The following is a 54240-nucleotide window of genomic DNA, read 5'->3' as shown; positions in this document are numbered from 1 at the left end:
GTCGTGCTGATCGTCAACCTGGTGGAGAAGGAGTCCGACAAACTCATGATCCAGCCGTCCGTCTACAACTCCGCGAAGGTCGGGGACACCGAGACGGCTGTGCGGGACAGGTTGCCGCACGGTAAGTCGTTCCTGGCCGGGTCCATAGACGACGACCAGTCGCCCGCTGTACCGCGGGGAGCGACGTGCGCGTCGTACCTGTCGACGGAGGACTGGCCGAACCAGGGTGACAAGATGCCCGCCTACCGCTTCTGCTTCAAGGACGGCAAACTGATCGAGAAAAGGGCCTACTTGGTCAAGTAGCAGCCATCGCCGCACGTTCTGCAGGAGAGTTGTGATCAGAGTCCTCGTCGCGGATGACGAACCGCTCATCCGGGCGGGCATCAGGATGATCCTCACCTCCGCCGACGACATCGACGTCGTGGTGGAGGCGGCCAACGGTCGCGAGGCGGTCGACCTGGTCCGCGCCCACTCCGTCGACGTGGCGCTGCTGGACATCCAGATGCCCGTGCTGGACGGGTTGTCCGCACTGGCCGAGCTGCGGCGAGTGGCACCGGCCGTACGTCCGCTGATCCTGACGACGTTCGGCGAGCGGGAGAACGTGCTGCGTGCGCTGAGCCAGGGAGGCGCCGGGTTCCTGCTGAAGGACTCGGCGCCGGCCGAACTGATCCAGGCCGTGCGGGCGGCTGCGGCCGGGAACGCGTATCTGTCGCCGGCCGCCACCCGCCATGTGGTCGACTCTCTCGCCTCGGGGCAGTCCGCGGCGCGTGGCGAGGAGGCGCGGCGGCGGCTGGAGACGCTGAGCACCCGCGAGCTGGAAGTGCTCGCACTGCTCGGTGAGGGCTTGTCGAACGCCGACGCGGGCGAGCGGATCCATGTGAGCGAGGCGACGGTGAAGACGTACGTCAGCCGGATCCTGACGAAGCTGCGGTGCGAGAACCGGGTACAGGCGGCGCTGCTGGCACGGGACGCGGGGCTGGAGCCCGGCTGAGGCACCGGCCCCCGCGGTCATGGACGTGGTCCCCGCGGTCTGGGAGATGCACGCCGCACTCGGCCGGCGACGCCCCGGTGTCACGGCAGCGCTTCGTACAGGACCTCGGCTACCTGGGTGTGCCGGAGATACGGGACGCGGACGGGACCTGTTTCCTCGTCAGAAAGTGACTTGCCGCGCAGGTGGCCCGCCTGGGTAGAGTCGGGCGGTGCCCGAGTTGCAGCGGCTGCGCGCCGATCACGCCCCGGCGGTCCTGGCCTTCGAGCTGGCGAACCGCGCCTACTTCGCCGCCTCCGTCACCGACCGCGGCGACGACTACTTCGAGCACTTCACCGACCGGTACGACGCCCTGCTGGCCGAGCAGGAAGCCGGAGTCTGCGCCTTCCATGTGCTCGTCGCCGAGGACGGCTCGGTCCTCGGCAGGTTCAACCTGTTCGACCTCGTCGAGGGCGGCAGCGCCGACCTCGGCTACCGGGTGGCACGGCACGTCGCCGGGCAGGGCGTGGCGACCGCGACCGTCGAAGAGCTGTGTCGGCTGGCGGCGACACGACACGGTCTGCGTACGCTGCGGGCGGCCACCTCGGACGCGAACACCGCGTCTCAGAAGGTGCTGGCCAAGACCGGGTTCGTCCCGGTCGGCCGCGCACTCCCGGCCGAGATCGGTGGCAAGCAAGGCACTTGGTACGAGCGCAACCTCACCGCAGCAGACTGAGCAGCGCTGCCGCGGGCAACGGCCAACGGGTGTGCCCGCGCGGGCCCGTCACCCGGGTCGCGGTCAGCAGTGAGTTCAGCACCGCCTCTTCCACGGCGTCCAGCACCGCGCCGAAGAGGACATCCAGCCCGGCATCGGGCACCACCGCCGGTCCGGCGGGCGTGCCCAGAGGACGGGTGCCGAACGCGAGGCCGTAGTCGCCGCTGCCGTGGCCGTAGCCCGCACCGACCCGGGCCAGTGCGTAGACGGCGCGGCGGGCGAGCCGGGTGAGTTGGCGGGCGTCCAGGGGCGCGTCGGTCGCGACCACGACCATGCAGGAGCCGGTCTCCGGACCGAAGTCGGACTCCTCGGTGGGGACGCCCACGTCGCCGGGAGTGACCGTACGGCCGTGTACCCGGAGGGTGCCGGCGAAGTTGGCCTGCACCAGCACGCCGAGCGTCGTCTCCCGGCCCGCGAGCGGTACGCGTCGCGACGAGGTGCCGATACCGGCCTTGAAACCGAGCGCGGTCATCCCGGTGCCCGCGCCGACCGAGCCCTCGGCGACCGGCCCGGTGGACGCGGTGTCGAGCGCGGCGCGGACGTGTTCCTCGCGGACCGGACGCGACCGGATGTCGGACAGGAGACCGTCGTTGCACTCCCCCACCACGGGGTTCACGCTCCGGGCGTCCGCCCCCTCGGGCCGTTCCAGGACCCAGCCGACCAGGGCGTCCGCGACCCGGAAGGCGGACAGGGTCGAGGTGAGCAGCACCGGGGTTTCCAGCGCGCCGAGTTCGGCGATCTGCGTGGTGCCGAGGAGCTTGCCGTAGCCGTTGCCCGCGAACACCCCGGCGGGCAACGGGCCTGCGGGGCCCACTCCTTCGGGCACGATCGCGGTGACGCCGCTGTGCACGTGCGGCGGGCGGATCAGTGTGGTGTGCCCGACCCGGATGCCGGGCACGTCCGTAATCGCGTTGTGCGTCCCGGTGGGCAACTCACCTGCACCGAGCCCGAGTTCACGGGCTCGGCGGGGCACGGCGGGCGCGAGCGGAACGGGGCGGGGCGACTCGGACATGGCCAGACACTACGGCAGCACCGGTCGCGTCGGCGGACAGTGGTCACCCGCATCCCGACGCCCGCCCCGCGTTGTCTCGGTCAGCCGGCGGCGAGGAGTTCCAGGGTGTCGATCACCCGGTTGGAGAAGCCCCACTCGTTGTCGTACCAGGCGACGACCTTCACATGGCGGCCATCGACGCGGGTGAGGGCCGAGTCGAAGATCGACGAGGCCGGGTTGCCGGTGATGTCGGAGGACACGAGCGCGTCCTCGGAGTACTCCAGGACGCCCGCGAGGGGTCCCTCGGCCGCGGTGCGGTAGGCCGCCAGCACGTCCTCGCGGGTCACGTCTCGGGAAACCGTGGTGTTGAGCTCGACGATCGAGCCCACCGGTACGGGCACCCGGATCGAGTCGCCAGAGAGCTTGCCGTCGAGGTTCGGCAGGACGTGACCGATCGCCTTCGCGGCGCCCGTCGTGGTCGGCACGATGTTGACCGCGGCGGCACGGGCACGGCGGGCGTCCCGGTGCGGGCCGTCCTGCAGGTTCTGCTCCTGCGTGTAGGCGTGCACCGTGGTCATGAAACCGTGCTCGATACCGGCGAGTTCGTCCAGTACCGCGGCCAGGGGTGCCAACGCGTTGGTCGTGCAGGAGGCGTTGGAGACGATCGTGTGCGTGGCCGGGTCGTAGGCGTCGTTGTTCACCCCGAACGCGAGCGTGACGTCGGCGCCGTCCGAGGGCGCGCTGACGAGCACCTTGCGCGCGCCCGCGTCGAGGTGGACGCGGGCCGCCTTGGCGGAGGTGAAACGGCCCGTGGCCTCAAGGACGAGGTCGACATTGAGCTCGGCCCAGGGCAGGTCCGCCGGTTCGCGCTCGGCGAGCACCTTGATGCGCCGACCGTCGACGACAAGGGTGTCTCCGTCGACGGAGACGGGACGGCCGAGCCGGCCGGACGTCGTGTCGAAGGCGAGCAGCCGGGCCAGAGTGGCGGGCTCGGTAAGGTCGTTGACGGCGACGACTTCGAGGGAGCTGTCGCGTTCGAGCAGGGCGCGCAGCACATTGCGTCCGATGCGGCCGAATCCATTGATGGCGATGCGAGTCATAAGTGAAGTCCCTTCGGTTCCACACCAGGCTCCCGCGCGGCAACGGTCGGTGACAGTGGCGTGATCGCCATGGTTCAAAAGGATTTCGCCAAGGCGGTCGCGGGGCCTCGGCTACTCCCCCTGGGCGAAGGTGCGCCGGTACTCGCTCGGTGTGGTGCCGAGCAGGCGGTGGAAGTGCAGCCGGAGGTTCGCGCCGGTACCGAGGCCGACGTCGGCGGCGATCTGCTCGACGCTGCGCTCGGACCGTTCGAGCAGTTCGCGGGCCATGTCGATACGGGCGCGCATGACCCACTGCATCGGCGTGTAACCGGTCTCGTCGACGAAGCGCCGCGAGAACGTGCGCGGTGAGACCGCGGCCTGCCGGGCCAGTGTTTCGAGGGTGAGGGGCTCGCCGAGTCGGTGCAGGGCCCACTCGCGGGTGGCGGCGAACCGTTCGCCGAGCGGCTCGGGCACGCTGCGCGGCACGTACTGCGCCTGGCCGCCGCTGCGGTAGGGGGCCGCGACCAGACGCCGGGCCGCGTGGTTGGAGGCGGCCACTCCGAGGTCGCCGCGCAGGATGTGCAGGCAGAGGTCGATGCCGGAGGCGGCGCCCGCCGAGGTCAGCATGCTGCCCTCGTCGACGAACAGGACGTTCTCGTCGACTTTGACGAGCGGGTACTTCGCCGCGAGTGCCCGCGTGTAGTGCCAGTGGGTCGTGGCGCGCTTGCCGTCGAGCAGGCCGGTGGCGGCGAGTGCGAAGGCGCCCGTGGAGATCGCGGCGAGCCGTGCGCCCCGGTCGTGGGCGGTGTTCAGCGCGTCGAGGACAGTCTGCGGCGGGTCCTCACGGTCCGGGAACCGGTAGCCGGGGACGAAGACGATGTCGGCCCAGGTCAGCGCGTCGAGGCCGTCGGCGACGTGGTACGACAGGCCGTCGCCGCCCGTGACCAGACCGGGAGCCGCACCGCACAGCCGCACCTCGTACGGCATGCTCGCCCGTGTCGTGAAGACCTGCGCGGGGATACCGACGTCGAGCGGTTTGGCGCCTTCGAGGACGAGGACGGCGACACGGCGGAGGCGGGCGGCTGACACGGGACCAGCGTACGCAGAGGTACGGCCACCCGGTCGCGGGGATCCGGGAAGGACCAGGTCAGACCTTCCAGGAGCGCAGCTGGTCGGCGACGGCCACGACCCCGACGCGGGTGTCGCGGATCTTGCGGACGAGTTCGGAGAGGGCGCCGTAGGGCGGGTCGATGCCCTCGCCGGACTGGCCCATGTACTGGGCGGCGACGAACGCGGCGTACAGGCTGTTGCGGTGCGGCAGCGGCTCCAGGCGCACGATGGTGTGCATGAGCGCGGCGGCCCGCCAAGCAGCGTCCGGGTCGGCGGCGGCGAGGGTCGGCAGCTTGGTCTTGTGCCTGGCTACGGCGGCCACGAGCGCGGAGTAGTCCGAGACCGACATGTCCTCGTCGGAGAGGGCGGCCTCTTGGACGTCGAGCAGCCAGGAGACGTCGATGTACAGGTGCATCAGGCCGCCGCGGCCCCACCGCGCTCGGAGGGCGGCACCTCCTCGGGGAAGGCGTCGTCGAACTCGCCGCGCAGCCGCTCGGCCCACGCGGACGCGCCGGCGACGAACCGGCCGCGCTGCATCTCGCGGACGCCGAGGTCGTGCAGGTACTGCTTGAGGCTCTTCCCCTCGGCCGCGGCGGCGGCACGCACTCCGTCGAGTTCCTCTTCGGTGAAGGACACGTTCAGTGATGGCATACCTCGATGGTACCTAGTTGGTGCCGTCGGTGCGAGAGGCCCGTCCCCCGGGACCGGATCGCGGGGGCGGGCGCCTAGGCTGCGGTGATGATCTCTCGTGACTATCTCTTCGACATGTTCTCGCTGGACGGCCGGGTGGCCGTGGTGACGGGCGGTAGTTCCGGCATCGGGCGGGCGATCGCCGGGGCGCTCGCGCGGGCGGGGGCCCGGGTCGTCGTAGTCGCCCGCAAGGAGGAGGAACTGGCCGCTGCTGTCGACGAGTTGGTGGCGGAGGGATGCCGGGCGGCGTGGGTGAGCGGCGATCTGGGGACACGTGACGGGGTGCGTACGGCGGCGGAGGCCGCGGCCGGGATGTTCGGCGAGCCGGACATTCTCGTGAACAGCGCCGGGATCAACCTCCGGCCACCGATGGGCGAGTTGGGCGAGGACGTGTGGGACACCACGATGGCGGTGAACCTGGAGGCGCCCTACCTCCTGGGGCAGCGCTTCGGTCCCGGTATGGCCGAGCGGGGCTTCGGGCGGATCATCCACATCACCTCCCAGCAGGCGCATCGCGCGTTCGTGCAGAGCGGCGCCTACGGGGTGTCCAAGGGCGCGCTGGAGTCGCTGGCCCGGTCGCAGGCCGAGGCGTGGTCGCCGTACGGCGTCACCTGCAACACGCTGGTGCCGGGGTTCGTGATGACCCCGCTCAACGCGCGGCTGTCGGACGACCCCGAGAAGGTGGCGGCGCTGGCCGCCCGAACGATGGTCGGGCGCAACGGACTTGCCGAGGACTTCGCGGGCGCCGCGGTGTTCCTGGCGAGCCGCGCCTCCGCCTATGTCACCGGGCAGTCGGTCTTCGTCGACGGCGGGTTCTCCGTGCACTAGTCCAACACCCTGTGGATGTCGGCCAGTTGGAGATCGAGTTACGGGCGTCAGGCACACTGCCCGCCGACGGATCACAGGGGGACCGGAATGACAGCTGCCGAATCAGGTGCGGACGGCATGGACACGAGCAAACCCCCATCGGCCCACGTGTACGACTACTTCCTCGGGAGTCGCCCGCACAGTGTGACGGACCGAGCGCGGTGATCTCCTCGATCACCGAGCTCGTCGTGGGGAGTTGGTCACGCCGGGACGGGGTCCGGCTCCTGTGACGGGGTGGTGGCGTCCGGGCGCGCGGGCCGGAGGAGGCGTTCGGCGAGCGGGGCGAAGATCAGGCCGAGGGCCGTCCAGAGGATGAGCTGCGCGGCGACGGAGTAGAAGCGGAAGTTGAACAGCACGTCGGCCGGGAAGCCCGGGTAGACGATGTGGCCCTTGGAGTCGGTCAGCGGGAGCGGCGTCTCGGTGGCGTGGTTGCCGAAGTTGGCCTTGTTGTACGAGAGATGGCCGAGCTGCGGCAGAAGCAGCATGACGATCCCGATCGCGACGACGAAGGCGGCACCGGCGAGGAGGCCGGCGTTCCAGTTGCCGAAGCGGGCCTGGAGCCGCTTGCCGAGGTAGACCGCGCCCGCGAGGAAGGCGACGGAGCACACGACCATGATCAGGTACAGGGCGCCGCGCTGCTGGATGGTCTCCTCGTGGCCGATCGCGGGCGGGTTGGCCGGGTACTTCAGGAACGGCACCAGGTACATGCCGAGGAATCCGCCGGCGGCGACGAGAAGCGCGAGGCTGCGTGCCCGCAGACCGCCGGTGCGGCCGAGGCAGACGGTGTAGGCGACGGCGAACAGCGCGCCCATCGCCATACCGAAGAAGACCATGCCGACGCCGATGCCCACATTGGCCTGGATGGTGCGGCTGAACAGATCGGGGTCGGCGCCCTCGACGGGCAGCCCCGCGGCCTTGTCCAGCGCGTTCTGGGCGGCGTCACGACCGCTCTCGTAGTCGATGGCCTTGGCGATCTGTGGTTCGGCGAAGATCCGCGCGAACACGAAGGCGAGCAGGCCCGCGACTGCGCCGGCGAGGACGCCGCGCAGTATGAGCTTCTTTTCCATGTCGAGTTGTCCGTACGTCCAGGTGCCGGCGGAGGGTCAGTGGCAGGGGAAGCCGAGGAAGTGGCGGGCGTCGTGGACGAACTCGTGGATGTGCATGTCGTTGCCGAACACCGACACGGCACCCTGGTCGACACCGATGAAGTAGTAGACGGCCAGCGCGATCAGCGCGGTACCGACCAGCCAGACGATCGACTTCGAGATCGGCAGGACAACCGGCGTGGACACCGGACGGGATGTGGAAATGCTGCTCAAGGTGAGCCCTCCTTCGGGATCGTGCGTCCCTTGCGTGTACGGGCGAGTGAGGGTTCAGTGTCTGACTCGCCCACCACCTTCCGGCGGCGGGCTCACAGTGGCGCGACCGTGCTGGAATTCCACCAGCTTCCTTATGCCATCACTACAGGGGGAGCGTACGGCGCGGCTCTCCGGACCGTCAATCAGGCCCGTGCCGGGATGTGTGACCTGCGTACGTCACACGGGTGGCCCATCCGCGTGGCGGCGCGGACGGCAGGCGCCTACTACTGGACAGGATCAGCTTGTTCATCGCGCTTCGGGGGGCGATAGCAGCATCACCCTCTTCATGGAGCCGAGCATGACCACCCGCTCTTTCCCGCCCAGCCCGGACCAACACGAAATACCTCAAGGCAGCGCGGTCCACCCGCTCGCGCCCTCCGACGGAGGGCCCACCGACGGATCGCCGCCGACAGCACGTCCGTCGCAGGAGGGTCCCACTCAGCGCGGCTCCGAGGGTGAGTACGTCGATCCGATGCACAGCCTGGTGCATGCCGCCGTCACCGACCGGCCGTTGGAGGAGGTCCTCCAGCTCATCACGTTGCTGGAGCAGTCACCGAAGTACGCGCAGGCCACCGTCGACGCCCTGCGGACGATCGGTGTGGACCGGTCCGTGGAGGACGTGACGCGCCTCGTGACCCTGCTGACGCAGCCACCGCGCCATCTCGACTCCGCCGACGAAACGATCCGCGCGGCGGCCGAATGCCGACCGGTGGAGGAGGTCACCCGGCTGATGGCCCTGCTGCACCGGGCTCCGCTGGAACCGCACTGCGGCGAGGAGGCGGTACGGGCCGCGGCCGGCCGACCCGTCGAGGAACTCGTCCAGTTGATCGGCCGCCTGGCCGAGGAACAGGACGCACCCGTCCGGGCCGCGGGAGCGGCGGCAGATCGGTCCACCGTTCAGGCCGCCGCCAGGTCGGAGGCGACCGGACCTGTCCCGGCGGGCACGCACGGGCCGGAGCACCCGGGTGAGCGTCCGGCTCGCCGACGACGTCCACGGCCTGCGCGCACGGCGGTTCGGCGCGCCGAACTCCCGGTCTGGCCCCGGCTGTTCGCGGCGGCGGCGCTCCTGCTGTGCGGGCTGTCCTACTTCCCGCTGCACCGGGACGGGGCCTCGGGTGCCGCCTACGGTTTCGCGCTCGGGGTCTCGATCCTGTGCGTCCTGCTGGCGCCGGCGCTGGTGTTCCACGGCGGGCTGCCCGTGCTGGCCGTGTCCACGGTGGTACCGGCCGCGTTGGCGGCGATCCAGCTGTTCGACGGACGGTTCCACTCCACGCGACTGTCCCAGGCGCTGCGGATCACCGCCGTGCCGCCCTGGTCGGCGGGGCTGTTGGCCGTTCTCGCCGCGCTGGCGGCACTCACGGCCCTGCTCGCGCTCCTCGCCGCACGGAGGTTCGGCAGGCAGCTCGCCCTTCCCGACCGTCCCGCCGACCGCGCGCCGGCCGAGGCGAACCGGACACCTCAGTAGGGTCGACCGCCTTCGTACGACAGCCTGCGCTCAGCCGGAGCGGCGCTCAACGAGTGGTGGCGTCGGCGCTGTTGACGGCGCCGCTGCTCGCGGACGGCACGGTCGACGCCGAGGTCTCGGGGCTGGAGCCGGTGCTCCGACCGGCGCCCGCGCCGGTACTGGAGCTCGTGTCCGGCTCGGCGCTCGCGGACGGCGAGGCCGAACCGCTCGGCTGTGATCCCGCACCGCTGGACGCGAGCGGTGTGGGTGTCGGGCTGTGTGCGGGAGTGGGCGTCCCGGCCGAACCGCCGCCCAACGACGTGCCCTTGCCCGATTCGTTCCGTACCGCGGCGGCTATCGGCTTGCCCATGACCAGCTCGGCCGCGGTCACCGTGACCATCGCCAGAGCGAACACCAGGCCTGTCGCCAGCGCGAACTTCTTCCAGCCGATGGACTTCCGGAAGGAGCCGGTCCGATAGGTGGTCACCGACTCGTCGTCGGAGGGGGTGGCCGTCGGTGTCTTGTCACCGGCCGGGGTGTCGTCCGACAGGGCGAACGCCGCCCGGGCATCCGCGCGTTGCATCGCCCGCTCCTCAGTGGGCGTCAGAGCCATCGCCACCGACGGCACCCGCCGGCGGATCCCCTCACCCGTCCGTCGGAAAGCGTGCTGGAAGACGGCGGCACCAGTGGTCGCGCTGGTGCTGACCACGGCGGCGCCGATGATCGTCCCCGTCACCCCCAGCAAGGACGCCAGCACGGCGCCCACCACGGTGGCCAGCGCACTCGCCACCACCTGCACCGCGGTCAGATCGAGCACCTTGCGTTTAGGTGCCTGCTTCTTCTCTTCCCTTTTCTTCTCTTCCGCCTTCTGGCTCTCCATCAATGATCTTCAACATCCTTCGACAGTCCCGGAACACGACAGCCGTCGATGACGGCATGTGCATGGGGACGACTGCCCGGTGAGCCGCGTTTCACTTCGACTCGCGCCAACAAGGCGTCCGTCGCGCACAAGTTGAGCCGACGTCGCCGCTTCGGCCACCCGTCGCTTGCGCGTCGCGCCTACGTTCTCGATGTGTTCTGTTGCCGTGCGCCCGTCCCGAGCACCACTCCCGCACAGCGCCCCTGAGAACACACGAGAACCGAGGTCCACCATGTCCGTGACCGATGAACTGCCGGCCAACAACACCCGTTACGCGGAGACCTTCGAAGGTCCGCTCCCCCTGCCTCCCGCCAAGCACCTCGCCGTCGTGGCCTGCATGGACGCGCAGCTGAACGTGTACGCGCTCCTCGGCCTGAACGAGGGCGAGGAGCGCGTCATCCGCAACGCGGTATGGTCACCCAGGACTCCTCGGCACCGAGGAGATCTCCTGATCCACCGCTCAACGAGGTCGGCTGACATGCGATTTCGCAGACGGAGAGAACAGCCCCCGCGCATCGAATCGCCCAACTCACCGGAGGCGCTCATCCGTTCGGTCGCCCAGAGCCTGGTGCGTCGAGCGGGCATCGATGCGAGACCCGCGAGATCACTGTCCACGGTCATCGATCTGATCGACAACGACGAGACCGACATGGCCATCGACGATCTGGCGCACGTGATCGAGTGCTTCCGCATCTCCATCCGCCGCGCCGAATACGATCAACTCGTGGCAGCCGCGCAGCAGTTGGACGCGATGGACTCACTCACCGACCTGAAGGTGGAGCGGTTCGTGAGCGAGCAGGCCTGATTCAATCGCCGAACTCGTCGGCCAGGGCAGCGCCGCCGCGGCCGACGGCGACCGCATCCACATCTACGTCATCCAGCGCGTTCTCGCCGACTGGACCGGTACCGCGCCTGGTCACCGGCCCTGCGCCGCCTGATCAGCGACAACGACGGTCCCTACGTCGACCTTCGTCCTCGCGAACAACAACACCATCGACTACGCCCACTGACCGACCGGGTCGCGCTCCATCCCGACACGAAGCTGTCACACATGGGCCGGAATCCCTCGCCGGGCGGCCGGGGTTGGCACTGGTACGACACCGTTTCGAGGCCGAGCCTCGTGCGACGAAGGAGCGATCATGACCGTTGACCTCACTGCGACGGATCTGCAGGCCTTCGCCCAGGAATGGCTGGAGTGGTACCGCGGTCAGGAGGAACGGCTCGCCGCCCCGCACGGATTCCTGGCGATCACCGGACTGCACTGGCTCGACGACCGGCCGCAGCGGTTCCCGGACGCGCCGGGTGCCTGGTGGACCGACGACGCCGGGGTCGCCGTAGCCCTCGACGACGGTGAGGAACTCGTCGTAGCGGGAACGCCCGTGCGGGGTGAGCACCGCTTCGGCGTGCTGCCCGAGCGGGGCGGTGTCGACGCGGTGTGGGGTGACGCCGTGATCGAGGTGGCCAGGCGCGGCGGGCACGACATCGTCCGGCCCCGGCACCCGGACTCGCCGCTGCGCACCGCCTTCGCCGGTACCCCCGCCTACGCGCCCGATCCGCGCTGGGTGGTCCGGGGACGGTACACGGCCTTCGAGACGCCGCGCCCGACGACCGTGGGTGCGGCGGTCGAGGGCCTTGAGCACGTGTACGACGCCCCGGGCCGGGTCGATTTCGAACTGGACGGGCACCCGCTGGCCCTGACCGCGTTCCCCGGACGCGGGCCGGGCACGCTGCTCGTTCTCTTCACGGACACCACCTCCGGAGTAACCACCTACGCAGCGAACCGGGCCCTCGCGCTCGCCCCGCCCGCCGCCGACGGCACGGTTGTCCTGGACTTCAACCGCGCGGCCAACCTCCCCTGCGCCTATACCGACCTGGCCACCTGCCCCCTGCCACCGGCGGAGAACCGCCTGCCGGTCGCCATCGAAGCGGGGCAGAAGATTCCGCGTGAGCGGGGCGGCGTCTGAAGCCCGGTCCGACAACCAAGCGCGCCTCTCAGTCGTCACCATGAGGGGCGCGCCGGATTCTGTGCGGCTGTGACCCCCCACCGATCACGCGCACTGACCACGCGCGGGAATGAGGTCGCATGCTCAGAATTCACTTCACCTCGCGGGACCTGCAGAGCATCCGGGTCGCCCGCCGGCCCCATACGTTGTGGGAACTCGTGTGTGGTGTCTGCCGGTTGGACAGCCGACAGGGGGCGCTCGAATTCGGGCACTGGCGCCGCTCAGTGCGCGACGGGCTGGCCAGGGACCCGCGGGCCGGGCAGGCCCTGCTGCCGTTGCGGACGCTGATTCCTCCCGTGGGCTACATCCCCGACTTCCTCACGCCGTCCGTCACGGGCGGTGGTCTGGCCGGCGGTCTCGACGAGGTACGGGCCACCTCCCGCGCCCGGTTGACCCGTGAGCTGTCCCGGCTCGCCGAGTCCCGTCCGCTGCCGTCGTGGGTCTCCGCCCTCGACCGGCCTGGAACCAAGGCCCTGGGGGCGCTGACGCGGGCCCTGGAACTGTCCTGCCGGACCCTGCTCGAACCGTACTGGCCCTGGGTTCTGGCCGCCGTCGTCGACGATGTCGACCTGCGCTCCCGCGCGCTCCTCGACGGCGGCACCTCCGCCCTCCTCAACAGCCTGCGCCCGCACGCCCATTGGCGCGCTCCCGTGCTGGAGGTGGACTATCCCGTCGACCGCGAACTGCATCTGCAGGGGCGGGGCCTGCTGCTCGTCCCGTCCTACTTCTGCTGGCGCAGGCCCACCGCCCTCGCGGACCCCACGCTCGGGCCCGTGCTCGTCTACCCGGTCGCCAAACAGCCCCTGGAGATCGTCCGCGCGAGCAGGGACGGGCTGGAGCGGCTGCTCGGCCGCACCCGGACGGCCGTACTGGCGCATCTGGCCGGTCATGGTCCAAGGACGACGTCCGAGGTGGCTTCGGCGGCCAACATCGCGTTACCGAGCGCGAGTTACCAGCTCGGTGTGCTGCGCGACGGAGGCCTGATCGCCAGTCACCGGGACGGCCAGTTCGTACGGCACTCGGCGACTCCCCTGGGCCTTCGCCTGCTGGACCGCTGACACACCCCGCGGTGGCCACCGTGCGCACGGGGACGGTGGCCACCGCGGCCGTGGTTCAGCCCGCCTGTCGGCGGTCCGTGGCGGTGCGGTGGGTGAGCGGCTCGCGCAGGCCGAGGTGTTCGCGCAGGGTCGTACCGGTGTATTCGGTGCGGTAGACGCCGCGTTCCTGGAGTGCGGGGACGAGGAGGTCGACGATGTCGTCCAGGCCTTCGGGGATCAGATACGGCGTGACGTTGAAGCCGTCGACGGCGCCGTGCCGGACGAAGTGGGCGAACTTGTCCGCCAGTCTCTCCGGGGTGCCGACATGACCGCGCTGGGGGCCGAGCGCGATGACGGTCTCGCGCAGCGACCAGCGGTTCGCGTCGGCCTTCTCCCGCCATTCGGCGACCACTTGGCGCGGATCGGCGATGCGCCGTGCGCCGAACGAGCCGTCGTTCTCGGCGACGACCGGGTCCTCCTTGGGCAGCGGCCCGTCGGCGTCACGGCCGGACAGGTCGAGGCCCCACAGGAGTCCGGCGATGCCCAACGCCGTTGCCGGGGTGACCTGTTGGAGGCGGATCCAGCGCTTCTTCTCCAGTGCCTCCTCCTCTGTGGCGCCGATGATGATCTCGGTGCCCGGGAGGATGCGCAGATCGTCCTCGGGGCGGCCGACGGCGCGCAGCCGGCTCCGCAGGTCGTCGGCGAAGGCGAGCGCGTCGTCGAAGTCGTTGCCGTGCGCGGAGAAGATGACGTCGGCGTTGCGGGCGGCGAAGTCGCGGCCCTCGCCGGAGTCCCCGGCCTGGAAGATCACCGGGTGTCCCTGGGCGCTGCGCGGCAGGGTGGGTGCGAGGTCGACGTCGAACTGCGGTCCCTGGTGGCGGACTTGGCGTACGGCGTCGGGTGCCGCCCAGGCCGGTGCGGCGGCCGAGTCGGAGACGGCCGCGTCCGTCCAGCCGTCCCACAGGGCGCGGGCGACGGTGAGGAACTCCTCGGCGCGCCGGTAGCGGTCGGCGTGGTCGAGGTAGCCGCCGCGGCGGAAGTTGGCGCCGGTCCAGGCGTTGTCGGTGGTCACCACGTTCCAGCCGGCGCGGCCCTCGGAGAGCAGGTCGAGGCCGGACAGGCGGCGGGCGAGGTCGGCGGGTTCGTTGAAGGTGGTGTTGGAGGTGCTGACCAGGCCGATGCGGTCGGTCACGGCGGCCAGCGCGGCGAGTTGGGTGATGGCGTCGGGCCGTCCGGCGACGTCGAGGTCGTGGATCTGTCCGTCGACCTCGCGCAGCCGCAGCCCCTCCCCCAGGAAGAACGCGTCGAACAGGCCACGTTCGGCGGTCCGGGCGACGCGCCGGAAGTTGGCGGGGTCGATCTGGGAACCGCTGGCCGGGTCGGACCAGACGGTCCAGTGGTTGACGCCCTGGAAGAAGACGCCGAGGTGGAGTCGGGCGTCCGGGTGGGGCACGTCGAGGGGGTCGGTGCGGGTCATCGGGCTTCCTCCTGGACGGCCGCGGCGGCGTACCGGTTCGCGGGCCGGTCGAGGCCCAGGTGAGTGCGCAGGGTCGCGGCGGGCAGGGGCCGTAGGGCGTGCCGTCGTTCGAAGAGTTGGGGCAGGACGAGCCGGGAGAGTTCCGGAAGGTCCTCGTCCAGCACCAGCGGGTGCAGCCGGACTCCGTCCACCACTCCCCTCAACTCCCCCAGCAGCAGGGCGAGTCCGGCGGCCGAGCCGATGTGGCGCAGGCGTCCCCGGTCGGGCCAGGGCGCGTGGCGTTCGAGGTCGGCGACGCGTTCCTCGGCCGTGGCGTGGGCGGTGTCGAGAGCGACCTCGATCTCGGCGAAGGCAAGGGGCGTTCCGGCGGTGACGGCGGCGAGGTCGCGGCCCTCGACGAGAGCGATGTCGAGTTGCCCGGCGGGCACGCGGGCGGGGTGGCCGAGCACGACGAGTTGGCCCTGCGGTGGACGCGGCACGATCGCCGGGCCCTTCACCGTGTACGCGTCGCCGGTGAAGTCGACGTAGTGCAGCCGGTCCCGGTCGAGATAGCGGCTGGTGGCGACGGAGCGGATGACCGCGTCGTCCTCCCAGGAGTCCCACAGTGCGCGGACGACCTCGACGCCGTCACGGGACTCACGGGCGCGGACCACGGCCCCGTCGACGAGCGGACGCCCCCAGACGGAGGCGGCCTCGGGCCGCGTCTCCTCGCTCACCACCCACCCGGCACGCCCGATCGAGATGTGGTCCAGGGACGCCAACTGGCTGGAGACATGGAACGGTTCGGCGTAGGTGAGCGGCACGACCGGTGCGATACCGACGACACTCGTCGACGCGGCGATGAATGCGGCCCGCTCCACCGCGCCGATCCGGCCGACCACGTCCGGGCCGGTGCCGGGCGGGAGCGCGCCGTCCTCCAGGGTGAGCAGGGTGAACCCGGCGTTCTCCGCGTCGGCGGCGACACGGGCCACCCGGCGCGGGCTCAGCAGGTGGTCGGGCGAGTGAGCGGCGCGGCGCCAGGCCACGGGATGGGCGCCGTCGCCGTCGATTTCGAGGGCGAGCCGCAGAGCGGAGCCGGACATGGGGGTTCCTTCCGAGAACGCGTCGAGACGGACGGCCCGTGGGGCCGACGTGGGTCAGGGGCGTACGGAAGGACAGACGGCGGAGGCGGTACGGCAGTAGTCGACGTGCCGGCGAATGATCAGCCGCGCGCCCGGACCGGCACCGCGAGGTGCGGCGTCACATGCGCGCATGGGGCCTTCACCCGTCCGGGAGCGATCGTCTCAACCTACGTCGTCGGTCCCGGAAGATGTCAAGAACATTAGATGTACACGCATACGGCAGTACGGCGGCGGCCCGCGGGCAACAAAGCGTTGGCCGCGCTCACGAGCGGGCTGCTAACTTGCCGTAGGCCGTGAACGCACGCGAGGAGGCGAGACCCATGAACGCAGTATCCAGGTGGGTGCTCCCCCTCTTCTCCACGGTTGGGCCAGCGACCTAGAGGTCGCCGGGAGCGCCGCACGACAAGGCGATCCCGAAAGGCAACACCCCATGAACTCAACGCACTTCCACTTCACCGCCGAGACGACGTCGAACGGCGTCGTCCAGCACGACTTCACCTTGGGCGAGGTCACCGGCGCCCTCTGGTCGCCGGTATCCGGCGCCGACCGCGCGCCCCTGGTTCTGATGGGGCACGGCGGCGGCAACCACCGGAAGTCTCCCGCCATGACGGGCCGTGCCCAACTCCTCGTGGCCCACGCCGGTTTCCACGTCGCCGTCATCGACGCACCGGGCCACGGCGGGCGCCCCCGCACGGCACACGACGAGCGGGAGATCGCCGCGATGCAACGGGCGATGGCGGCGGGCGAACCCGTCGGCGAGATCGTCGTCCGGTACAACGCCCACCTCGCGGAGCGCGCCGTACCGGAGTGGCTGGCCACCCTGGACGCCCTCCAGGAGCTGCCGGAGATCGGCACCGAAGGACCCGTCGGCTACTACGGCCTGAACATGGGCACCGCGATCGGGGTACCGCTGACCGCGGTCGAACCCCGCATCACCGCCGCGGTGTTCGGCCTCTTCTGGTACGACGACGCCCTCGCCGACACGGCCCGGCGCATCACCGTTCCGATCGAGTTCGCTCTCCAGTGGGACGACGAGCACATCCCGCGCCCGTCCGGTCTCGCACTGTTCGACGCCTTCGCCTCGAAGGAGAAGTCACTGCACGTCAACTCGGGCGCGCACAAGGAACTGCCCAGGTTCGAGGCGGACAGCGCGGTGCGGTTCTTCGTCCGGCATCTGCGCCGTCACTGACCTCGACTCGGCGGCCCGGCGCTTTCTCCGAACTCCAGCCCTGTCATGAGTTCGGAGAAGGCGCGGGCCGCGCCGGGGGCCGTGAAGAGCCGGTCGAGCCGGGCGCGGGCCAGCCCGCGCCGGAAGGGGCCGGAGCCGGTGGCGTCGCCGGCGTCGTGCAGCATGCCGGTCATCCAGTGGGAGAACTCCTGGTCGCTCCAGACCCGGCGCAGACAACGCGCCGAGTAGGTGCGCAGGCCCGTGTCGTCGTGGTCGTGGACGGAGTCACGTACGGCCCGGGCGAAGAGATCGGCGTCGTAGAGCGCGAGGTTCATCCCTTTGCCGCCCATCGGCGAGACGATGTGCGCCGCGTCGCCGACGAGGAAGAGGCGGCCGTACTGCATCGGATCGTGGACGAGGCTGCGGAGCCGGAAGATCTCGCGGTCGGTGATCGGGCCGGAGACGAGGGCCGGGTCGCCGAGCCGGGTGCGCAGGGCGTCCCAGACGCGGTCGTCGGGCCAGGCGTCGGGGTGGTCGTCGGGCGGGCACTGGAGGTAGTAGCGGCTGGTGTACGGGCCGCGCGGGAAGTGCGCGGCGAAGCCCTGCGGGCTGACGGCCAGCAGCGGGTGGGCCGGGGACGGGGCGTCGGCCAGGACCGTCAGCCAGCCGATGCCGTGATCGAAGGCGTACGGCGTGAGGGCCCCGTCGGGGACGGAGGTGCGGCTGATGCCGTGGTCGCCGTCGCAGCCCGCGACGTAGGCGCAGGTGAGGGTGCGGAGGCCGCCGTCCGCGGTGCGGTAGCGGACGGTCGGGTGCTCGCCGGTCAGGTCGTGCAGGGAGACGTCCGCGGCCTCGAAGCGCAGGTCGCCGCCTTTCGCGAGGTACTCGGCGGTGAGCTTCTGGACCAGCATCTGCTGGGGACAGAGACGGGCGGTCGGTCCTTCGGAGCCGTCGTAGTCCGACACCAGATGGGGTTCGCCGTCGACCCGGAGCTCCAGGATGCCCTCGTGCGGGACACCGCCCAGGACGCGGTCGGCCAGTCCCCAGGAGTCGAACATGCGCACGGCGCGGGTCTCGACGATGCCGGCTCGCTGCCGTTGGGCCACGTACTCGCGGCTCCGGCGTTCCAGCACGACGCAGTCGACGCCGCTCTGCTGCAACAGGTTCGCGACGGTCATACCGGCCGGGCCGGCGCCGATCACCACCACGGTCGTGGATTCCGGCGACTCGCTCAACTCCCGTGCGCTGTCGGCCACTTGACCACCTCCGGAAGCACCCTAGCCGAGCGGATGCGGTGACCGGGTGGCGTTCGGTCAGGCCTCCGGGTCCCAGGCGATGAGCTGGTCGAAGAGTCGTCGCTCGCCGTCGTACTTCACGGAGTCGACGTAGATACGGCCGTACAGGAAAAGGACCAGTTCACCGGCCGTAGCCCGGGCGGAGGCGTAGGCGGTGTCGGCCGGAATCGTCGCGGATGCGGGAACAAGGGTGGCCCGCGCGCCCGCGGCCGAGAGCGCGAGGCGCCAGGATCGGCCTTCGGTGGCGTGGTAGTCGACAGTGGCGGGGTCGTGCGGCCAGGCGCTGTCCGTCGCGCAACAGGTGAACAGGAACTCCTCGACACCGTCCACTGCCGCCTCTTCCGGCAGCGGCTGCGGGTCACCCAGGGTGATCTGGACGTCGTAGGTGTGCACCATGGCCTCCTGCACCTGGTGCCGGGCGACGGCACCGGAGGTCTGCGGGGACTGCGAGTCGCCCCACCATGTCCAGCAGCCACGATCCGGGCCGAACTCCCGCAATGCGCCCATGAGTTGCTGCGTGGACTCGGCCGACCAGGCGAGCAGTGCCTCCCGCTCCCGGGGCGCTTCCGAGGCGGCCGGGGTCGCCCGACCGTCAGCGGGCCCCGCGGCAACGGTGGCGGCCCAGCGGCGATGCACGGTGCCCAGGTGATGCACCAGGTCGAGCAGTGTCCACTCGGGGCAGGTCGGCACCTGCGCGTCGAGGCTGGGTGCGGCCGCGACCGCGGCCCGGAACGCCGTCGACCGTTCTTCGATCAGCCGCAGCAGGTCCGGGAATTCGAGAGTCTTCGTCACGCCGGATGTCTATCACCGCCCTCCGCCGTCAGGACAGCGGTTTTCCGGACCGGCCTGCGGAGGGCGCCGGCGTTGCCCCAACTGTTACTGAGAGAGGGCCTGTTGGACCGTCGGGCAGCAGTCGATGACTCCGTCGATGCCGACGAGCTGGATGATGCGCAGCACGGGAGGGGTGGTCCCGGCCAGTCGCAGCCAGCCGTCCGCGTGGGCGAGCGTCTGGTGGACGGCGAGGAGGATGTTGATGCCGCTGGAGTCCATGAAGGTGACCTGGCTCAGGTCGAGGACGACGTGCGGCGCGACCCCGTCCGGCAGGTCCAGCGCCTCCCTGAGCGAGCCCGCCGTCTGCTGGTCGATCTCTCCGGCGGCGGTCACGACCGAGGTGCCGTCGACGACGTCGGTCCTGACCGACAACTGCCCCGGCTGCCCCGCTTGTTCGGTGTCCACCATCTGTCCTCATACACGAGTGGGTGAGCGCTACGGATCAGGACGTTCATCCGAAGTGCTGCCCCGCATCGTACGGTTGATGCCTGCCGTCCGGTGGAGCCGACGGGAATCGACGGAGTGGGTGTTGCCTCACGGGGTATGCGCGGGGCACGCGGAAGGCGGTGAGACGATCCGGATGGAACCAGACTCTTCGGAGGACGACGACACAGCGCCGCAGGCCAGGGCGCGGACTCGGCCCCTGCGGTCCACCGTGGCCCTGGACGGGGACGGCTCGTGCATCGCCGAGGCCCGGCGGCTGGCCGCGATGTTCCTCACCCGGGCACGGGCCGAGTACGGGTTGCCGGTGTCGGCCCGCGCCATGGATCTCACGCAGTTGGTGGTCAGCGAACTGGTCACCAACGCCCGCAAGTACGCGCCCGGCCCGGTGTTGATGGATCTGCGGATCGTCGGTGCCCTGGTCGAGGTGGAGGTGTGGGACTCCGACCCGGTGCTGCCGGTCGCCCACGCCACGGACGCCCAACGGGTGGGCCGGCATGGCCTGGAGATCGTGCGGGCCGTCGCGGGCGGCTTCGAGGCGCGGCGCGAGCCGGTCGGCAAGCGCATCATCGCGCGCATCGCGCTGACGGACGGCCCGGACGCGGGTGCCACCGGCGGCGGCCCGCTCCGGACGTGAGTCGGGTGGTCAGGACGTGGCCGGGACTCGGTAGACGGAGACATGAGAAGTCGACTCGGCGGTGAACTCGGCCCCGTTCCAGTCCGCGTGTCTCGTCTCCAGTTCGAAGCCCGCCAACTGGGCCATGAGGTCGAGTTCGGCCGGCCAGACGTAGCGGTGCGGGCTGAGGTCGAGCCGCGCCTGCCCGGTCCCGTCGAACCGGAAGTGGTGCGACACGACGTGCTGGTTGAGGACGTCGTAGGTGTCCAGACCGATGTAGTCGGGGTCGGTCAGCCAGACGGTGGCGTGCTGGCCCGGCGGCAGCTTGCGCAGCTCGGGTACCCAGAGCTCGATCACGAACCGGCCGCCCGGTGCGAGATGGCGGGCGGCGTTGCGGAAGCACTCGACCTGCGCGGCCTGCGTGAGCAGGTTCGAGATGGTGTTGTAGACGAGATAGACCAGGCTGTACGTCCCGGGGACGACCGTGGTCGCCATGTCGCCGATGGTCACGGGGATCGTCGCCTCGTCCGCCTTGGTCCGCAGTCGCTCCACCATCGGGCGTGACAACTCGATGCCGGTGACGGGGACTCCGCGCTCGGCGAGCGGCACGGCGACCCGGCCGGTCCCGACGGCGAACTCAAGTGCCGCGCCGTCTCCGGCGAGTTGTGCGAGCCGGTCCACGGTCGGCCCCAACGTCTCGGGCGCGAACATGCCGATGCCAATGGTGTCGTACCGCCGGGCGGTGTCGGCGTCCCAGATCTTCTCCTGCTGCATTCCGCCAACGCTCGCCCCCGGCCGCCGAGTTGTCCAACGGATTTCCTCACCGCGAGGGCCGGAGGAACTCGCCGATGCGGGTGGCGAGTTGGAGCCAGATCTCCTGCGGGAGGTGGTGGCCCATCCCGTCGAGGATCAGCAGTTCGGCGCCCGGTACGGCGGCGGCCGTGGCGTGGGCGCCACTGACGTCGCACACGATGTCGGCGGCGCCGTGCACGACCAGCGTGGGCACCCGCAGTGAGCGCAGGCGTTCGGTGCGGTCGCCCGTCGCCACGACCGCGAGGCCCTGACGCTGGATGCCGAGAGGGTCGTAGCCCCGGTCGAAGACGCGTCCGGCGCGGTCGGCCGCTGCCTGTGCGTCGAACGCGAAACCGGGGGATGCGGCAAGTCGCAGAGCGCTCACCTGCCACTCGACGAATGCCTCCCGGTCCCACGGTGGTGCGCCCAGTCCGGCGAACACCGAGAAGTCGGCCTCCCCCACGCCGGGTTCGCCGGTCGTGGACATCATCGAGGTGAGCGAGCGGACCCGTTCCGGGTGCTCGATCGCGATCATCTGGGCGATCATCCCGCCCATCGACGAGCCGACGAGGTGTACGGCGTCGAGGCCGAGCACGTCGAGCAGGCCGACGGTATCGGCCGCCAGGTCGGAGAGCGCGTAGGCGACCGTCGAGAGGTCACCGGCCAGGGCCGCCGCGAAGTCCGGCACGGGCGCGTCGGTGAAGTGTGTCGACCGGCCGGAGTCCCGGGTGTCGAATCGGATCACGTGCGAGCCCCGGTCCACCAGCGCCCGGCAGAAGCCCTCCGGCCAGTTGATCAGCTGTGCGCCGGCTCCCATGATCAGCAGGATCGGCGGTGCGTCGGGGTCACCGAAACGTTCGTAGGCGATATCGATTCCGGACGGGCCGACGTTCCGCGCTGTCTGTTCCGGCATGGCCGAAACGGTAGCCAGCGCGCGGGTGCGAAAGATCGAACCACGGTCCGACGTTTTTCGTTCGTCTCCCGGGTTACGGTGGAAGCGGCCGAGGAATTCGCCCGACACGCGGAAGTGCCTCGCCTCGCCTAGAGTGTTGTGGTCGACGTGTTCATTCCGGTCGCCTCTCGCCACCGACGGCTTCCGTCGATTCCCCGTATGACGTACTCCAACAGTTCGAGCATTTCGGGAGGAAAACACCATGCCTTTCGCCACCAGTACGGACGGCACGCGGATCTTCTACAAGGACTGGGGGTCGGGACAGCCGGTCGTCTTCTCCCACGGGTGGCCGCTGACGGCCGACGCGTGGGATCCCCAGTTGAAACTGATGGCGGACAACGGATTCCGCGCAGTGGCCCACGACCGGCGCGGGGGCGGACGCTCCGATCAGCCCTGGGAGGGCAACGACCTCGACACGTACGCCGACGACCTGGCAGCGGTCATCGAAGCCCTCGACCTGCGCGACGTGATTCTCGTCGGTCACTCGACGGGCGGCGGCGAGGTCACCCGCTACATCGGCCGGCACGGGTCCGGTCGGGTCGCCAAGGTCGTTCTGCTCGGCGCGATCCCGCCGCTGATGCTCAAGACGGACGCGAATCCCGAAGGCCTGCCGATCGAGGCCTTCGACGAGATCCGCAAGGGTGTGGAAACGGACCGTTCGCAGTTCTACAAAGATCTCAGCGCTCCGTTCTTCGGCGCCAACCGCGACAACTCGACCGTCACCCAGGGGACTCGGGACCAGTTCTGGCTCTGGAGCATGACCGTGGGAATCAAGGGTGCCTACGACTGTGTCAAGGCGTTCTCCGAGACCGACCTCACCGAAGACCTCAAGAAGATCGACGTCCCCACCTTGATCGTGCACGGCGACGACGACCAGATCGTTCCCATCGTGGCCTCCGCCGACAAGTCCTCGAAACTCGTCAAGGACGTGACCTACAAGATCTACCCGGGCGCTCCGCACGGCCTGGCGATGGTCCCCGAGTTCGCCGATCGGTTCGACGCGGACCTCCTCGCCTTCGCACGCGGCTGATCGCGTCGCCGTCGCGGAGCGTGACGTGGGCACTCCTGCGCGGCTCGGTCAGGCTGTGCGGCTGTCGGCGGACTCGTCGTGGTCGTGGATCTGCGCCGACGCCACCGCGCAGAACGCCTCCAGACCCGTGAGCAGCGCGTTGCGCCCGGCGGCCGGCATCTGTGCCAGCACCGCGCCCAACGCCTCCTCGCGGCGGGTCCGCAGATCCGACAGGAAGGTCCGCCCGGGATCGCTGAGGTACAGGCGCACCTCACGCCGGTCCGTGGGGCTCACCTCGCGGTCGACGAACCCGGCGGCCTGCAACCGGTCGCAGAGCCGGCTGGTCGACGGCGGTGTCGAGGCCAGGTGGTCGGCGAGGGTGCGCAGGTTGATGCCCTCGTGGTGTTCCAGGATGAACAGGACCCGCAGCTGCGAGGCGGACGCGGGCGCGGTCGAGGCGCGTCCCCACAGGACTTCCAGTAGTTCCGCGGCCGTGGAAGTGACCCGCGCGACCTCGGCGGGTTCGGGGCGGGGGTGGATGGAGGTCACGATCACACTCTCGCAGGCACAGGGACGGGTACCAGGGTACTAGGCACGCGCTACGCGTTCTCCGGGCGAGAGATTGGCATACCTGCGATCGTGAACAGATTCATGGCTGTCGAGCGGGCGCTGCGTACCGCGGCTCCCCACGAACTGCCCGACGTGGTCGGCCGGGAACTGGTCCGGCGGTACGCGGCGGACTCAGTGGAGCTGCTCATGGCCGACTACGGCCTGACCGTGCTGCAGAGCGTCACCGACCTGCCACACACCCTGCCGCCGGTCTCCGTGCACAACACCCCCGCGGGCCGTGCCTTCGGCGCCCAAGAGCCTTTCGTGGAGGGCAACTTCGGGGACGGCAGCGTGTGTGTGCACCTTCCGATCAGTGTGCGCGGGGACCGCCTCGGCGTGCTCTCCGTGACGCTTCCCGGCGGCGACCACGCACGCGAGTGTCTGCCCGAACTGGCGGAGCTGGCCGAGGTGTTGGGGCACGAGGTACTGGTGGCCGAGCGTGACACCGATCTGTATCTGCGGGCCAGGCGCAAGGACCGGCTCACTCTGGCGGCGGAGATGCAGTGGCAGTTGCTGCCCGGCCGCTCCTGCTCCCGCCCCGAGTTCGAGCTCGGCGCCCAACTGGAGCCCGCCTACGCGATCCACGGCGACAACTTCGACTGGTCCGCCACGGCCGACGGTCTCACGCTCTACGTCTCGAACGGCATGGGCGAGGGCATAGAGGCCTCGCTGCTGACGAACCTGACGGTCAACGCCCTGCGCAACGCACGCCGGGCGGGCATCCCCCTCGCCGACCAGGCGGCCCTCGCGGACCAGGCGGTGTACGCCCACTACCGGGGCCGTAGCCATATGTCCGTGTTGATGTTCGACTTCGAACTCACCACCGGGCGGGCGCGGGTGGTGGACGCCGGGTCTCCGCAGACGCTGCGGCTGCGCGACGGGGTGGTGGAACGTGTCGTCTTCGACGCCCAGCTGCCGCTGGGCATGTTCGAGGAGACCGACTACGTCGAGCAGGACTTCCGGGTCGAGCCCGGCGACCGGATCCTCTTCGTCAGCGACGGGGTGTACGCCGTGGCCTCGCCCAAGGGTGAGGCGTACGGGGACGCGGCACTGGCGCGGGCGGTCCAGCACACGAGGCTGCTGCCCGCCGCCGACGTGCCCAGGGCCGTGCTGCGCGAACTGACCGGCCACCGCGGCACGCCGACCCCCGACGACGACGCCTTGGTGGTGTGCCTGGACTGGCGCGGACGCGGTCCCGCAGCGCCGTGATCATCCGGAGCGATGGGGCAGGCGGACCACCTGCACGAAGAAGTCGTCGATCTGGCGGACCGCGGCGATGAACTGGTCCAGGTCGACCGGCTTGGTGACATAGGCGTTGGCGTGCAGCTTGTAGCTGCGGAGGATGTCCTCCTCGGCCGACGAGGTGGTCAGGACGACGACGGGGATGTGCACCAGTTCCGGGTCGGACTTGATCTTCTCCAGGACCTGCCGGCCGTCGTACTTCGGCAGGTTGAGGTCGAGCAGGATGAGGTCGGGCTGCGGGGCGCCGGTGTGCGCGCCGCGCCGGTAGAGGAAGTCGAGTGCCTCCTCGCCGTCCCGGACGACGTGGAGGGTGTTGCCGATCTTGTTGTCCTCGAAGGCTTCCCGGGTCATCAGTTCGTCGCCCGGATCGTCCTCGACGAGCAGGACGTCGATCGGGGTGGCGTCGGGGAGGGTCATGTCAGGGCCTTCTCGTCGTCGGTGACTTCAGGGGTTTCGGGTGCTTCGGGGGCTTCAGTGGTTTCCCCGGCGTCCGCTGCTTCTGCGGCTTCCTCGGCGTCCGCTGCTTCCTCGGCGGAGGGAAGCGTGAAGCAGAGGCGGGTGCCCTCGCCGACCGTGCTGTCGATCCAGATCCGGCCGCCGTGGTGTTCGACGATCTTCTTGCACAGGGCGAGTCCGATGCCGGTGCCGCCGTAGGCGTCGCGGCTGTGCAGCCGTTGGAAGATGACGAAGACCTTGTCGGTGAACTCCTCGGGGATGCCGATGCCGTTGTCGGTGACGCACAGGCGCCACATGCCGGGGGTCTCGGGGTCGGTTTCGCAGGTGACGGACACCTGCGGGGTGCGGTCCGGGTGACGGAACTTCAGGGCGTTGCCCACGAGGTTCTGCCAGAGCATGGTCAGCAGTGTCGGATCGCCGACGGTCTCGGGCAGGGTCTCGGGCCGGTCGATCCGGGCCTGCGACTCCTCGACGGCCGCCGCGAGGTTCCGCAGCGCCTTGTCCAGCGCCTGGCCGAGACCGGCCTTCTCCCGGGTGTCGTCGAGTCGCCCGACGCGGGAGAAGGTGAGCAGGTCGTTGATGAGCACCTGCATGCGTTTGGCGCCGTCGACCGCGAAGTCGATGTACTGCAGCCCGCGTTCGTCCAGCTTGTCCGCGTACCGTTTCTCCAACAGCTGGCAGAACGAGGCGACCTTGCGCAGCGGTTCCTGCAGATCGTGCGAGGCGACATAGGCGAACTGCTCCAACTCGGCGTTGGAACGGCGCAGTTCGACGGCCTGGGCGTCCAACTCGTCGGCCTGGCGGCCGAGTACCTCCTCCTTTTCCCGGGAGGCGTCGAGTTCGGCGACGATCCGTCTGCGCATGCCCTCGACGGCTCCGGCCACGGCGGTGAGGTCGGCAGGACCGTCCCCGGTGATGCGGTGCGCGAAGTCGCCTGCGGCGACCCGTTCCGACGCGGTGCTCAGCGCCTCCAGGGGCCGGGTCACCAGCAGTCGTACGAGTACGGCGAGGGCGACGCCGGTGAGCAGGAAGGCGGCGACCATGCCGCTCAGCACGGTGTCGCGCACCGTCCGCTGGTGGGCGAGGTGGGCCCGGCCCGCTTTCACCGCCCGCGCGAGATCGGTGTTCTGGGTCGCCCAGAGGGCGCGCAGCCGGTCGAAGTCGTGCTTGCCGCTGTCGACGGTGGTCTGGTCGACGGCGTGCGGCCGGCCGGGGGTGACGGCGGCGGCCAGGGGTTCGGCGTAGGTCCGCCGCCAGTCGGCCGCCCCGCGCTCCACCGCCCGCAGATCGGCGAGCAGTTCGGGCCGGTCGCGGAGTTGTACACGCAGCCTGGCCGCCGAGCGGACCTCGTCCTGTTTGCCGCTGGTGTACGGCTCGAGGAACTGTTTGTCGGCGGCGATCGCGTAGCCGCGGATGCCGGTCTCCTGGTTGACCAGGGCGGCCTGCAGCCGGTACGCCTCGGTCTGGGCGGGCTGTACGCGCTGGAGCAGATCGTCGGTGACGGCGGCCGTCCGGCTCAGCAGGTTCGCGCCGATCGCGCTGCCGATCACCACCAGCAGCACCATGAGCGACAGCGCGAGGAAGAACCATCCCTGTACCGTCAGCCGGCGCCCGATCCCTGTTCCGCCCGCCATGTCCCTCACCGTTCGTCTCGTTGCGGCACCCTCTCGTCCCACCTGCTCGTTTCCGGCGCGGTGAATCACATTCGGGGCAGATGTCTCATGTCCAGTGGAGGTGCAGCACGGCCACGTCGTCCGCCAGGCCGCCCCGGGTCTCGGCCAAAGCCTCGGCGCGGGCGATCAGTTCGTCGACGAACGGCGCCGGGGCCAGTGCGGCCCGCTCCCGGGCCAGCCGTAGCAGACCGTCCTCGCCCAGGCGCTCCGCGCCCCGGCCGACATGCCCTTCGAAGAGTCCGTCGGTGAAGAGGACCACGGCCGCGCCGGGCGGTACGGAGAGGTCCGCGACCGGCCAGTCCGCGAGGCCGGGAACCACGCCCAGTGCCGGACCGCCGGGCACCTCCACCCACTCCACACCGCCGCCGTCCCGCATCAGCAGTCCGTGGTGTCCGGCCCGTACCACGCGGGCGGTGCGCTCGCCGGGTGCGGCGGTGAGACAGACGAGGGTGGCGAAGACCTCGCCGCGGATGCGCTCGGCGACGAGGAGTTCCTCCAGCCGCGCGACCTGTTCGGCGCCCGTGATACCGCTGAGCACCAGCGTGCGCCAGGCGATGCGCAGGGCGACACCGAGGGCGGCCTCGTCGGGGCCGTGCCCGGAGACGTCACCGACCACCGCGTGGACCGTGCCGTCGACGCTCTGCACGATGTCGTAGAAGTCGCCACCGAGCAGTGCCTGCGCGCGGCCGGGACGGTAGCGGGCGACCGCTTCCACGCCCTCGCCGCGCAGCAGGGGTCTGGGCAACAGCCCGCGTTCCAGGCGGGAGTTCTCCTGGGCCTGCATGCGGCTGGCCTGGAGGGCGACCGCCGCCCGCTCGGCCTGCTTGCGCTGGATCGCGTAGCGCACCGCGCGTCCGAACAGGCCCGGTTCGACCCGGCCCTTGACGAGGTAGTCCTGCGCCCCGGCGGCGACGGCGGCGAGTCCGGTCTCCTCCTCGGCGAGACCGGTGAGGACCACGACAGCGGCCCGTTCGGCGCCCGCCCGTACCCGGGAGAGCGCCTCCAGCCCCTGGGCGTCCGGCAGATGCAGGTCGAGCAGGACACAGTCCGGTACGTCGGCCGCGAGCGCCTCGGCGGCCTCGGCCATCGACCGCACCCACTGCAGACGTATCTTCAGCGCGCTGTCGGCGACCAGTTCCTCCACCAGCAGCGCGTCACCCGCGTCGTCCTCGACCAGCAGGACGGAGGGCTGCCAGGCCACCCAGGCGTCCGGCCCGACCCCTTCGCCGCCCACGGACAGCAGGTCGTCGGCCCGTGGCCGTGGCACCACCATGGCCCGCCCTCCCCACCGCGCTGTCCCCCGCGAATATAGTTGCCGTCAGACAACAGTCGAGAGCATACCGGTACGCCGGGACGTCTCGTACGCAGCCGGCGCGGCCGGAACCGGAACCGTCCAACGCGCCCCGCGCCCAGCGTTGTTGAGGGTACGGCGGGTCTCCGGGAATCGGCGCGGAACCGCTTCCTTCGTAGCCGAACCGTGCGGAGGGCGGGGGTTGCACGGACCGGTACCAAGTGGCGGGGAGGCGAACGGAGTTCGGGCCGTCAGCCGTCGGCGGTCGTCGGTTCCGGACCCGGTGCGATGCGCAGGGCGGCCCTTCCCACCGGTTCCGCGTCGGCGCTGCGGCGGGTCATTTCGGTCCACCAGGACCCGCCGTCCTCGATGTACCGCAGCAGGATTCCCTCGCGAATGCCCCAGGGGCAGACGGTGACGGTCTTGATGCCCGTCAGCTTCATCACCGTGTGCCCGACCACGGCTCCGGCCAGGCTCTGCGCGGCCCGGGGTGCCGAGACGCCCGGAAGCTGGGCCCGTTCGGACGCCGCGAGGGCGGACAGCCGGTCGAGGCCCACGCGCAGCTCCGACCGCACCAGCCTCCTTTCCACGAAGGGACCTTGGCGACCGGGCGCGGCACCGCAGAGTCGGGCCAGCTGCTGAAAGGTGCGTGATGTCACCACCGTCGTCCGTGGCCCCTCCCAGCGGATCCGCGCGGCCACGTCCCGCAGTTGGTGCCGTACCTCGCGCCGCATGGCCTTGACCATCTGCTCGGGCGGCCGGTCCTGACCCGGCAGGAAGTCCCGGGTCAGCCGGCCCGCGCCGAGCGGGAGGGACGCCACGAAGTCGGGCAACCGACCGCGCCCGAACGCGACCTCGAAGGATCCGCCCCCGATGTCGAACAGCGCGAGCGGCCCGGCCCGCCAGCCCATCCAGCGCCGGGCACCGAGAAACGTGAGCTCGCCCTCCAACTCCCCCGGCAGCGTGGACAGTCGTATCCCGGTCTCCGTATGCACCGAGCGCAGCACGTCGAGCCGGTTGGGCGCGCCGCGGACGACCGCCGTCGCGAAGGCGAGCGGCCCCGCAGCGCCCCAGTGCCGGGCGGTCTTCTCGGCTGCCGACACCGCCTTCACGAGCTGGCGTACGGCTTCCTCGGGGATCTCTCCGTGCGGCCCGACGTGCTCGGAGAGCCGCAACTTCCATTTGGCCGTGTGCACCGGCAACGGCACACCGTCCCCTACGTCCGCCACCACGAGCCGAACCGCGTTCGACCCCACGTCCACCACACTCATCCGCATGAGCCGGTGAGTACCCAGGGTGAGCGCCGTCAGTCACCGCTGGACGTTGGCCTTCTCACGTCGGAAACGTGTTGCGCAAATGCGATCTGTAGGAGCGTCAGGCGCGGTGGCGCCAGGGTGTGCCGGTGAGGTCGCGCATGAGGGTCTTGTGGTCCAGGGCGGGGATCCGGTCGCTGCGGCCGTGGAAGCGTACGTGTGAGATCGATCCGTCCGCCGCCACTTCGATGAACGGACTGGAGTCCTCAAGGACGGCCTGTTCGTCCGCGTAGCGCCAGTTGACGGGTACCGAGGTCAGCGCCCGGAACCGGCGGCAACGCCTTGATGTCCTCGATGGCCCCGTTGTCGGTGACGCGCAGGAAGCCGATCAGATCGATGAGGGCCTGCATGCCGTCCAGTTCCGCGGGGACACCGCGGACCAGGGCGAAGCCGAGACGGCTGACATCGTCGAGCAGCGCGAGGATCGTCGGATGCCTCCCGCAGCCACAGTGCGGTGAAGCTGTGCTGGAACCCGTCGCCGTCCTGCAGACAATGCCCGCAGGGACCAAGATCGTGAATGTGAGCCGGGCCCGCCTCGCAGAGCTCGCATTCCCCGGCCAGGGGCCGATGGATCAACTCGTTGCCCGGGCCGGCCATGGGCGGTGGACGCACGGGCGTAGCCGAGGCGTATGCCGCGTGAGCGGCGGGTCAGTGGGTGAACTGCTGGTGTCCTATGACCGAGAGCAGTTGGAGTTTTCCGTGGCTTTCCGTGCCGGGACGCGTGGTCATTATCAGCAGGGTCTGTGCGCGGTTGTCGGCGAACATGACCTGGCAGTCGACGTCGATGCGGCCAAGTTCGGAGTGGATGAGGGTTTTGTGATCCTCGAAGCGCTTGGCGACCTCGTGCCGTTCCCACACGCGGACGAATTCCGGGCTGCGTTCGCACAGTTCGGCGACGATCTGCGCGGCTCGGGGGTGGCGGCGGTCGGCCGTCAGCGCGGCCCGCAGGGCGGCTGCCTGGATCCGGCTCTGCCGCGGGTGGTCTTCTTCCGGATAGTGGGTCCGCTCGGCCGGGTCCGTGAACCAGCGGTAGTAGGCGCTGCGCGCCAGACCGGTGTGGCGGGTCTGGTCGCCGAGCAGCGCGACCGCGAGCGGGTTCTGCACCAGGGCATCGGCCAGATCGGACAGGACCAGGGCCGGGGTGTCGTCGAGACGGTCCAGCACCCTCATCAGAGCCGGGCTGACGTGCTCGGAGCGAAGGAAGCGGGCCGGGACGTTGTGGCCGATGAGGCTGAAGAGATGGTCGCGTTCGTCCAGACTCAGGCGCAGGGCGCGAGCGAGGGCGGCTGCCATCTGCTGGGAGGGCTGCGGGCCGCGCTGCTGTTCCAGCCGGGTGTAGTAGTCGGTGGACATGCCGGCAAGGCCGGCGACCTCCTCTCGGCGCAGTCCCCGGGTGCGCCTGCGTGGGCCGTCGATCAGTCCGACATCGCCGGGCTGCAGCGTTTCACGCCGCCGACGCAGGAAATCCGCCAGTCCTACTGTGTCCATGCCCCCATGATGGCTGCCGCCCGCTCCCTCATCCAGGGACCGCCGATCCATGGCTCTGCCCCTCTCCCGGGCGGAGCCGGCCGCAGCCCGGCGCTCCTGGGGAGGGATCGCCGATCCCCCGACAAGCGCTCCTCTCCCGCGCGGCCGGGGGCACCCGCAGAGTCGGTGGTGCGGGGCGCACCTGCTCCCCGCGGCGAAGGAGAAGACATCCCCATGAAGACCACGGGCAACACGATTCTGATCACCGGCGGCACCTCGGGCATCGGGCTCGGCCTGGCCCTGCGCTTCCTGCAGGCCGGCAACAAGGTGATCGTCGCCGGACGGCGGAAGGATCTGCTGGACCGGATCACGACCGACCACCCGGGCATCGAGACGATCGTCCTCGACGTCACCGATCCCACGTCGATCGCCCAGGCCCGCGAGACGGTGACCAGCACCTACCCGGAGGTGAACGTCCTGGTCAACAACGCGGGCATCATGCTGCCGGAAAATCTCCTCGCCGCCGACTCCCTGCGCGTCGCCGAGGACACCGTCACCACCAATCTGCTCGGCCCGATCCGGATGGTCAACGCCTTCCTGCCCCACCTGGTGGACAAGGACGACGCGGCCGTCATCAACGTCAGCTCCGGGCTGGCGTTCGTACCGCTGCCGATCACCCCTACCTACAACGCCACCAAGGCCGCGGTCCACTCCTTCAGCGAGAGCCTGCGCGTCCAGCTCGCCGACACCTCCGTCCAGGTGATCGAACTGGTCCCGCCGGCCGTGCGGACCACTTTGATGGGGCAGCAGGAGAGCGAGCAGGCCATGCCGCTGGAGGACTTCCTCTCCGAAGCCATGACCCTCCTGCGCACCCAGCCCGACGCCAGGGAACTCCTCGTCGAGAACGTCAAGTTCCTGCGCCACGCGGAGGCCAACGCCACCTACGACAACGTCCTGGCCATGCTCAGCGGCCACTGACCCGACAGGCAGCCCAACAGCGACAGGCGCGTAGCCGTCAAAGGAGGCCCCGGGCAGCGGCGTAGACCCGGCTGCCGTCTCCGAGTGGTGTCGCCTCGATGCCTACGTAGCCGTCGTAACCGGCCTTTTGGAGCCAGGCGAGTTCCGTGGCCCAGTCGATGGTCCCGGTGCCGAACTCGTGGCGGCCCGGGATGTCGGCTGCCTGGACGTGGGCGATCAGCGGGATGGCGTCCTGGATCTCGGTTCCGAGGGGCTCGCCGTTGAGGATCGCGTGGTAACGGTCGTAGAGGAGGCGGACGTTGGGGAGGTTGACCGCGCGCAGGAGGGAGAGCGCCGACCGTGAGTCGGAGATCAGGGCGTGGGGACCCTCGTATGCGCGATTGACGACCTCCACGAGCAGTTCGAGTCCGTTCCCGCCGGCTTCCTCTCCCGCCCGGGCGAGCACCTCGGCCGTGTTGCGGAGCTGAGCGGCGGGCTCGATTCCTGGGACGACGTCCCCGGCGAGTACGACGAGTCCGGAAGTGTTCAGTTGTCGGGCGACGTCGGCGGCTGCCCGTACGCGGGTGAGGAACTCGTCGTGCGACGACGGGTCGCCCAGGTCGCACTTGTCCCGCCACGACTCGACGCACAGGGTGATCAGACGCGTGCCGGTCGCATCCAGCGCGCGGGCGAGGCGGGGCAGGTCCTTGTCCCACCACTCCCAGATCTCCACCGCGCGGAACCCCGAGTCTGCCGCGGCGCGTACGCGGTCGTCGAGTGGCCGCTCGCCTTCGAGGAACATCAGCTCGATGCAGGCGGAGAAGTCGATCACGGGCGAACTGCCTTCCGCGCCACGGCTGTTCCGGCTCTGAGCGCGGCGACCGGGTCGGCTGCCTCGTCCAGTTCGATGAGTACGGTGCCGGCGCCCGGGGTGCGGGACATGGCGTCGGCCCAGCCCTGCCAGTCGACGATGCCCGTGCCCAGTTCGGTCATGTAGGGCTGCTGCTGGGTGAAGACCGTTTCGTCGATGGCGAGTTCGACGTCGATGGGCTTGACCGCGTCCTTCCAGTGGCCGAGGGCGATGCGCGGGGTGTGGCGGCGGGCCACCGCCACCGGGTCGCCGCCGCCTAGGGCGATGTGGCAGGAGTCGGGGCACAGCCAGACGTAGCGCGGGTCGGTCAGGGCCATGAACAGGTCGATGTCCCGCTCGTACCAGAGGGTGCTGTTGGACTCAGTGTGGAAGGCGAGCTTCACACCGAGATGCGAGACGGCCTCTCCGACCGCGTGCGCGATGTCGGCCATGCGGGTCATGTACGCGGCGTCGACGAAGAAGGGCGGTCGCGTGCCGAATGTCGTCCGCATGGGCAGGCCGGCGACAAGGAGTTCCGCCCCGACGTCGGCGAGGAAGGCGGCCCGGCGTTCGGCGTCGGCGACGATCGCGGGCAGATCGGCGCCGTCCCGCCAGCCGGGGGCGTCACTGTCGGCGATGAACGCGCTGACGACGGACAGCCCCCGGGCCGCCAGTTCGCGACGGAAGGCGGGTGCGCTGCCGAAGGCCCGCAGGGCCGACTCGATGTCGCCCGGCGCGAAGGTCAGCTCGATACCCGTGACACCGGCCGCCGTCAGCGCGTCCATCACCCGTGTCCAGAACCGCTCGGGGTGGGCCAGTGCCCAGTCGCGCACGGCGTCGGCGGAGGGGAGGTCCCAGAAGTCCGGGTGGTAGAAGGTGATGACGTCGGTGGCGAAGCGCGGTGCCGTGGCCGTCATTCGGTGCCTCCGCGCGCGTTGTAGACGACGATCCCGTCGGCCGCGTCGACGGCCTCGCGGTAGTTCCGGAACACGGCCAGTGCCTCGTCCCGGAGCACATCTCCTACGACGTCGATCCCGCGTGCCTCGAACTGCTCGGCCCAGTCGGCGCCGAGAGGGCCCTCGTCGAACGTGGTGATCTCCTCCAGCTCGGGCCCCTCCCCCGCGACCACGAGACCGCGCACCCCGGACCACATCGTGGCGCCGTAACACTGCACGCAGGGACGCCAGTTGACGACGAGTTCGTGCGCGGGCACTCCTTCGGCACCCAAGTCCCAGCTGCCGAGGGCCATTTGGGCGAGGCCCAGTGCCACGACCTCCGCGTGGGCGCTGGAGATGCCGGAGGCGAGCACGACGTTCACGCCGACGGAGACGATCCGGCCGGTGTCGCGCTCTGCGACGAGGGCCGCGAACGGACCGCCGTTGCCCTCCCGCCAGTTGCGGTCGGCGAGGCGGTGCACGATCCGCATCCGGTCGGCGCGGTCGGGGACCACGGCCGGCGTGTCGGCCAGCTCCTCGTCGATCCAGGCCGGTAGCGCCACGCGGTATTCCTTGACTGTGCTGATCACGGTCGAACTTCCTTTCAGCGCGCGGCGAGCGGCGCGGTTCGGCTTGCAACGGCTCGGGCGGTCCGTACGGCGGTCACCGCGCCGGTCAGGGTGACGTTGGCGGCCATCGGGGTGGGGATCACGCCGTTGCCTGCGAGGTACAGGTTGTCGTAACCCCACACCCGGCCGTCCGGGTCGCAGACGGTGGTGCCGTCGTCGGCGGTGCCCGCCCGGACCGTACCGGTCAGGTGCAGGGAGGAACCGGGCGGGAGCAGCGCGAGTTCGGTGGCGGGGTCGAACGGGCCGAACTCCTGGGCCAGTGACCGAACTTCGGCGGACGCCCGGTCGATGAGCGCGCGGTCGGTGTCGGAGTAGCCGAACTCGACGCGGATGCGCGGCAGTTGCGCGAGGTCGGTCTCCGACTCCGAGAAGACGAGGCGGTTCTCGGGGCGTGACTCGACAGGGGCGTACAGGGTGAGTCCCACGGCGTGCGCGAGCGGGCGGCCGTCCTCGCCGACGTACGTCCGGTTCATGATCTGCCCGTGGAAGGGCTGTGCCGTTCCGTTCTGCGGCAGCCAGAGCGAGTCCGTGCTGAACTCGCCTGTGCGCGGTAGGGGCAGGTCGTCGAGGGTGAGGCCGAACCGGTCCAGGTCGAGCAGCACCCGGGCGGTGATGAACGCGTGCTCGTTGAGGTGGCGGCCCAGGGCCGCGGGGCGGATGCCCGAGGCGAACAGCAGTTGCGGGGTGCGCAGCGCGTCGGCGCACACGATGACGGTGTCCGCGTGGAGTTCGGTCTCCGTGCCGTCGGCGACGCGGCGCAGCCGGGCACCGGTGACCCTGCCCGCCGACACGAGCAACCTGGTGGCGAGCATGCCGGTCAGCAGGGTGAACGCCAGGTCGCCGCCGGACGCGATGGGCGGGAAGATCGTCCCCGGTGCGGTGCGCGGCATGGGGCCGGATGCCGTGGCCGTGACGGCCATGGGCATCGGCTGCGGGCGCCGGTCGTCCGGTGCGGTGTCGTCGTAGCGCCTTCGTAGTACGTCGAGGACCAGGTGCCCGATCTCGGTGGGGCCGATGGGGGAAGGTGTGACGGCGAGCAGTCGGCGCGCGGTGTCGAGGTCCGCCGTCCAGCCGGCCGGGTCGCCGAAGTCGAACACCTCGTCGCCTGCGGGCCACGGGGTCGCGGCGGTCCAGTGCACGCCCATGCCGCCCGCGTTCCAGGCGAGCGCCGTCGCGGGCATCGCCTCGGCGTCCTCGCCGAAGGCCAGCGCGTGGAACATGCCGGGGGTCAGGCCGGTGAGGCTGTCCGCTGTCTCGCGCACCACCTCGGCGCCGGTGTACATGCCCTGGATGCCGCTGACGACCTGTTCGTTGTAGCGCGCCCAGAGGACCGGGTCGTCGACGTCGTGCAGATGCAGCCCGGGCGTCCTGCCGATCGCGCTGCCGCCCTCGACCATCGTGATGCCCAGCCCCGGATCACTGTCCCGCAGCAGCCGGGCCACCACAGATCCCATGATGCCGCTGCCCACGATGAGGACGTCGGTGTGCGGGATGTCGGTCACAGGGGAACTCCAAACTCGTCTGGTGTGGGGGGAGTTACGCGCCGGGGACGAGCGGGCCGAACAACTCGGTGTCCATCCGGTCGAGCGCCAGCTTCACGGCGCCGATCAGCGCGGCGTCGCGGCCCAGGCAGGTGGCGCGCAGCTCGATCGCGGGGGTGCGGGCGACGCGCATCGTCTCCCGCACCCGGGGCAGCAGCACGTCGGCCGCGTCCTCCAGACCACCGCCGAGCACGATCAGCGAGGGCGCGACCGTCCAGGACAGGGTGGTGAGGATCGAGGTGATGTTCTCGACGAACTCGGCGACCTCGGCGAGCGCTTCCGTGTCTCCGGCCCGGGCCGCCTCGAAGCGCTCCAGGGCGATACGGCGCCGGTCCGCTTCGGGTGAGGTGAGCCAGGCGACCGGGTGGTTCTCGACCGAGCCGACCGGTATCGAGTGCGCCTCGATGATCTCGCCGGCGGCGCCGTCCAGACCCCGGTGCACAGCGCCCCGGATCAGGATGCCGAGGCCGGTCCGGTTGCCGAGGACCGCCCAGACGACGTTGTCGTGGTCACCGGCCACACCTCGCCAACGCTCCGCAAGCGCACCGAGGTTGGTGTCGTTGTCGGCGAACCAGGGCATCCGGACGCGCCGCCCGAGCTCCTCGGGCAGACACACGCCCTCCCAGCGCGTGGTGTGCACCAGGCGTCGTACGACACCTTCGTCGTCGATGGCGCCACCGGCCGCGACCGCACCGGCGCACAGCCGGTCGGGCGAGCCGCCCGCGTCGTCGAGTGCCTCCCCTACGAGGGCCGCCGCGTCGTCGAGCGTGGCCTGCGGATCCTGGTAGGCGCGCAGGGGGCGGTGTGCGCGGCCGAGGATACGGCCGCGGACGTCGGCCACCACCGCCGACACGTCCAGGGTGCTGATGCGGACCGCCGCCAACAGGGCGTGTTCGGCGCGCAGTTGGTACCGTCGGGCGGGGCGGCCGGCGCAGCCGCTGGTCGGCACGCGGTCGAGCTCGGTGACCCAGCCCGCCTCGATGAGCGAGTCGAGGATCAACTCGTTGGTACGGCGGGAGAGTCCGGCCTGCTCGGCGAGCTCGGTCAGTGTCATCGGCCCGGCCGACACCGCCAACGTACGCAGAATCACCGACGTGTTGACGCGGCGGACGGCGCTCTGGTTCATGCCGTTGGTCGCGGACTTCAGCTGGATCACCTCATTCCCGTTCCGGCGATGCCCTGCACGAAGTACCGCTGCAGGAACAGGAAGAGAACGAGCACCGGCAGCATGACGACGACGGCACCGGCGAGCATCAGGCCGTAGTCGGTCACGTGCGCCGCGGCCTGGCTGGTGGCCGCGAGGCCCACCGGGAGCGTGTAACTGGAGGTGCTCTGGGCGACGATGAGCGGCCAGATGAAGTAGTTCCACGAGTTGAGGAACGACATGATCGTGATCGTCGCGACCGCGGGGCCGGCCAGCGGGAGGAAGATCCGGAAGAAGATGCGGAACTCGCCGGCCCCGTCGATGCGGGCCGCCTCCAGCAGTTCGTCGGGTATCGAGGACGCGTACTGCCGCATGATGAACACCGACATCGGCATCGCCAGGCTGGGCAGCGCGATACCGGCGAGGGTGTCCGCGAGGCCCATGTCGACGGTGAGCACGAACTGCGGGACGAACACCGCGGTGAACGGCACCATCATCGCCGCCATGACCGCGCCGAACGCGAGCCGCCTGCCCGCGAATTCGAGTTTCGCGAGCGCGTAGCCGGCGGCCGACGCCGCCACGATGTTGCCGACCACCACCATGGCCGCGACCACGATGCTGTTGACCATGAACCGGCCGAAGCCCTGGGTCCTGAACAGCCGCGTGAAGTTGTCCAGCGTGAAGTGGTGCGGGACGAGGGAACCGGGGTCGGAGCGGATCTCGTCGAGGCTGCGCAGCGAGCCGCTGAGCCCCCAGACGAACGGGAGCAGCGTGAGCAGCGCGCACAGGACGAGTGCGGCGTAGAGCAGGGGCCGGGCAACGGGCCGTGGCCGTACGGCACTTCGGGCAGTCGCGGTGTGCGAGGTCAGGTCGGTGTTCTGCGACGCGGTCACGGCGGTCATGCGCGGGGCCTCAGCAATCGGAACTGGACGACGCTCACCAGGGCCACGAGCACCAGGGTCACGAAGGACGCGGCCGAGGACACCCCGAACTCGCCGACCCCGAACTGGTGGTAGGTGTACAGCGCCACGGATTCGGTGGAGCCGAGCGGGCCGCCGTTGGTGAGCAGATAGGGCTCGTCGAAGACCTGAAGGTAGAAGACGGTGAGCAGCACCGACACCATGAGGGTGGTGGGCAGCAGCAGGGGGAGGGTGATGTGCCTCAACTGCCGCCATTTTCCCGCCCCGTCGAGGGCGGCGGCCTCGTAGACGTCCTGCGGGATCGACTGCAGACCGGCGAGGAAGAGGACCATCGCGGTGCCGAAGTTGCGCCAGACCCCGAGCAGGATGACCACGGGCATGGCGAGGTGCTGGTCGTCCAGCCAGTTCGGTCCGGCGAAACCGACCGCGCCGAGGACCTTGTTCACGGTGCCGCTCGGGTTGAAGGCGTACTGCCAGATCAGGGCCGCGGCGACGACGTTGGTGACGACCGGTGCGAAGAACACCGTACGGAATACGCCGCGCAGCCGCCGGATGCCGGAGTTCAGCGCGATGGCCAGCGCGAAACCGACGCCCATGGTGAGCGGTACGCCGACGGCCACGAAGACGGCGGTGTTCAGGATGTCGCGCCGGAAGGTCGAGTCCTGGAACAGCCGGAGGTAGTTCTCCAGGCCGGTGAAGTTGACCGCGAAGGGATGCCGCAGATCCGCGCCGTGCAGGTCGGTGAGGCTGAAGCCGAGCGCGGCCACGGTCGGGATCGCCGTGTAGAGCAGGAACACGACGAGGAACGGGGCGAGGAAGAGCCAGGCGACAGCCGTGCGCCGCAGGTTCCGGTTGCGAGCGCGCGCGGGGGCCGTGACCGGCCGGCCGCGCGGTGCCGTGCGCGGCGCCCGAGGGGTGAGGGTGGTGGTCATGGGCGGCTCACTTCGTGCTCGTGCCGACGCTCTCGGCGTACGCCTGGATGTTCGCGGCGGCCTTGGCCGCGGTCTCCTTGCCCTTGGCCACGGCCTCCATCTCCTTGCCCAGCCGGGTCGCGACCTGCTGCCAGGTGCTCACCTGTGGGAACGCCCGCGCCCTTTTCAGCTGCGTGAAGAAGGCGTCGAGGAGCAGCTGGCCCTTGATGGCGGGGTCGTCCCAGGCCGACACGGCCGCGGGCAGCGAGCTGTACGCCTTGAACTGCGCGACCTGGGTGCTCGGCTTCGAGACGTACCGGATGAACTTCCACGACGCGTCCGCGTTGCCGCCGGTCGCGAGCACACCCCAGCTGCCCCCGCCGGAGAAGGAGGCACTGCTGGAGGCGCCGGCCGGCAGCGGCGCGGTGGCCACGTGGGACGCCGTCCAGCCGGTCTTCTTCGCGGCGGTGTCGAGCTGGCCGACGACCCAGGGGCCGGTGATCATGCAGGCGGTCTTGCCGGAGACGAAGTACGGCTGGGAGTCGAGGAAGGTGGGGGTCGCGGTGTCGGCGACGCCCGAGGTGAAGAACGACGCGTTGTACTTGATGGCGTCGACCATCGCCGGTGTGTCGAGCGTCCACTTCCCGTCGGCGGAGAGCAGGGTGCCGCCGGCCTGCCAGGCGTACATCGCGGCGTCCTGGCCGTTGAAGATGTCCCAGCCGTTGTCGGCCCCGAGCCCGTGCACGGCTCCGGCGCCCTGCAGCGCCTTGAAGAACGGCACCATCTCGTCCCAGCTGGTGGGCGCCTTGACGCCCGCCTTCTTCGCGAGGTCGGCGCGGTAGACGAGGGCGTACGTGTACGCGTACCAGGGGACCGTGTAGGCGACGTCCTTGGCCACACCGGCGTCCCACAGGCTCTTGAAGAAGCTGCCGGAGTCGACGAGTCCGTCCGGCACGGGCCGCAGGATCGCCGGGTCGAGGAACTGCGCCTGCGACTCGGGGAAGAACTGGGCCACGTCCGGGCCCTTGCCCGCCGCGATCGCCGCCTGGAGTTTCGTGTAGTACTCGGAGTTCGGTATCAGCGTGAACTTCAGGGTGACGTCCGGGTTCGCGGCCTTGAACGGCTTGATCACCTTGTCGAGCACGCTGGCGTCGTCCTGGGTGGCCCAGACATTGACGGTGCCGGTGGCCGGGGTGGTGCCGATCGGCTTGGCGGATGCCTTCGCGGCGGCGGTCTCGTCGCCGCGCCCGCAGCCGGTCAGGGCGAGGGTGCCGAGGAGAGCTGTGCCGGCGGTGAGTCTGAGGACGCCGCGACGGGAGGGGTTGGACACTCGGGAGCTCCTGTCTCAAGACATCACTGAGGGCAGTGATGTTTTTTCGTGAGAAAGCACCTCTTGCGGCTTGACAGACCCAATGGGTGCGATGACGCCTATGCGACTGGCGTTAACGCTAAGAAGTACCTATTTCGACGGCGTGGCGGACCCGTCACGAATAATTTCGGAACTTGTAGCGAAATCGGCCGCAGCTGCCGTCCGGGGTGAGTCGCCGTCCGCCCGGACCGCCTCGGACCTAAGCACCCCGATTGATGCAGTCGTGCAGTCGGATGACGGATGGGCCACGGACCGCCGAGCCCTAGCGTCGGGGCTGGGAAAGAGGCGACCGGCCCATGCCCCCTCAGCCACGAAGGGAAGTGATCACCATACTCGGCTCACCCAACGCACTCTTGTGGCGCGGCGTCCTCGCGGTTGCGTTCGGACTGGTTTCGCTGGTGTGGCCCGGCATAACCGTGGGCACATTCGTCTACCTGTTCGCCTTCTACGCCTTCTTCGCCGCGGCCAACGACGCCGTTCGCGCGTTCAGCGGCAACCGGGCGGGGCCGGTCTTCGGCTGGCTGCTGCTGGCCCTGTTGTCCGCCGTGAGCGGAGCCGCCGCGATCCTGTGGCCGGGCATCACCGCTCTGGCACTCACTCTCTGGGTCGGCGCGTGGGCGCTGGTCACCGGCGCTGTCGAGATCGGCATGGCCACGCAGGAAGGCGAGTCCGCCGGGGAGCGCGCGATGTTCATGCTGACTGGGCTGGTGTCCGTCGCGCTGGCGTTGGCTCTGTTCGTGCGGCCGGACGTCGGCGCGGTCTCGCTGGCGACCGTGTTCGGCCTGTTCAGCCTGATGTACGGGACTTCGGGCATCGTCCTCTCACTCCACCTGCGGCAAAGAGCGGCATAGCGGCATGCGTGGCGTCGGCGTGCCCGTGCCGCGCGATGTCCGAGACCCACCGAATCAACTTCACGAGACGGGAATCACCATGGACAAGCTTTCGGACCAGCTCAGCAAGTTGGCGGACCGGACGAAGAAGGTCGAGGACACCGCCACGGCCGCCAGGGCGAAGAACCGCGCGCAGCTGGAGGCGACGAAGACCGGTCTCAAGGCATCCCTCGACGCTGTGGGAACCAGGACCGACGACGCCAAGACCCGGGCGCAGGGCCGGCTGAGCGACGCGCACGACTCGGTGCAGAAGCACTTCGCCGACCGCCGCGCGGCGAGCGCCGAGCACAAGGCCGAACGCGACCTCAAGAAGGCCGAACGCCGTGCCGACGACGCCGAGCAGGATGCCGCGGACGTGATCGCCCTGGTGCTCTACGTACTGGACCAGGCCGAGTACGCCGTCGTGGACGCCGTGCTCGCCCGCGCCGACGCCGACGACCTCGCCGCCCGGTCGGGCACCGCCGGGTGACGCCCGGCTCGGCAGCACGCATCACCACCCATGCCGGGCCGGTCTGATCCACCCGCCGCCGCGACGTGACACGACCTGCCGTCTGTCACGTCGCGGATTCCGCCGAGTGGCCCGGAGTTCTTGATCGCAAGGAATGGGGTTGCCGTCGTAGCGTCCGCGTCTCATCCTCCCGATGTCACAACCGTGAGTCGGCCGGTGTCTTCATGCTGAACCGCCGGACAGACACACGTACCAGGAGGACACCATGACGCTTCGCGTTCCGAAGGCCGAGCTTCCCGTCGAGTTGCGCGAGAACATGATCAAGCAGCTCGGATCCGTGCCCGAGCCCATCGAAGTTCTGTGGAACCACCCCCGACTCGCCGCGGCCAACCAGGAGTTCACCGCGAAGGTGGCCACGCTGGACGCGGCGGACGCGAGTCTGAAGACGTTCGCGCACATGGCTGTGGCGGCGCAGGTCGGGTGCGGTTGGTGCCTCGACGTCAACTACTTCTTCGCCCTGAACCAGAACCTGGACCTGACGAAGGCGAGCCAGGTGCCGCGCTGGCGGCAGGCGGACGTGTTCTCGCCGCTGGAGCGGGACGTGCTGGAGTACGCGGAGGCCATGACGACCACACCGTCGACCGTCACGGACGAGTTGTCGCAGCGCCTGCTGGAGCAGCTGGGCCCCGCCGCGCTGGTCGAACTCACCGTGTTCATCGGCTTCGCCAACATGGCCGCCCGGTGCAACACCGCCCACGGGATCACCTCTCAGGGCTACTCCGACTCCTGCGAGATCCCCCTGGCCGTCCGCGAGGTCGACTCCGACGTGGCGACGACGGCATGACCGAGGACCCCTTCGTCACCCACCGCGGCCTGCTGTTCACCGTCGCCTACGAGATGCTCGGCTCGGCCGCCGACGCCGAGGACGTGTTGCAGGAGTCCTGGCTGCGATGGGCCGACGTCGACCGGTTACAGGTACGGGACCCGCGGTCGTACCTGATCCGGATCGTCACCCGGCAGGCGCTCAACCGGCTGCGCGCCTTGTCGCGCCGGCGTGAGGAGTACGTGGGCGAGTGGCTGCCGGAACCGTTGCTCACCACCCCCGATGTCGCCGAGGACGTCGAGCTCGCGGAGAGTGTGTCGATCGCGATGCTGACCGTGCTGGAGACTCTCGGACCCACCGAGCGGGCGGTGTTCGTACTGCGCGAGGTGTTCGAGCTGTCGTACGGCGAGATCGCGGAGGTCGTCGGGAAGTCCGCGGCGACGGTGCGGCAGGTCGCCCGGCGGGCGCGGGAGCATGTGGCGGCACGGCGGCCACGCGTGAAGGTGAGCCGATCGGAACAGGCGGCCGTGGTGGAACGGTTCCTGCACGCCCTGCGCACCGGCCATCTGCAGGAGTTGATGGAGGTGATGGCACCGGACGTGGTGCTGGTGACCGACGGCGGCGGGGTCGTCGCCGCCGCGCTCGCCCCGATCCACGGGGTCGAGCTGGTGGCACCGATCCTCGCCCGCGCGAACACGCTGGTGGCCGCGTTCGACACCACGCCCCTGTGGCTCAACGGCGAACCCGCGGGCCGGATGGACGTCAACGGTGAGCCGTCCGCGATCAGTCTCGTCGTGGAGGACGGCCGGGTCACCAGGATCTACGTGGTGCGCAATCCGCTGAAGCTCACGCAACTGAACGAGCCGACCGAACTCGCCAGGTGAGTCCGCGTCGACTCCGAACTGCCCTTTGTACAGCACGAGTTGAGGGAGCGTCGGGACTACGATCGGCTCGTCTGTACGAATCCTGTGCGAAGCCGGAAACTTCCTCACTGCGGCCGGGCAGGCGGCCGAGGGCTGGGTCTTCGAAGCGCCGTACACCGAGGCGCAGTCGGCCGGCGCCACGGCCGCGAAGGCGTTCACCGCGGCCTACCGGGCACGCTACGGTGAGGCGCCCGGCCGGTGGTCGGCCGAGGCGTACGACGCCGTCGGTCTGATCGCCCGAGCCCTCGACGCACTCGGGACCACGACCTCGATCGAGCCCGCGCAGGTCGCCGAGGGCCTCTTCCACCTCTCGTACGACGGGGTGGCCAAGCCCATCCGTTTCGACCAGGGCACCACCCACACGATGGACCCGGAGAACACCGCTTTCCTGTATCAGGCCAAGGGCGGCGCGTTCCGCTTCCTGGGTCGCTACGACCAGGTCCGGGCGGTGAAAACCTGGTTACACCGCCGGAGGGTCACCTGGCATCCTGTGGCGGTGCACCTCAGTGATCATGCGACCAGTGTCGAACTCCGGCCCCTGCGCTATCAGTTCGCCGGGCCTCGGGGTAACCGCTACGACGACAACTGGCTGGTCATCGGCGCCAAGGTGACGACGGCCGAGGGCAGTTGGTCCTTCGCCGACCCCGCTCTGCTGAACGACGAGGCCCAACAGGTCACCGCCTGGCTGCGCGGGGTGGCCACGGGAACAGTGGCGGTGACCCGGCTCGATGCCGAAGGCTATATGTCCCCGGACACCTGGTTCACCGAACCGGTGCTGGCCTTCAGCCTCGCCGAACGCAGCGAGGCCGGGGCGCTGATCCGCGTTCACCTCTCGCTGGAAGCCCTGCCCCCATGGCGGCAGGGCGACGCCAGACCGGACATCTACCAGTACTTCGTGGAGGTACAGGTGGATACGGCCGCACTGCGCCACGCGGCCGACGAGTGGGAACTCGCTCTGGCTTCCTTCCCCACCCGCTGACCGGCGACGGTTCCACCGGGACGCCTCACTGGGCGGCCTGCTGCCCTGCGGCCACCGTACGGAGATACGCACCGAGGCGGGCGATGGCCGACGGGTTGCGGGGGCTCTCGACGAGGTCGACGTAGTCGAGGACGAAGATCCGCCGGTGCTTGACGGCGGAGACGTTGCGGAGCGGGGCGTAGGAGAGCAGGAACTTCTTCTTCTGTTCCGCGCTCACGTCGCCGTAGTCGCAGATCACGATGACATCGGGGTCGCGCCGCACGACGGTTTCCCAACCGACCGTGGTCCAGGAGTCGTTGACGTCGTGCATGACGTTGACCCCGCCGGCCTCGCTGATGATCTGGTCGGGTGCGGCGTAGCGGCCCGAGGTGAACGGGGCGTCCTGGCCGCTGTCGTAGAGGAAGACCGTGGGGCTCTTCGCGGGGGCCTTGCTGTGGACGGCGGCTGTGTGCTTCTTGAAGTCGGCGATCAGGGTGGCCGCGCGCTTCTCGACGCCGAACAGCTTCCCGAGGTTGGTGAGGTCGGCGTAGAGGGCGTCCAGGGGCGGCATGATGCCGCGTGAGGTGTCGGTGCGGCCGTTGCGGCAGGACTCGGTGAGGACGTACGAGGGGATGCCGAGCTTCTTCAGGGCGTCGGGGGTGAAGCCGCTGTCGTCCCGGAAGCCGTAGTTCCAGCCGGCGAAGACGAGGTCGGCGCGGGCGTCGAGGACGTTCTCCTTGGTGAGTTGGTCCTTGGACAACCACTTGACCTTCTGGTAGCCGTCCTTCCAGGGCACGTCGGTCAGATCGCCCTTGTCGTCGGGCATGGCGAACCCGGCCATGCGGTTCTCCAGCCCGAGGGCGAACATCAGCTCGGTGATGCCGACGTCGTTGGTGACCACTCGCTTCGGGACGGTCTTGTACGTCACCTTCTGACCGCAGTTGGTGAGGGTGACCGCCGCGGTGGGCCGGGTGTCCGCGGTCGACTCGATACTCGCGCCGCAGCCGGTGGCGGTCGCGGCGAGGCAGAGAGCGGCGGCAAGTAGCTTGCGCATGGCGGGTGTTGTCCTTATGTGGTGGGCGGGAGCAGGTCGAACAGGAGCTGGACGGCGCCGGTCTCCGGGTGTCGTACCGGGTGCGCGCGGACTCCGAACACCTCGGCCAGCAGGGCGGGTCGGAGTACGTCGTGCGGTGCGCCGGACGCGACGATCCGGCCGTCCGCGATCACGTACAGCAGGTCGCAGTGCGCGGCGGCGAGGTTGAGGTCGTGCAGGGCGGCGAGCACGGTCAGGCCGCTGCGGCGGACCAGTGACAGCACGTCCAACTGGTGGGCGATGTCGAGGTGGTTGGTGGGTTCGTCGAGAACGAGGACGCGTGGGCGCTGGGCCAGTGCGCGGGCGATCAGGACGCGTTGCTTCTCGCCGCCGGACAGGGCGAGGTACCCGCGGTCGGCGAGGTGCGCGACACCGGTGCGTTCCATGGCGCCGGCGCAGATCTCCCGGTCCGACGCGGCGGTCCGGTCCCGGTGCGGCAGCCGTCCCATGGCGACCACTTCGGCGACGGTGAAGCCGAATTCGGCCGACGACTCCTGCGGCAGCGCGGCCAACACCCGGGCGACGGCGCGTGGTTCCATGGCGTGCACGTCGTCCCCGTCGAGCCGGACCGCCCCGTCGGCCGGCCGCAGCGCGCGGTACACGCACCTCAACAGGGTTGATTTTCCACTGCCGTTGGGGCCGACGAGCCCGACGAACGCCCCGGAGCCCACGGCGAGCCGGATGTCGTCGACCAGCCGCACCGCGCCCGCGTCGACCGACAGCCCCTCGATGTCGAGCCGCATCAACGCCCCCCGAACGCATGGCCGCCGCGCCGCATCAGCAGCAGAAAGGCGGGCACTCCCACGACGGCGGTGATGACACCGACCGGGAGTTCGGCCGGGGCCAGCAGCAACCGGGACAGCACGTCCGCCCACACCAGCAGCACCGCGCCGGCCAGGGGCGCGACCGCGAGGACCCTGCGGTGATCGGCGCCGACGAGCATCCGTACGAGGTGCGGGACCATGAGTCCGACGAAGCCGATGGCGCCGCTGACCGCCACCACCGTTCCGGTCACGGCCGCTGTGACGAGGAACAACTCCCGGCGCAGTCTTGCCGGTTGGACGCCGAGCGCGGCGGAGGTCTCGTCCCCCATCGCGAGGGCGTTGAGCGGTTCCGCCCGCCGTCGCAGCCACGCCCAGCCGGCCGCCACGGTGACGGCGGCCAGCGGCACCTGTGCCCAGGTCGCGCCGCCCAGGCTGCCCAGCAGCCACATCATCGCCGAGCGGGCGGCCTCGCCACGGGCCGCGCCGAACACCATCACGGTGGTGACGGCTTCGAAGCCGTAGGCCAGCGCGGTTCCGGTCAGGATCAGCCGCAGCGGGGTGAGGCCGTGCGGTGAGCGGGCCACCGCGTACACCAGGACCATGGCCGCGAGCGCCGAGGCGAACGCGGACGCGGACAGCGCCCAGACGCCGAGGCCGGCGAACGCGCCCAGCAGGATGACGGCGTTGGCGCCGACCGCCGCGCCGGAGGAGATGCCGAGGACGAACGGATCGGCGAGCGCGTTGCGGACCATGGCCTGTACTGCCACGCCGACGGCCGAGAGCCCGGCGCCGACGACGGCCGCGAGGACGACCCTCGGCAGCCGGATCTCCCAGACGATGGTGTAGTCGGCCGCGTCGGCGGCGTGCACGGTCCCGCCGGTGACTCCGGCCCACAGGAAGCGGAACACGTCCGCCGGTCCGATGCCGGCCGCTCCCAGTGCGACACCGCACACGAGGGAGACGCAGAGCAGGAGCAGCAGCCCGAGTATCAGCAGCGGCAGGGGTGTTCGGGCCGGGCCGGAGCTCGGAGGTCGGCACACGATCGGCGGTCCTTCACCTAGGGCCGCCTGGTGAGCCTCGATCGAGGAGGCAGCCCGTACGACCGTGCCGGCCGCTCGGATCCCCTCTCGCAGTCCACGGCGAGCAGTCAACGGGTCGCACCACCCACGGGCGATCGGGCTCACGCGACGACCAGGGGTCGCCACGCACACCGTTGCGGGTCAGCGCCGGATTCTCACCGGACTTCCCCCGCGGGAGGCTAGGGGAGCCTAACAAACGGGGACGAGCGGGTCGGTGGCGGTCGGACCCGGGCCCCGACCTCGCCTTCGCCACGATGAACGGAGCGGCCGTGGATGCCGGTGGAGGACGCCCTACGCCTTCATCGACTTCGACACCGCCGCGCCCGGCGATCCCCTCGAAGACGTCGGATACGCGGCCTGGACCTGGTGCGTCTCCTCCCGCCCCACCGCTCCGCCCGCCGCCGCACAGGCAGCCCAGGTGCGGATCCTCGCGGACGCCTACGGTCTCGAAGGCTCCGCCCGTGGCGAATTGGTCGACGCGATGCTCGATCGGCAGTCGCGCAACGCGAGTTGGTGGCGACAGCGCCTGGACGAGTTCGAACTCGGCACCGATGAAGCCGAGTTGATCGTCTCCCGGGTCGAGTGGTCCGAGCGGGAGCGCGCGCACACCTCCGCCCATCGCTCCACGTTCGAGAGGGCGCTGCTGGTCACGCGCCCACTCTCGCGATGAACGTGGCGAGGTTCGTCACGGTCCGTCGGATCTTCTCCTCCAGGGTGAGGGACTCGTGGAGGCGTGCGCCGATGCCCGTGTCCTTCTTGCCGCGTACGTACAGGGAGCAGGCGAGGTCGCTGCACATGTAGAGGCCGACGGAGTTGCCCTGCTGTCCGGCCTTCCCAGACCTGGGCGCGACCATCAGGGAGACGCCTCCGGTGTGGGTGGTCAGGCACACCGAGCACATGCTGCGGCGCTGCTGCCAGGAGGCGGCGCCGGAGGTGCGCAGTTGGACGCCGACCGGACGGCCGTCCAGTTCGGTCACGACGTAGGCCCGGTCGGGGGCCTGGGGATCTCGCCAGCCCAGGAAGTCCAGGTCGTCCCAGGATCGTTCGGCCAGGTCACGGGGGACGGCCAGGCGCTTGGCCTCGCCCTTGGTGCAGTTCACGAACGCGGCGCGGATCTCTTGCTCGGTCAGCGGCTTCATAACCGACACGCTAATTTGCCTAATCAAGTTAGGCAAATGCATAATCTTCGAAGCCAGGGATGAGGATCGACACGGAGGACGACCATGGCAGGGACCGGACGAGTGGGACTGACCACGGAGCGCCTGGTCCGGGCGGGCGCGGACCTGGCCGACGAGATCGGCTTCGAGCAGGCGACCCCCGCGGAGCTCGCCCGGCGTTTCGGCGTCAGGACCGCGAGCCTGTACTCGCACGTGAGGAACGCCCACGACCTCAAGACCAGGATCGCCCTGCTCGCCCTGGAGGAACTGGCCGACCAGGTCTCCGCCGCGGTGGCCGGACGGGCCGGCAAGGACGCCCTGACCGCCTTCGCGAACGCCTACCGCGACTACGCCCTCAAGCACCCGGGACGCTTCACCGCGGCCCGGTTCCGGCTCGACCCGGAGACGGCCGCCGCCAGTGCGGGCGTCCGGCACGCACAGATGACACGGGCGATCCTGCGCGGCTACGACCTGGCCGAACCGCACCAGACACACGCGGTGCGACTGCTGGGCAGCGTCTTCACCGGCTTCGTCGGCCTGGAGTCCGCCGGCGGCTTCGACCACAGCGCCCCGGACGCGCGGGAGAGCTGGACCGAGATCCTCAACGCGCTGGACGCCCTGCTGCGCACCTGGCCCGGAGCGCCCGCAGCACGACCGTAGAAGATGGCAAACCGCCGTCCGGCGCTGCCTCGGCCCAATACTCTACGGATACGCACGGACACGACGCGCTGCTCGCCGCGGCCGACCGAGGAGGAATCCCGTGTCATCGCCCCTCGACCCCCAGCACGCTCCCGTCGGCGATGTGGGCGCGGCGCTCATGATCGTCGACTCCCGGCTCAAGACCGTCCACGACGGCAGGACCGGGGCCGATCCCGAACAGCAGGCGTTGATGGAGCAGTTCATCGCGTCGCTGGGCCCGGAGGGAGTCGATGACGTCCTGGCCGGCACGTGCACCCTCATCTACATCTTCATGACGTGGCTGAGGAAGGCTCACGAGAGTCAGGGCAAGGACGTCATCGAGTACGTGGTGCCCACCCTCGTGGGCACGCTGCGCATGATGCCCAGGAGCGTTCCTCCCGGGGCCGTCCCCACCATGGCCGGCCTCGTCGTCGCCGCGGGCATCGGGCTGAGCCCCAATCTGTGGCGGGAGCAGTACGGGGACTGGACCAAGGAGGAGATGACTCCGCTGGAGGCCACCGCCTTCCTGCTCGCGGAACACATCAACCGCATCACGGACGACCCCGACTCGGCTACCCGTCTGATCACCGACGCGCTGTCGCGCGCGGACGAGGACGAGGACTGATCTACCGCGACCTTCACGGGACCCGGGCCGGCTGGGAGCGGGCCGCGCGCAGATCGGCCAGCTTCTCGGCGTCGTTCGTCCCGGCCGCCGCCGTGTACGTGACGATCCTGAGGTCGGTTCCGGCGGCCATCACGACATCGAGATCGAGGTCGATGTCCCCAACTCGGGGGTGTTCTATGGTCTTTCGGTCTCCGACGTGGGTGCGGGCCGTGCCGTTGGACCACAGGCGGGCGAAGCGCGGGCTGTCGCGCAGCATGCGGTCGACGAGGGCGACGAGCCGCGCGTCGTGGGGGTGCGCGGCGGCCGTGACCCGCAGGTCGGCGACGAGATCCTCCTCCTCGACCTCGTCGCCCGCCCAGGACCGCACGGGCCAGCCCGCGATCGGCTCCCGTCCGTGTCCGCTCCCCGGCCGGAACATCCCGGCGACGAGGTTGTGCTCGTCCCAGCCGTAGGTGCGGGGATCGCCGATCGCGGCGGACCACATGTCGTTCCAGCCGACGAGCGTCCAGTCGGCGGCGAACACCGCGGTGGGGCTGTCGGCCAGCTGCCCCACGAGCCGGTGCACCCTCGCGGGCACGTGTCTGGACACGTCCGCGGTCGCGGGTGGCGCGAGGTGGGCGCAGCGGAACAGGTGGTCGCGTTCGGACGGTTCGAGGCGCAGCGCCCTGGCCAGCGCGGTGACCACCTGGGCCGAGGGGTTGCGGGCGCGGCCCTGCTCCAGCCGGACCACGTAGTCGACCGACAGTCCCGCCAGCCCGGCCAGTTCCTCCCGGCGCAGTCCGGGGATGCGCCGCTCCCCGCTCGGCTCCAGCCCGCTGTCCCGTGGTGACACGCGCTCTCGCCACCCCCGCAGAGCGATGCCGAAGTGGTTCGTCGTAGCCATGCACAACATCGTCGTCGAGACGCTGTACGGCACATGGAACTTCCGTATCCGCACTACGGATTCTTTACCCGGCGGCCGGCACCGACTCCTCCTCGGGCGCTTCGGCGTCGGCGCCTTCGGTGACGTCCGTCCAGTGGGCCCGCGTGAACGCGGCGGCGGCGTCGAGCGCTTCGGCGCCCTCGTCGAGCATCACCGCGAACCCCTGGAAGACGTGCGGTACTTGGGACCAGACCTGCAGATCGACCCGTACGTCGCACTCGGCGGCGCGCGCGGCCAGTCGTACGGCGTCGTCCAGCAGGATCTCGTGGGAGCCGACCTGGATGAGCAGCGGCGGCAGGCCGGTCAGGTCCGCGAAGACGGGGCTGGCGTGCGGTGTGGTGGGGTCGGTGTCACGGAGATAGTCGCGGGCCCGCCTGCGCAGGCCCTCCGGGGTCAGCGAGGGATCGACGGCCGCCTTGCTCACCGCGCTCGCGCCGGACACGCTCAGGTCGGCCCACGGGGAGAACACCGCGGCCGACGCGGGCTGGGGCAGCCCCGCGTCCTTGGCGGCGACCAGCGTCGCGGCGACGAGACCGCCGCCCGCGGACTCACCCACGAACGCAATCGCGGAGCTGGGCAGTCCGTCGTCGAGGAGGGCCCGGTAGACGGCCAGGGCGTCGTCGACCGCCGCGGGGAACGGGTGCTCGGGGGCCAGCCGGTAGTCGACGCACACGGCTCGCGCGTCGGTGCGCCGGACGACCTCGGCGGCCAGCCCCACGGCGTCGGCCGCCGAGCCGATGGCGTAGGCGCCGCCGTGCAGATACACGACCACGGTCGCCGGGTCGCTCGCCGGGGTCTCGACGGTGACGACCGGGACGCCGCCCAGTTCGCCCACCGTGGTCGAGACGTCGGGGGGCAAGGGGATGGATGCCATCATCTCGCCGAAGACGACACGCTGTTCGGCGACATCGCCACCGATGTCGAGCGGACCGTGCCGCAGCATTTCGTCGAGGGCCTGGCGCTGTTGCCGGGACATGGCTGTGCCTTTCGTGTGGTTCCGGTGAAGCTGTGATCCGGTGAAAGCCGTGAGGGGGCTCCGGCTCAGCGCGGCGGGCCGACGATGATCTGGCCGTACCTGTCGGCGGCCTCCGCCATGAGGTCCCTGGAGATCTCGAAGCCCTCGGGGCGCGGGGTCGTCAGGTCTCGTCCCGCGTGCCGGAACATGCCCTCGATGCCGCCGGGTGTGCAGATCATGAGGAGATCCGCCGTGTCGGAGGTGATCCGGTAGCCGTGCGGGACGTTGCGCGGGAGGAAGACGATGCCGCCCTCCGACAACTCCATCTCCTGGTCGTCGCACCAGAGCAGCGCACTGCCCTTGATCAGCATGAAGACCTCGTCCTCACGCGTGTGCATGTGGTAGGGCGGCGCCTCGCCCTTGGCTACGGAGAACCGTCCCACGGTCAACTGCCCGCCGGTGGCCGCCGCGTCCAGCAGTACGGCGAACTCACCGCCGTCGAGCCATTCCAGTCTCTGCTGCTGCTCGGGCTGTGCGAGGTAGGCCAGGGTCATGACGGTGTCCGTTCTGCGTCCGTGCCGCGTCCTGTGCCGCGCGGTCACGGTGATGACTCGGTCGGTCCGATGATCCTCTTGGCTCCGCCCGGGCCGCCAGGCATGCGGGTAGGACCAGCAGTACCACTCCCCCGGGTCCGGCCCGGGGTATCGCGCGCGTCCGGGAAGGTCATCGCCGTGTGGCATCCTCTGCTGCCATGAACGTCTCGACTGATCAAGAACTGCCGTCCGAGGACGAGGACATGGAGATCCGGGCGGTCTCCGCCGAGCGACTCACGTTCTTCGGTGACGCGGTGGTCGCCATCGCGCTCACGCTGCTGGCCCTGGAGCTGCCGGTACCGGAGGGCTCGACCAACTCCGAGCTGTGGCACTCGGCTTCGGACCACCGGGAGAGCTATCTGGCGTTCATGATCAGCTTCGTGGTGATCGCCGCGCACTGGCGCTCCCACCACCGGGTGTTCCGCTATGTCACGGCGTCGAACGGCAAGTTGACGGCCTTCACCATGTACTGGCTGCTCATGCTGGTGATCACCCCGTTCGCGACCGACGTGATCGGCGGGCACGGGGCCTTCCAGGCCCGGTTCGTCTTCTACGCCGTCGTGCAGTTGGCGGCCTGTCTCCTGTTCATACTGATGGTCAACGAAGTCCGCCGTGACGAGCTCTACCGCACCGGCACCCCGCCCGAGCTGTTCTCCCGGACGATCCGAGGCATCGGCATGGTGGCGGTGGGCTTCCTGGTGTCGATCCCGGTCTCGTTCCTCACCCACTGGGCCTACCTCTGCTGGATCGTGGTGCCGGTCGCCGACACGATCGCCGCCCGACGCCGGAGCCGCGCGGGACAACGCCCCTTGGCCGACTGATCGGCGACAACCTGTCGAGCCTGCTGGTGTCGTAGTGCCAGGCGGACGGCGGGTGGTGCGACGAGTCCGGCGATGCCGAGGCCGAGACCCACCTGCTCCGCCGGCAGCCGTACCGCCTGCGTGAAGTAGAGGACTCCGGCCGTCAGGTGGAGGCCGCTGCCCATCGTGTAGATGAGGTTCGAGGCGACGAGCACCCGCTGCGGTCGACTGTCGGGAATCAGCTTGGGCATGAAGTCGCTCCGGTTTCCGGGCAGTTGTGGTCGTGGCCCGCTCTGAGGCGATGCGGCCGGCGGCCACGTTCCGCGCGGGCCGAGATCGTCAGGGCCGCGAGGACCATCGCGATCAGGAGGCCCCAGGCCGCCGCGAAGCCGCCGGTGAGGTCCGTCAGGAGGCCGAGTACGGGCGGTACGGCGACGATGGCGATCTGGTTGACGGACATCGCCAGGCCCAGGGCGAACCCCGTCCGGCCCGGGGGCGCCGACTCGGTCACATGGGCGACCCACGGGCCGTACCAGCCGAACCCGAAGAACCCGAGCCAGACAAGTGCGCAGCAGGCCACCGCAGTTGAACGCCCCGGCGGGGTCAGCAGTACGGCCATCCCCACGACGACGGCGACCATGCAGAGGCGGACGGTGGCGTAGCGCCCGGCTGTGCCGCGGTCGCTCCGGGCGGCAAGGACGATACGCCCGGCGACGCCCGCGATCTGAACCACGACCAGGACCAGGGCCGCCGGGCCCGCTCCGACGGACGCCACGTCGTGGAGGTAGAGCACGGTCAGGATGCCGACGCCGCTTTGCACCGAGATCAGGCTCGCCCCGGAGAGCATGATCCTCACCATGGACGGTTCCCGGAGCAGACGTAGGCGGGTAGCGCGTGACACAGGTGGGGATGTGGTGTTCAACTCCTTTACCTGGAGGGCTACTTGGCCGGGTGGCCGGCGGTAGAGGCCCATGAAGGCGGCGGCTCCCAGCAGTGCGACCAGTCCGCCGGCCAGGAGCGCCGTCCGCCAGCCGTAGACGTCGGCGAGTACGGGGAGTACGGCCGAGGCGAGCGCAGCGCCCAGTGGCAGGCCCGCCTGACGGACGCCCATCGCGAACCCTCGTCGGGACGCGTCGAACCAGGACGCCACCGACTTGCTCCCGCCGGGCTGCACCGTGCTGTATCCCGCGCCGACGACCAGCAACACACAGAGCAGCGAGGCGTATCCGGGCGCCAGGCTTCCCACGCCGAGCGCCAGGCCGACAACGCAGGCACCCGCTCCC

62 protein-coding genes, 1 pseudogene and 2 riboswitches (2 of these 65 running past the window's edge) are annotated in these 54240 nt (G+C 70.2%); of the genes and pseudogenes, 23 read left to right on the top strand and 40 right to left on the bottom strand.

Going from position 1 to position 54240, the window contains the following annotated elements; all coding sequences use genetic code 11:
• The 3 genes from OC490_RS32760 to OC490_RS32750 form a co-directional block, all read left to right on the top strand.
• On the top strand, window positions 1-303 hold the 3' end of the coding sequence (locus OC490_RS32760) for a sensor histidine kinase (protein WP_262061646.1). It extends 1455 nt beyond the left edge of the window; only the last 303 of its 1758 coding nucleotides appear in the window; the start codon falls outside the window, past its left edge; it ends in the stop codon at window positions 301-303.
• Between the two features lie 31 nt (window positions 304-334).
• On the top strand, window positions 335-991 hold the full coding sequence (locus OC490_RS32755; RefSeq protein WP_262061645.1) for a response regulator transcription factor: 657 nt from the start codon (window positions 335-337) through the stop codon (window positions 989-991).
• Between the two features lie 208 nt (window positions 992-1199).
• A complete protein-coding gene (locus tag OC490_RS32750; protein WP_262061644.1) occupies window positions 1200-1703 on the top strand; it encodes a GNAT family N-acetyltransferase in 504 nt (167 codons plus the stop codon).
• Here OC490_RS32750 and OC490_RS32745 read toward each other — a convergent pair.
• The 5 genes from OC490_RS32745 to OC490_RS32725 all read right to left on the bottom strand — a co-directional run bounded on the left by OC490_RS32745 (window position 1687) and on the right by OC490_RS32725 (window position 5573).
• The gene (locus OC490_RS32745; protein WP_262061643.1) at window positions 1687-2754 is read right to left on the bottom strand and encodes a P1 family peptidase; all 1068 of its coding nucleotides are present in this window, start codon (window positions 2752-2754) and stop codon (window positions 1687-1689) included. The genes OC490_RS32750 and OC490_RS32745 overlap by 17 nt on opposite strands.
• 80 nt (window positions 2755-2834) lie before the next feature.
• Complete coding sequence (gene gap / locus OC490_RS32740) at window positions 2835-3833, bottom strand: type I glyceraldehyde-3-phosphate dehydrogenase (RefSeq protein WP_262061642.1); 999 nt, start codon at window positions 3831-3833, stop codon at window positions 2835-2837.
• Between the two features lie 111 nt (window positions 3834-3944).
• On the bottom strand, window positions 3945-4901 hold the full coding sequence (locus tag OC490_RS32735; RefSeq protein WP_262061641.1) for a GlxA family transcriptional regulator: 957 nt from the start codon (window positions 4899-4901) through the stop codon (window positions 3945-3947).
• 58 nt (window positions 4902-4959) lie between these two features.
• Window positions 4960-5337, bottom strand: a complete 378-nt coding sequence (locus OC490_RS32730; protein ID WP_019075518.1) for a hypothetical protein — start codon at window positions 5335-5337, stop codon at window positions 4960-4962.
• On the bottom strand, window positions 5337-5573 hold the full coding sequence (locus tag OC490_RS32725) for a hypothetical protein (protein WP_026179556.1): 237 nt from the start codon (window positions 5571-5573) through the stop codon (window positions 5337-5339). Before OC490_RS32725 ends, OC490_RS32730 begins: the two co-directional genes overlap by 1 nt.
• Before the next feature lie 87 nt (window positions 5574-5660).
• Between OC490_RS32725 and OC490_RS32720 the strand changes: the two genes are divergently transcribed.
• A complete protein-coding gene (locus tag OC490_RS32720; RefSeq protein WP_262061640.1) occupies window positions 5661-6440 on the top strand; it encodes an SDR family NAD(P)-dependent oxidoreductase in 780 nt (259 codons plus the stop codon).
• Between the two features lie 239 nt (window positions 6441-6679).
• On the opposite strand, the gene OC490_RS32715 is transcribed toward OC490_RS32720, so the two are convergent.
• Window positions 6680-7546, bottom strand: coding sequence for a CbtA family protein (locus OC490_RS32715; protein ID WP_262061639.1), 867 nt, complete (start codon window positions 7544-7546; stop codon window positions 6680-6682).
• A 36-nt stretch (window positions 7547-7582) separates the two neighbouring features.
• The gene (locus OC490_RS32710) at window positions 7583-7798 is read right to left on the bottom strand and encodes a CbtB domain-containing protein (protein ID WP_262061638.1); all 216 of its coding nucleotides are present in this window, start codon (window positions 7796-7798) and stop codon (window positions 7583-7585) included.
• Between the two features lie 57 nt (window positions 7799-7855).
• Window positions 7856-7929: riboswitch (cobalamin riboswitch) on the bottom strand.
• A gap of 206 nt (window positions 7930-8135) precedes the next feature.
• Here OC490_RS32710 and OC490_RS32705 point away from each other — a divergent pair.
• Window positions 8136-9302: a hypothetical protein gene (locus tag OC490_RS32705; protein ID WP_262061637.1), complete on the top strand. Its 1167-nt coding sequence runs from the start codon at window positions 8136-8138 to the stop codon at window positions 9300-9302.
• 46 nt (window positions 9303-9348) lie between these two features.
• On the opposite strand, the gene OC490_RS32700 is transcribed toward OC490_RS32705, so the two are convergent.
• Window positions 9349-10161, bottom strand: a complete 813-nt coding sequence (locus OC490_RS32700) for a hypothetical protein (protein WP_262061636.1) — start codon at window positions 10159-10161, stop codon at window positions 9349-9351.
• 271 nt (window positions 10162-10432) lie between these two features.
• Here OC490_RS32700 and OC490_RS49425 point away from each other — a divergent pair, with 271 nt between their 5' ends.
• The 4 genes and pseudogenes from OC490_RS49425 (at window position 10433) to OC490_RS32680 (ending at window position 13261) form a co-directional block, all read left to right on the top strand.
• Complete coding sequence (locus tag OC490_RS49425; protein ID WP_315986718.1) at window positions 10433-11005, top strand: hypothetical protein; 573 nt, start codon at window positions 10433-10435, stop codon at window positions 11003-11005.
• Window positions 10995-11167: pseudogene (locus OC490_RS32690) on the top strand (FAD-dependent monooxygenase); the annotation flags it as partial. The gene OC490_RS49425 and the pseudogene OC490_RS32690, both read left to right, overlap by 11 nt.
• Before the next feature lie 172 nt (window positions 11168-11339).
• Window positions 11340-12164: a DUF1684 domain-containing protein gene (locus OC490_RS32685; RefSeq protein ID WP_262061635.1), complete on the top strand. Its 825-nt coding sequence runs from the start codon at window positions 11340-11342 to the stop codon at window positions 12162-12164.
• Window positions 12165-12283: 119 nt separating this feature from the next.
• Window positions 12284-13261 (top strand): ArsR/SmtB family transcription factor, encoded by a 978-nt coding sequence (locus OC490_RS32680; protein ID WP_262061634.1) that lies wholly within the window; start codon window positions 12284-12286, stop codon window positions 13259-13261.
• A 55-nt stretch (window positions 13262-13316) separates the two neighbouring features.
• Here the strand turns inward: OC490_RS32680 and OC490_RS32675 are convergent, their stop codons facing one another.
• Together OC490_RS32675 and OC490_RS32670 are read right to left on the bottom strand one after the other, a co-directional pair.
• Complete coding sequence (locus OC490_RS32675; protein ID WP_262061633.1) at window positions 13317-14717, bottom strand: NtaA/DmoA family FMN-dependent monooxygenase; 1401 nt, start codon at window positions 14715-14717, stop codon at window positions 13317-13319.
• On the bottom strand, window positions 14714-15799 hold the full coding sequence (locus tag OC490_RS32670) for an LLM class flavin-dependent oxidoreductase (RefSeq protein WP_262061632.1): 1086 nt from the start codon (window positions 15797-15799) through the stop codon (window positions 14714-14716). Before OC490_RS32670 ends, OC490_RS32675 begins: the two co-directional genes overlap by 4 nt.
• A 469-nt stretch (window positions 15800-16268) precedes the next feature.
• Here OC490_RS32670 and OC490_RS32665 point away from each other — a divergent pair, with 469 nt between their 5' ends.
• Complete coding sequence (locus tag OC490_RS32665) at window positions 16269-17027, top strand: alpha/beta hydrolase (protein ID WP_262061631.1); 759 nt, start codon at window positions 16269-16271, stop codon at window positions 17025-17027.
• On the opposite strand, the gene OC490_RS32660 is transcribed toward OC490_RS32665, so the two are convergent.
• The 3 genes from OC490_RS32660 to OC490_RS32650 form a co-directional block, all read right to left on the bottom strand.
• Window positions 17021-18262, bottom strand: a complete 1242-nt coding sequence (locus OC490_RS32660; protein WP_262061630.1) for a 4-hydroxybenzoate 3-monooxygenase — start codon at window positions 18260-18262, stop codon at window positions 17021-17023. The genes OC490_RS32665 and OC490_RS32660 overlap by 7 nt on opposite strands.
• Window positions 18263-18319: 57 nt before the next feature.
• Window positions 18320-19093: a maleylpyruvate isomerase family mycothiol-dependent enzyme gene (locus tag OC490_RS32655; RefSeq protein ID WP_262061629.1), complete on the bottom strand. Its 774-nt coding sequence runs from the start codon at window positions 19091-19093 to the stop codon at window positions 18320-18322.
• Between the two features lie 84 nt (window positions 19094-19177).
• Window positions 19178-19540 (bottom strand): STAS domain-containing protein, encoded by a 363-nt coding sequence (locus tag OC490_RS32650; RefSeq protein ID WP_262061628.1) that lies wholly within the window; start codon window positions 19538-19540, stop codon window positions 19178-19180.
• A 172-nt stretch (window positions 19541-19712) separates the two neighbouring features.
• On the opposite strand from OC490_RS32650, the gene OC490_RS32645 reads away from it, so the two are divergent.
• Window positions 19713-20210 carry an ATP-binding protein gene (locus OC490_RS32645; RefSeq protein ID WP_262061627.1) on the top strand — a complete coding sequence of 166 codons (498 nt, stop codon included), beginning with the start codon at window positions 19713-19715 and terminating at the stop codon, window positions 20208-20210.
• Between the two features lie 9 nt (window positions 20211-20219).
• On the opposite strand, the gene OC490_RS32640 is transcribed toward OC490_RS32645, so the two are convergent.
• Both OC490_RS32640 and OC490_RS32635 read right to left on the bottom strand, forming a co-directional pair.
• Window positions 20220-20963: a class I SAM-dependent DNA methyltransferase gene (locus OC490_RS32640; RefSeq protein WP_262061626.1), complete on the bottom strand. Its 744-nt coding sequence runs from the start codon at window positions 20961-20963 to the stop codon at window positions 20220-20222.
• 46 nt (window positions 20964-21009) lie between these two features.
• Window positions 21010-21894 (bottom strand): alpha/beta fold hydrolase, encoded by an 885-nt coding sequence (locus tag OC490_RS32635; RefSeq protein ID WP_262061625.1) that lies wholly within the window; start codon window positions 21892-21894, stop codon window positions 21010-21012.
• A 241-nt stretch (window positions 21895-22135) separates the two neighbouring features.
• Here OC490_RS32635 and OC490_RS32630 point away from each other — a divergent pair, with 241 nt between their 5' ends.
• Window positions 22136-22963, top strand: coding sequence for an alpha/beta fold hydrolase (locus OC490_RS32630; protein ID WP_262061624.1), 828 nt, complete (start codon window positions 22136-22138; stop codon window positions 22961-22963).
• Between the two features lie 48 nt (window positions 22964-23011).
• Here the strand turns inward: OC490_RS32630 and OC490_RS32625 are convergent, their stop codons facing one another.
• A complete protein-coding gene (locus OC490_RS32625; RefSeq protein ID WP_262061623.1) occupies window positions 23012-23497 on the bottom strand; it encodes a MarR family transcriptional regulator in 486 nt (161 codons plus the stop codon).
• 96 nt (window positions 23498-23593) lie between these two features.
• Between OC490_RS32625 and OC490_RS32620 the strand changes: the two genes are divergently transcribed.
• Window positions 23594-24760, top strand: coding sequence for a PP2C family protein-serine/threonine phosphatase (locus tag OC490_RS32620; RefSeq protein WP_262061708.1), 1167 nt, complete (start codon window positions 23594-23596; stop codon window positions 24758-24760).
• Here OC490_RS32620 and OC490_RS32615 read toward each other — a convergent pair whose 3' ends face one another.
• The 7 genes from OC490_RS32615 to OC490_RS32585 form a co-directional block, all read right to left on the bottom strand.
• Window positions 24761-25210: a response regulator gene (locus OC490_RS32615; RefSeq protein WP_262061622.1), complete on the bottom strand. Its 450-nt coding sequence runs from the start codon at window positions 25208-25210 to the stop codon at window positions 24761-24763. It abuts the gene before it with no gap.
• Entirely contained in the window at window positions 25207-26883 is a 1677-nt protein-coding gene (locus OC490_RS32610; protein ID WP_262061621.1) for a sensor histidine kinase, read from the bottom strand. The genes OC490_RS32615 and OC490_RS32610 overlap by 4 nt, the downstream gene beginning before the upstream one ends.
• A gap of 85 nt (window positions 26884-26968) precedes the next feature.
• On the bottom strand, window positions 26969-28195 hold the full coding sequence (locus OC490_RS32605; protein ID WP_262061620.1) for a PP2C family protein-serine/threonine phosphatase: 1227 nt from the start codon (window positions 28193-28195) through the stop codon (window positions 26969-26971).
• Between the two features lie 269 nt (window positions 28196-28464).
• The gene (locus OC490_RS32600) at window positions 28465-29490 is read right to left on the bottom strand and encodes a Ppx/GppA family phosphatase (RefSeq protein ID WP_262061619.1); all 1026 of its coding nucleotides are present in this window, start codon (window positions 29488-29490) and stop codon (window positions 28465-28467) included.
• A gap of 97 nt (window positions 29491-29587) precedes the next feature.
• Complete coding sequence (locus OC490_RS32595) at window positions 29588-29710, bottom strand: hypothetical protein (protein ID WP_262061618.1); 123 nt, start codon at window positions 29708-29710, stop codon at window positions 29588-29590.
• Between the two features lie 22 nt (window positions 29711-29732).
• Window positions 29733-30035: a hypothetical protein gene (locus OC490_RS32590; RefSeq protein WP_262061617.1), complete on the bottom strand. Its 303-nt coding sequence runs from the start codon at window positions 30033-30035 to the stop codon at window positions 29733-29735.
• Between the two features lie 139 nt (window positions 30036-30174).
• Complete coding sequence (locus tag OC490_RS32585; RefSeq protein ID WP_262061616.1) at window positions 30175-31014, bottom strand: helix-turn-helix domain-containing protein; 840 nt, start codon at window positions 31012-31014, stop codon at window positions 30175-30177.
• 213 nt (window positions 31015-31227) lie between these two features.
• Between OC490_RS32585 and OC490_RS32580 the strand changes: the two genes are divergently transcribed.
• Window positions 31228-31971 (top strand): SDR family oxidoreductase, encoded by a 744-nt coding sequence (locus tag OC490_RS32580; protein WP_262061615.1) that lies wholly within the window; start codon window positions 31228-31230, stop codon window positions 31969-31971.
• Between the two features lie 37 nt (window positions 31972-32008).
• Here OC490_RS32580 and OC490_RS32575 read toward each other — a convergent pair whose 3' ends face one another.
• From OC490_RS32575 to OC490_RS32540, 8 genes are read right to left on the bottom strand one after another with little or no spacing between them, the layout of a single operon-like run.
• The gene (locus tag OC490_RS32575) at window positions 32009-32782 is read right to left on the bottom strand and encodes a TIM barrel protein (RefSeq protein WP_262061614.1); all 774 of its coding nucleotides are present in this window, start codon (window positions 32780-32782) and stop codon (window positions 32009-32011) included.
• Window positions 32779-33717 (bottom strand): sugar phosphate isomerase/epimerase family protein, encoded by a 939-nt coding sequence (locus OC490_RS32570; RefSeq protein WP_262061613.1) that lies wholly within the window; start codon window positions 33715-33717, stop codon window positions 32779-32781. Before OC490_RS32570 ends, OC490_RS32575 begins: the two co-directional genes overlap by 4 nt.
• Window positions 33714-34325 (bottom strand): nucleoside deaminase, encoded by a 612-nt coding sequence (locus OC490_RS32565; RefSeq protein ID WP_262061612.1) that lies wholly within the window; start codon window positions 34323-34325, stop codon window positions 33714-33716. Before OC490_RS32565 ends, OC490_RS32570 begins: the two co-directional genes overlap by 4 nt.
• A 14-nt stretch (window positions 34326-34339) precedes the next feature.
• On the bottom strand, window positions 34340-35866 hold the full coding sequence (locus tag OC490_RS32560; RefSeq protein WP_262061611.1) for a GMC oxidoreductase: 1527 nt from the start codon (window positions 35864-35866) through the stop codon (window positions 34340-34342).
• Window positions 35867-35900: 34 nt separating this feature from the next.
• Window positions 35901-37031 (bottom strand): ROK family transcriptional regulator, encoded by a 1131-nt coding sequence (locus OC490_RS32555; RefSeq protein ID WP_262061707.1) that lies wholly within the window; start codon window positions 37029-37031, stop codon window positions 35901-35903.
• A 26-nt stretch (window positions 37032-37057) separates the two neighbouring features.
• Complete coding sequence (locus OC490_RS32550) at window positions 37058-37951, bottom strand: carbohydrate ABC transporter permease (protein ID WP_262061610.1); 894 nt, start codon at window positions 37949-37951, stop codon at window positions 37058-37060.
• Window positions 37948-38901, bottom strand: a complete 954-nt coding sequence (locus OC490_RS32545; RefSeq protein ID WP_262061609.1) for a carbohydrate ABC transporter permease — start codon at window positions 38899-38901, stop codon at window positions 37948-37950. Before OC490_RS32545 ends, OC490_RS32550 begins: the two co-directional genes overlap by 4 nt.
• 7 nt (window positions 38902-38908) lie before the next feature.
• Complete coding sequence (locus OC490_RS32540; RefSeq protein ID WP_262061608.1) at window positions 38909-40210, bottom strand: extracellular solute-binding protein; 1302 nt, start codon at window positions 40208-40210, stop codon at window positions 38909-38911.
• Between the two features lie 359 nt (window positions 40211-40569).
• Between OC490_RS32540 and OC490_RS32535 the strand changes: the two genes are divergently transcribed.
• The 5 genes from OC490_RS32535 (at window position 40570) to OC490_RS32515 (ending at window position 44312) form a co-directional block, all read left to right on the top strand.
• Window positions 40570-41100 carry an HdeD family acid-resistance protein gene (locus tag OC490_RS32535; protein WP_262061607.1) on the top strand — a complete coding sequence of 177 codons (531 nt, stop codon included), beginning with the start codon at window positions 40570-40572 and terminating at the stop codon, window positions 41098-41100.
• 79 nt (window positions 41101-41179) lie between these two features.
• Window positions 41180-41608, top strand: a complete 429-nt coding sequence (locus tag OC490_RS32530; RefSeq protein WP_262061606.1) for a hypothetical protein — start codon at window positions 41180-41182, stop codon at window positions 41606-41608.
• 244 nt (window positions 41609-41852) lie between these two features.
• Window positions 41853-42431 carry a carboxymuconolactone decarboxylase family protein gene (locus OC490_RS32525; RefSeq protein WP_262061605.1) on the top strand — a complete coding sequence of 193 codons (579 nt, stop codon included), beginning with the start codon at window positions 41853-41855 and terminating at the stop codon, window positions 42429-42431.
• On the top strand, window positions 42428-43294 hold the full coding sequence (locus OC490_RS32520; protein WP_262061604.1) for an RNA polymerase sigma-70 factor: 867 nt from the start codon (window positions 42428-42430) through the stop codon (window positions 43292-43294). The genes OC490_RS32525 and OC490_RS32520 overlap by 4 nt, the downstream gene beginning before the upstream one ends.
• 61 nt (window positions 43295-43355) lie before the next feature.
• Window positions 43356-44312 (top strand): ABC transporter substrate-binding protein, encoded by a 957-nt coding sequence (locus OC490_RS32515; RefSeq protein ID WP_315986720.1) that lies wholly within the window; start codon window positions 43356-43358, stop codon window positions 44310-44312.
• A 25-nt stretch (window positions 44313-44337) separates the two neighbouring features.
• On the opposite strand, the gene OC490_RS32510 is transcribed toward OC490_RS32515, so the two are convergent.
• The 3 genes from OC490_RS32510 to OC490_RS32500 are packed head-to-tail and all read right to left on the bottom strand — an operon-like array spanning window position 44338 to window position 47188.
• Window positions 44338-45345 (bottom strand): ABC transporter substrate-binding protein, encoded by a 1008-nt coding sequence (locus tag OC490_RS32510; RefSeq protein WP_262061603.1) that lies wholly within the window; start codon window positions 45343-45345, stop codon window positions 44338-44340.
• Between the two features lie 14 nt (window positions 45346-45359).
• Window positions 45360-46127, bottom strand: a complete 768-nt coding sequence (locus OC490_RS32505) for an ABC transporter ATP-binding protein (protein WP_262061602.1) — start codon at window positions 46125-46127, stop codon at window positions 45360-45362.
• Window positions 46127-47188, bottom strand: a complete 1062-nt coding sequence (locus tag OC490_RS32500; RefSeq protein ID WP_262061601.1) for a FecCD family ABC transporter permease — start codon at window positions 47186-47188, stop codon at window positions 46127-46129. Before OC490_RS32500 ends, OC490_RS32505 begins: the two co-directional genes overlap by 1 nt.
• Before the next feature lie 128 nt (window positions 47189-47316).
• Window positions 47317-47397, bottom strand: a riboswitch (cobalamin riboswitch).
• A gap of 44 nt (window positions 47398-47441) precedes the next feature.
• On the opposite strand from OC490_RS32500, the gene OC490_RS32495 reads away from it, so the two are divergent.
• Complete coding sequence (locus OC490_RS32495; RefSeq protein ID WP_262061600.1) at window positions 47442-47897, top strand: aminoglycoside phosphotransferase family protein; 456 nt, start codon at window positions 47442-47444, stop codon at window positions 47895-47897.
• On the opposite strand, the gene OC490_RS32490 is transcribed toward OC490_RS32495, so the two are convergent.
• Complete coding sequence (locus OC490_RS32490; protein WP_262061599.1) at window positions 47875-48366, bottom strand: FBP domain-containing protein; 492 nt, start codon at window positions 48364-48366, stop codon at window positions 47875-47877. The genes OC490_RS32495 and OC490_RS32490 overlap by 23 nt on opposite strands.
• A gap of 84 nt (window positions 48367-48450) precedes the next feature.
• On the opposite strand from OC490_RS32490, the gene OC490_RS32485 reads away from it, so the two are divergent.
• Together OC490_RS32485 and OC490_RS32480 are read left to right on the top strand one after the other, a co-directional pair.
• Window positions 48451-49044, top strand: coding sequence for a TetR/AcrR family transcriptional regulator (locus tag OC490_RS32485; protein WP_262061598.1), 594 nt, complete (start codon window positions 48451-48453; stop codon window positions 49042-49044).
• A 100-nt stretch (window positions 49045-49144) separates the two neighbouring features.
• On the top strand, window positions 49145-49687 hold the full coding sequence (locus OC490_RS32480) for a hypothetical protein (protein ID WP_262061597.1): 543 nt from the start codon (window positions 49145-49147) through the stop codon (window positions 49685-49687).
• A gap of 13 nt (window positions 49688-49700) precedes the next feature.
• Here the strand turns inward: OC490_RS32480 and OC490_RS32475 are convergent, their stop codons facing one another.
• The 3 genes from OC490_RS32475 to OC490_RS32465 form a co-directional block, all read right to left on the bottom strand.
• The gene (locus tag OC490_RS32475) at window positions 49701-50570 is read right to left on the bottom strand and encodes a helix-turn-helix transcriptional regulator (RefSeq protein WP_262061596.1); all 870 of its coding nucleotides are present in this window, start codon (window positions 50568-50570) and stop codon (window positions 49701-49703) included.
• Window positions 50571-50634: 64 nt separating this feature from the next.
• Complete coding sequence (locus OC490_RS32470; RefSeq protein ID WP_262061595.1) at window positions 50635-51585, bottom strand: alpha/beta hydrolase; 951 nt, start codon at window positions 51583-51585, stop codon at window positions 50635-50637.
• 65 nt (window positions 51586-51650) lie between these two features.
• Window positions 51651-52118, bottom strand: coding sequence for a cupin domain-containing protein (locus OC490_RS32465; protein WP_262061594.1), 468 nt, complete (start codon window positions 52116-52118; stop codon window positions 51651-51653).
• Window positions 52119-52315: 197 nt separating this feature from the next.
• Between OC490_RS32465 and OC490_RS32460 the strand changes: the two genes are divergently transcribed.
• Window positions 52316-52978, top strand: coding sequence for a TMEM175 family protein (locus OC490_RS32460; RefSeq protein ID WP_262061593.1), 663 nt, complete (start codon window positions 52316-52318; stop codon window positions 52976-52978).
• Here OC490_RS32460 and OC490_RS32455 read toward each other — a convergent pair.
• Both OC490_RS32455 and OC490_RS32450 read right to left on the bottom strand, forming a co-directional pair.
• Window positions 52891-53208: a hypothetical protein gene (locus OC490_RS32455; RefSeq protein WP_262061592.1), complete on the bottom strand. Its 318-nt coding sequence runs from the start codon at window positions 53206-53208 to the stop codon at window positions 52891-52893. The genes OC490_RS32460 and OC490_RS32455 overlap by 88 nt on opposite strands.
• Window positions 53196-54240: the 3' portion of an MFS transporter gene (locus OC490_RS32450; protein WP_262061591.1), read on the bottom strand. The gene runs 263 nt beyond the window's last position; only the last 1045 of its 1308 coding nucleotides appear in the window; its start codon lies off the right edge, out of view; it ends in the stop codon at window positions 53196-53198. The genes OC490_RS32455 and OC490_RS32450 overlap by 13 nt, the downstream gene beginning before the upstream one ends.

Origin of the sequence: Streptomyces sp. STR69 (assembly GCF_024519455.1) — a bacterium.
Taxonomy (GTDB): domain Bacteria; phylum Actinomycetota; class Actinomycetes; order Streptomycetales; family Streptomycetaceae; genus Streptomyces.
Note: the sequence above shows the minus strand (reverse complement) of the source record. Positions and strands in the feature narration are given on the sequence as shown.

Bases quoted from the DNA above. Each gene is read 5' to 3' on its own strand.
- OC490_RS32745 (WP_262061643.1), bottom strand. From the start codon at position 2,754: ATGTCCGAGTCGCCCCGCCCCGTTCCGCTCGCGCCCGCCGTGCCCCGC.
- gap (WP_262061642.1), bottom strand. From the start codon at position 3,833: ATGACTCGCATCGCCATCAATGGATTCGGCCGCATCGGACGCAATGTG.
- OC490_RS32730 (WP_019075518.1), bottom strand. From the start codon at position 5,337: ATGCACCTGTACATCGACGTCTCCTGGCTGCTCGACGTCCAAGAGGCC.
- OC490_RS32725 (WP_026179556.1), bottom strand. From the start codon at position 5,573: ATGCCATCACTGAACGTGTCCTTCACCGAAGAGGAACTCGACGGAGTG.
- OC490_RS32720 (WP_262061640.1), top strand. From the start codon at position 5,661: ATGATCTCTCGTGACTATCTCTTCGACATGTTCTCGCTGGACGGCCGG.
- OC490_RS32715 (WP_262061639.1), bottom strand. From the start codon at position 7,546: ATGGAAAAGAAGCTCATACTGCGCGGCGTCCTCGCCGGCGCAGTCGCG.
- OC490_RS32705 (WP_262061637.1), top strand. From the start codon at position 8,136: ATGACCACCCGCTCTTTCCCGCCCAGCCCGGACCAACACGAAATACCT.
- OC490_RS32700 (WP_262061636.1), bottom strand. From the start codon at position 10,161: ATGGAGAGCCAGAAGGCGGAAGAGAAGAAAAGGGAAGAGAAGAAGCAG.
- OC490_RS49425 (WP_315986718.1), top strand. From the start codon at position 10,433: ATGTCCGTGACCGATGAACTGCCGGCCAACAACACCCGTTACGCGGAG.
- OC490_RS32685 (WP_262061635.1), top strand. From the start codon at position 11,340: ATGACCGTTGACCTCACTGCGACGGATCTGCAGGCCTTCGCCCAGGAA.
- OC490_RS32680 (WP_262061634.1), top strand. From the start codon at position 12,284: ATGCTCAGAATTCACTTCACCTCGCGGGACCTGCAGAGCATCCGGGTC.
- OC490_RS32675 (WP_262061633.1), bottom strand. From the start codon at position 14,717: ATGACCCGCACCGACCCCCTCGACGTGCCCCACCCGGACGCCCGACTC.
- OC490_RS32670 (WP_262061632.1), bottom strand. From the start codon at position 15,799: ATGTCCGGCTCCGCTCTGCGGCTCGCCCTCGAAATCGACGGCGACGGC.
- OC490_RS32665 (WP_262061631.1), top strand. From the start codon at position 16,269: ATGAACTCAACGCACTTCCACTTCACCGCCGAGACGACGTCGAACGGC.
- OC490_RS32650 (WP_262061628.1), bottom strand. From the start codon at position 19,540: ATGGTGGACACCGAACAAGCGGGGCAGCCGGGGCAGTTGTCGGTCAGG.
- OC490_RS32645 (WP_262061627.1), top strand. From the start codon at position 19,713: ATGGAACCAGACTCTTCGGAGGACGACGACACAGCGCCGCAGGCCAGG.
- OC490_RS32640 (WP_262061626.1), bottom strand. From the start codon at position 20,963: ATGCAGCAGGAGAAGATCTGGGACGCCGACACCGCCCGGCGGTACGAC.
- OC490_RS32635 (WP_262061625.1), bottom strand. From the start codon at position 21,894: ATGCCGGAACAGACAGCGCGGAACGTCGGCCCGTCCGGAATCGATATC.
- OC490_RS32630 (WP_262061624.1), top strand. From the start codon at position 22,136: ATGCCTTTCGCCACCAGTACGGACGGCACGCGGATCTTCTACAAGGAC.
- OC490_RS32620 (WP_262061708.1), top strand. From the start codon at position 23,594: ATGGCTGTCGAGCGGGCGCTGCGTACCGCGGCTCCCCACGAACTGCCC.
- OC490_RS32615 (WP_262061622.1), bottom strand. From the start codon at position 25,210: ATGACCCTCCCCGACGCCACCCCGATCGACGTCCTGCTCGTCGAGGAC.
- OC490_RS32610 (WP_262061621.1), bottom strand. From the start codon at position 26,883: ATGGCGGGCGGAACAGGGATCGGGCGCCGGCTGACGGTACAGGGATGG.
- OC490_RS32605 (WP_262061620.1), bottom strand. From the start codon at position 28,195: ATGGTGGTGCCACGGCCACGGGCCGACGACCTGCTGTCCGTGGGCGGC.
- OC490_RS32600 (WP_262061619.1), bottom strand. From the start codon at position 29,490: ATGCGGATGAGTGTGGTGGACGTGGGGTCGAACGCGGTTCGGCTCGTG.
- OC490_RS32585 (WP_262061616.1), bottom strand. From the start codon at position 31,014: ATGGACACAGTAGGACTGGCGGATTTCCTGCGTCGGCGGCGTGAAACG.
- OC490_RS32580 (WP_262061615.1), top strand. From the start codon at position 31,228: ATGAAGACCACGGGCAACACGATTCTGATCACCGGCGGCACCTCGGGC.
- OC490_RS32570 (WP_262061613.1), bottom strand. From the start codon at position 33,717: ATGACGGCCACGGCACCGCGCTTCGCCACCGACGTCATCACCTTCTAC.
- OC490_RS32555 (WP_262061707.1), bottom strand. From the start codon at position 37,031: ATGAACCAGAGCGCCGTCCGCCGCGTCAACACGTCGGTGATTCTGCGT.
- OC490_RS32550 (WP_262061610.1), bottom strand. From the start codon at position 37,951: ATGACCGCCGTGACCGCGTCGCAGAACACCGACCTGACCTCGCACACC.
- OC490_RS32545 (WP_262061609.1), bottom strand. From the start codon at position 38,901: ATGACCACCACCCTCACCCCTCGGGCGCCGCGCACGGCACCGCGCGGC.
- OC490_RS32530 (WP_262061606.1), top strand. From the start codon at position 41,180: ATGGACAAGCTTTCGGACCAGCTCAGCAAGTTGGCGGACCGGACGAAG.
- OC490_RS32525 (WP_262061605.1), top strand. From the start codon at position 41,853: ATGACGCTTCGCGTTCCGAAGGCCGAGCTTCCCGTCGAGTTGCGCGAG.
- OC490_RS32520 (WP_262061604.1), top strand. From the start codon at position 42,428: ATGACCGAGGACCCCTTCGTCACCCACCGCGGCCTGCTGTTCACCGTC.
- OC490_RS32510 (WP_262061603.1), bottom strand. From the start codon at position 45,345: ATGCGCAAGCTACTTGCCGCCGCTCTCTGCCTCGCCGCGACCGCCACC.
- OC490_RS32505 (WP_262061602.1), bottom strand. From the start codon at position 46,127: ATGCGGCTCGACATCGAGGGGCTGTCGGTCGACGCGGGCGCGGTGCGG.
- OC490_RS32490 (WP_262061599.1), bottom strand. From the start codon at position 48,366: ATGAAGCCGCTGACCGAGCAAGAGATCCGCGCCGCGTTCGTGAACTGC.
- OC490_RS32485 (WP_262061598.1), top strand. From the start codon at position 48,451: ATGGCAGGGACCGGACGAGTGGGACTGACCACGGAGCGCCTGGTCCGG.
- OC490_RS32475 (WP_262061596.1), bottom strand. From the start codon at position 50,570: ATGGCTACGACGAACCACTTCGGCATCGCTCTGCGGGGGTGGCGAGAG.
- OC490_RS32470 (WP_262061595.1), bottom strand. From the start codon at position 51,585: ATGTCCCGGCAACAGCGCCAGGCCCTCGACGAAATGCTGCGGCACGGT.
- OC490_RS32465 (WP_262061594.1), bottom strand. From the start codon at position 52,118: ATGACCCTGGCCTACCTCGCACAGCCCGAGCAGCAGCAGAGACTGGAA.
- OC490_RS32460 (WP_262061593.1), top strand. From the start codon at position 52,316: ATGAACGTCTCGACTGATCAAGAACTGCCGTCCGAGGACGAGGACATG.
- OC490_RS32455 (WP_262061592.1), bottom strand. From the start codon at position 53,208: ATGCCCAAGCTGATTCCCGACAGTCGACCGCAGCGGGTGCTCGTCGCC.